Source organism: Rhizobium sp. EC-SD404 (genome assembly GCF_902498825.1).
Classification (GTDB): Bacteria; Pseudomonadota; Alphaproteobacteria; order Rhizobiales; family Rhizobiaceae; genus Georhizobium.
Genome location: NZ_LR701459.1, coordinates 2,571,201 through 2,626,908 on the forward strand (window position 1 = coordinate 2,571,201; position 55,708 = coordinate 2,626,908).

Consider the following 55,708-nt stretch of genomic DNA (forward strand, 5'->3'; position numbering starts at 1 on the left):
CGGCAAGACGACCCTGATTTCCATCATCTGCGGCATCGTGAATGCCAGCGACGGCTCAGTCACCGTCGGCGGCCACGACATCGTGCGCGACTATCGCGCCGCCCGCAGCATGATCGGTCTCGTACCCCAGGAACTGACGACTGATCAGTTCGAGTCCGTTTTCGACACGGTCTCGTTCACGCGCGGCCTCTTCGGCAAAACGCCGAACCCGACCTACATCGACAAGATCCTCAAGGACCTGTCGCTGTTCGACAAGCGCGACAACAAGCTGCGCGAACTCTCGGGCGGAATGAAGCGCCGCGTGCTGATCGCCAAGGCCCTGTCGCACGAGCCCGACATCCTGTTCCTCGATGAACCGACAGCAGGCGTCGACGTCTCGTTGCGCAAGGACATGTGGGAGGTGATCCGCAAACTGCGCGAATCCGGCGTCACGATCATCCTCACCACCCACTACATCGAGGAAGCCGAGGAGATGGCCGACCGCATCGGCATCATCTCGCAAGGGCGGCTTCTTCTCGTCGAGCGCAAGGCCGAACTGATGCGCAAGCTCGGCGTCAAGCAGCTGAAGCTCGAGGTGCGCGAGCCGCTTGCCTCGGTTCCGGAAAGTCTCGCCACCTATAATCTGGAGCTGAACGACGAGGGCCGCACCCTCGTCTACACCTTCGACCGCCAGGGCGAACGCACCCGCATCACCGCCCTGCTCGCCGATCTTCAGCAGGCCGGCATTCGCGTCCGCGATCTGGATACCCATCAGAGCTCGCTCGAAGACATCTTCGTCAGCCTTGTGAAGGAACAGCAGTGAATTTCCAGGCCGTCAAATCCATCTACATGTTCGAGATGAACCGCTGGAAGCGCACGGTGCTGCAGAGCATCATCTCGCCGGTCATCTCTACGTCGCTCTATTTCGTCGTCTTCGGTGCCGCGATCGGCTCGCGCATCGAAACCGTCGGCGGCGTTTCCTATGGCGCCTTCATCGTGCCGGGCCTCATCATGCTGACGCTCCTCCAACAGAGCGTCTCGGCGGCGGCCTTCGGCATCTATTTCCCCAAATTCACCGGCACGATCTACGAACTCTTGTCGGCACCGGTCTCGTTCTTCGAGATCGTGCTCGGCTATGTCGGTGCCGGCGCGACGAAGTCTATCATCCTCGGCGTCATCATCCTCGCCACCGCCGCGCTCTTCGTCGATCTGCGCATCGCGCACCCGTTCTGGATGATCGCGTTCCTGCTGCTCACCGCCTTCACCTTCTCGCTGATCGGCTTCATCATCGGCATCTGGGCAGACAATTTCGAGAAGTTGCAGCTCGTACCGCTGCTCGTGATCACGCCGCTCGTCTTCCTCGGCGGATCGTTCTACTCGATCGATATGCTGCCGCCCTTCTGGCAGAACGTGACGCTGTTCAACCCGGTTCTCTACCTGATCTCGGGCTTCCGCTGGTCCTTCTTCGAAGTATCCGACGTCAGCCTCGTCTGGTCGGTCGCTGCCATCTTCTTCTTCCTGGTGGCCGCCCTTGCCGTCGTCTGGTGGATCTTCAAGACCGGCTACCAACTCAAGAGCTGATACGTCAGTTTCCGGCGCGCTGAAGCGGACCTCTCCGATGAACGCACTTTGGCGATCCGTCTTCGGCCTCCTCGTCGTCACCGGGCTCCTGCTCGGTGCGACACCGCCGCTCGGCAAGGTCGCGACGCTTGCAGGTGCCCCGCCGCTTCTCTGGTCATTCGTCATTTCCTTCGGCGCCGGGGCACTGCTCCTCGCCGGTCTCCTCGCCCGTGGCGGGCGCGTCGGTCTGGGCGCCGCGAAACTGCGCTACTTCTTCCTCGCCGCCATCATCTCCTACGCAATCCCCAACCTCCTGATGTTCTCCGCAGTCCCCCATCTCGGCGCGGGCTACACGGGCATCATGTTCACGCTCTCGCCGGTGCTGACGCTCCTGCTCTCCATCCTGCTCCGCGTACGCAAGCCGAACGGCCTCGGCATGGCGGGCATCGCCGTCGGCTTCGTCGGCGCACTCCTCGTCGCCATCACGCGCGGCGAAGCGAATGAGCCCGCAAGCCTGTTCTGGGTCGCGATCGGCCTCCTGATCCCCGTCAGCCTCGCCGCCGGAAATATCTATCGCACCATCGACTGGCCGAAGGATGCCGGCCCGATCGAGCTCGCAGCCGGCAGCCACCTTGCCGCCGCGCTCGTGCTTCTTGTCGGGCTTCTCATCACCGGTGACATCGCCGCCCTGCCGGTTCTTGGCACGATCCCGCTTGTCGTCGCGGCGCAGGTTGCCAGCGCATCGGCGATGTTCATCTTCTTCTTCCGCCTGCAATCGGTCGGCGGCCCGGTCTATCTCAGCCAGATCGGCTATGTCGCCGCCGCTGTCGGCCTCTTCGCCGGCGTCGTTTTCCTGGGCGAGCGCTATTCGTTGCTCACCTGGATCGGCGCGCTGATCATCGCCGCCGGTGTCGCCATGACGACCCGAGCGCAGAAGGCCGAAGCCTGAAGCCTGAAGCGACCTATCGGTCGCGGAAGCGGTTGGTGATTGGGTAGCGCCGGTCGCGTCCGAAATTCTTGCGCGTGATCTTCACGCCGGGCGCCGACTGCCGGCGCTTGTATTCGGCGATGTAGAGCAGATGCTCGATACGGTGGACGAGTGCCTCGTCATGGCCGCGCGCCACGATCGTTTCCGTCGCCATCTCGCCTTCCACCAGGCACTCCAGAATGTCGTCGAGCATGGCGTAGTCCGGCAGCGAATCCTGGTCCGTCTGGTTTTCGCGCAATTCCGCCGATGGCGCCTTGTCGATGATCGAAACCGGGATCACCTCGCCCGAGGGTCCGCGCGCGCCCTTCGGCTTGTGCGAATTGCGCCAGCGCGAAAGCTGGTAGACCTCTGTCTTGTAGAGGTCCTTGATCGGGTTGAACCCGCCATTCATGTCGCCGTAAAGCGTGGCGTAGCCGACCGACATCTCCGACTTGTTGCCCGTCGTCACCACCATGGAGCCGAACTTGTTGGAAAGCGCCATCAGGATCACGCCGCGGGTCCGGCTCTGCAGATTCTCTTCGGTGATGCCCTCTTCGGTGCCTTCGAACACCGCTTCGAGCGCCGCGGTGAACCCTTCCACCGGCTCGGCGATCGGCACCACGTCGTAGCGCGTGTTCAGCGCCTTGGCGCAGGCCTCGGCATCGGTCAGCGAGCTTTCCGCCGTGTAGCGATAGGGCAGCATCACGGTGCGCACCCGCTCATGGCCGAGCGCATCGACGGCCAGTGCCGTGCAGATCGCCGAATCGATCCCGCCGGACAAGCCCAACACCACCTGCTTGAAACCGTTCTTCTCCACATAGTCGCGCAGGCCGACCATACATGCGGTATAGTCCGCCTCCAGCCTTTCCGGCAGCGGCGCGACCGGTCCCTCCGCGCACCGCCATTCGTCGCCGTCGCGAACCCATTCGGTCAGCGCAACCGTCTCCTCGAACTGGCCGAGCTGAAACGCCAGCCGCTTGTCGGCATTGATCGCGAATGAGCCGCCGTCGAAGACGAGTTCGTCCTGCCCGCCCACCTGGTTGGCATAGAGCACCGGCAGCCCGCTCTCGATGACCTGCCGGATCACGACCTGCTGGCGCACATCCATCTTGCCGCGATAATAGGGCGAGCCGTTCGGAACGAGGATCATCTCCGCGCCGCTCTCCGCCAGCGTCTCGCAGACGGAGAGGTCACCCCAGATGTCCTCGCAGATCGGAATGCCGATCCGCACGCCGCGAAAACCCACCGGTCCCGGCATCGGCCCCGCCTGGAACACCCGCTTCTCGTCGAACTCGCCGTAGTTCGGCAAATCCACCTTGTCGCGCGTCGCCGTTACACGGCCACCGTCCAGCACCGCGATGGAATTGTAGCGGCCATGGTCGTCGCCGCGCGGATAGCCGATGACCACCCCCGGCCCGCCATCCGCGGTATCTTCCGCAAGCGCCTCGACAGCCTGTGCGCACGCCGCGATGAACGCCGGTTTCAACACCAGATCTTCCGGCGGATAGCCGGCGATGAACAGCTCGGTAAAGAAAACGAGATCGGCGCCTTGGGCTCCCGCCTCACGCCGCGCACCCCGCGCCTTTTCCAGATTGCCGGCCACATCACCGACGATCGGATTGAGCTGGACGACGGCAATCTTCAGTCGGTCGGGACGGGACGTCATACGGAACCTGTGCGATTTGGCCTGAACCGGCAGTGTCTTGCGCTGCCCCTTCATAACGGACAGAATGACCTATGGCCAAACCGAAAGAACTGCCGAAACACAGCGATCTTGCCGCAGCCGGCGCGGAAAGCATCAGCGATCGCAAAAGCTTGGATGCTGCGCTCGAAGCAGGCATTGCAAGCGGCGTTTCGTCCAAATCGATCCTTGAGATCGTGGCAGAGCTTAAAGCGTTTCGCAGCACCTGATTGTAGCACCGCACTATCGTCTAACGCGGCGCGCAGAAACGGATTTCTACGCGATTTATATGTTCACTGCCCGGGAGTTCGGAGAGAGGCAGGCTGACCGCTACGCCGACAAGTTGCAACGGGTGATGACGAATCTGCTGCGACATCCTGAAATGGGGAGTGTCTATCGCACGGCCAACGGACAAGACTTTCATCGTCTGCGCTGTGAAAGCCACTGGGTTTTCTATCAAAAAGCTGAAGACGGCGTCTTGGTCGTGCGCATCTTGCATGTCGCGATGAATCTTGAAGATCATCTCACCTGATCACGAGACCCCGAGCGCGTCTTCCCCACGATCCAGCATCAGCGGAATGATCAGGTCTTCCTCGTCTTCCAGGTGCCTGAGCAGGCCTTTGAGCAATTGCTCCGCGTTCTTGGCGTAGTCCTCGCTGCCGTGCTTCAGCGCATCGCCGCCCGATTGAAGCCCACCCAGAAAGCCGCGGGCTGACTGCGCATTGGCGGCAAGCAGATCGTGTATGACGTGATGGTCTTCGTCGAGCAGGTCGAAGCCGTGCTTCAGCCGGGCCTCCGCCGCAGCGAAGACCGGGAAATAATGCTGATCCTCGATCTGGTGATGCCCTTCGAGCTGCGACAGGAAGAAATTGATGCGCGGCACGAACCAGCCGGCAAACGCACCGGCTTCCATGCGGCCTTCGCGCAGATCATGCGTCGCGGTCACGAGGCCGGAACCGAGCTCGCGAAACATGTCGTGGCGCTGCAGCCAGAACGATCCCATCTGGCCGATCGTATGATCCCTTCCCCAGCTTTCCCGCGGATATTTCGAGAGAAGCAGCTTCAGATCGTCGGGCAGGCCGGAACGTGAAAAAAGTGCCAGATCGGGTGTCATCGGGTCTTCAAGCCAAAAATCGGAGATACAGGGCGCTCAGCCAGACGGTGCCGGCAGCGAGTACGGAGAACAGCACCGCCGCGGATCCGCAATCCTTGGCGATCTTGATCTCCTCCATGTAGTCGCGCGACAGCCCGTTACAAACCGCCTCCACACCTGTGTTGAGCAGTTCGACGATCATCATGAACACGATCGCCCCCATCAGCGCCAGAAACATGCCGAGACTGTTGCTGACGAGAACCGCGACCGGCAGCGCCAGGAAGAACAGGATCAGCTCCTGCCTGAACGAGGCTTCATGCGCCGCCGCATAGCGAATGCCCGCCAGAGAGTGGCGAAAGGCATGGAACAGCCGCTTCATCGAAATCCTCGCACGCCAATCATCGATCCGGCCACTTCCGCACCGTGGATCGAGCGGCATCCGACCTTTGCCGGAGACTTTAGAGTGCGAGGATCAATCTTCAATGAAATGCGTAGGCATCCATCGAAAGCACGCCGAATTCCTGGCTGGAGTGCAGCGCTTCCGCCTCGAACCGGCTCGTTTCCTTGCCGATCGCCGCACCGATCGCGACGAAGAGCGGCATCAGATGCTCGTCCGTCGGGTGATTCTCGACGGCAAACGGAGCCTCTTGGCGCCAGCGCCGCAGCTTCTCGATGTCGCCGGCACGGATCCGGTCGTCCATCCAAGCCACGAAATCCTCGACCCAGTCCGGCACCGGCGCCTGCCGCTGACCGGTCCGCAGCATCTTGAACGCTTCACCGAGATTGTGAGTGAACGAGCCGGAGCCGATCACGAGAATGTCCTTCTCGCGCAAGCCCGCCAACGCCTGGCCGAGTGCCATGTGGTAGGCCGCGTCCTTGGTCGGATCGACCGAGACCTGCACGACCGGAATGTCGGCATCTGGATAGATCAGGCTGAGCGGCACCCATGTGCCGTGGTCGAAGCCGCGGCCGTGAATGGCCTGCGCGCGAAAGCCGGCGGCCGTCAGTTCGGCCGCAATGTCTTCGGCGAGCGCCGGCGCGCCCGGTGCATCGTAGTGGATTTCATAGAGAGCACGGTCGAAGCCGCCGAAATCGTGGATCGTCTCGGGCTTCGCGTCGGCCGAAACGGCAACGCCGCCGCCCACTTCGAAATGCGCGCTCGCTACCACGATCGCCTTCGGCTTCGGCATCGTCTCTGCGAACCGGCGCATGAAGGCGGCAGCCGCAGTATCTGCAATCGCCGTGTCGGGCGATCCATGCGAGATGAAGAGACTTGGAAAAACGGTCATATGACCCTCCTTTTGTAAGGAAGATAATCGACGCTCATTGTTCACATAAGATGCGGAAACAGCCACGCACTGTTCGCTATTTCAGGACGGCCCCGCATCCTCATAGACCGGCCGGCCATCGTCGATCGTGTAATAATCGCCTTTTTCAGCCGCAAAGATATGACGATCGATCATAAGCCCGGTGGCCCCGTCCAGACTACCCGCCATGATCGAGGTCGAGGAACGCGCGTCCGCTTTCCAGAACAGAAGCGACCCACAAATCCTGCAAAACCCGCGCTTGGCCTCCGGTGACGCCGCAAACCACGTCAGATTGTCGCCGCCCGTCACCGTCAAGGCGTCATCGCTCGCCGCAGTGGCCGCGACATAATGCCCGGACTGCCGGCGGCATTCGACGCAATGACAGGCAAAGATCCCCCGCATCGGACGCGCCTCGTCGCTCACGACACAGTACCGCACCGCCCCACAAAGGCATCCGCCTGCCCTGGTCGTCACCATCGCATCCCCCCACGCGTCATATAGCCTGAAACGAGACCTACGCTCCTGAAGCCACTAGCGAAGTTCCATCACCGACAACCGCTCCATCATAGGCGTCGATCCTACGATCGCGCTGCCCCGCGGCTCACTCCTTGCCGCTGACCCCCGCCTGGGAAAACGTCGCCATGCCCGAATGGCAGAGCGCGGCTGCCTTGACGATGCCGGCCGCGAGTGCCGCGCCGGTGCCTTCGCCGAGCCGCATGCCCATGGCGAGCAGCGGGGTCTTGTCGAGTTTCTCGATCGCGCGTGCATGGCCGGGCTCGGCCGATACGTGGCCGATCAGGCAGTGATCGAGTGCCGCGGGGTTTGCCTTGTGCAGCACCGCTGCGGCCGCCGTCGCCACGTAGCCATCGATGATGACGGGGATGCGTTCCACGCGCGCCGCCAGAATGGCGCCTGCCATCGCCGCGATTTCGCGACCGCCGAGCCGGCGCAGCAGCTCCAGCGGATCGGACAGATGCGGCTTGTGCAGCGCCACGGCGGCCTTCACCGCAGCCACCTTGCGGGCAAGCACGTCGCCTTCGGCGCCTGTCCCCGGCCCCACCCAATCCTCCGCCTCGCCGCCATAGAGCCCGTGGAACATGGCGGCCGCCACGGTGGTGTTGCCGATGCCCATTTCGCCGATGCAGAGCAGGTCCGTGCCCCCTGCGATCGCCTCCATGCCGAACGCCATGGTGGCCGCGCAAGTACGCTCGTCCATCGCGGCTTCCTTGGCGATGTTGCCGGTCGGCACTTCGAGTGCGAGATCGAACACCTTGAGGCCGAGATCATAGGCCACGCAAATCTGGTTGATGGCCGCCCCGCCGGCCGCGAAATTCGAGACCATCTGCGCCGTCACGTCTGCCGGAAAGGGCGACACGCCCTCCTCCGTCACGCCGTGATTGCCCGCAAAGACGGCGACGAGCGGCCGGTTCACGGCCGGCGCGCGCCCGGTCCAGGCCGCCAGCCATTCCGCCAGCGCTTCCATCCGTCCGAGCGATCCGCGCGGCTTCGTCAGGTCGCTGTCGCGCGCACGCACCGCCTCCACGGCGGCCCGGTCGGCACCGGGCAGATTGGCGAGAAGCGTGCGAAAATCGTCGAAGGGCAGTCCGGTGGCATTGGCGGGCATGGCGCGTCCTGTCTTGCCCCGGCTTTGAGCGACAGGGCCTTGAAAGAATGTTCGGCGCCACTGGTAAAAGCATCCGGCCTTCGCCACAACTGCGTAACGCGTTTCCAGGTGAAGTGGATACCGGTTCACCGTCCGGAAACGCGAAACGGCTCGGTAGGCCACAGCCGCTTTGCGCCTGTGCCATTGCTAGTAGTCAGCCACGGTCGGGACATTCATGCGCGCCTTCATCGACGATATCGCCCGGTCGATCGCCTTCCTGAGCCGTCTGCCGGTTCCGGCGCGCCATTTCCACGGCGATGACCACGGCCTCTCGCGCACCGTGCGGGCCTTCCCGATCGCCGGCGCCGTCATCGCGCTGCCGGCTGCCCTCCTCGCCGCGGTGCTCGCGGTCATCGTCGCGCCGCCCTTCGTCGCCGCATCGCTGATCGTCGCACTTCAACTCATGATCACCGGCGCGCTGCATGAGGATGGCCTTGCCGATACCGCCGACGGCCTCGGTGCCGGCCGCGACCGGGAACGCGCGCTCGCCATCATGAAGGACAGCCGCACCGGCGTCTTCGGCGTCGTCGCCCTCGTCATGACGCTCCTGATCCGCGTCGCGGCGCTCGCGACCCTCGTCGTCATCCTCCCACCCGAAGCTCTCCTCCTGGCGCTCATCGCCATTGCCGCCTTCAGCCGCGCCGCCATGGTCTGGCACTGGCACATGCTGCCGCCGGCCCGCGTCGATGGTCTTGCAGTGTCGATGGGCCGCCCGGCTCCCGCATCCGCGCGCCTGGCGCTCTTCCTCGGCTTTCTCGTCGCGCTGCCGCTGCTGCCTTTTGCCGCCGGGCCCGTCGCCGCCCTCATCGCGGTGGCTGCCGCCATCCTCGCGTTCTTCGTCTTCACGAGCCGGACTCGCAAGCGCCTTAACGGTGCCACGGGCGACACGATCGGCGCCACGCAACAACTCGTCGAAGTCGCGCTTCTCGCCGGCCTTGCCCTTTGCCTCTAGGCAAACGATATGAACATCAACGACATGAAGAGAGAGATCCGCCCGCCCCGTGAGCGTCGCCCCGTGACCATCGAAAGCCCCTGTATCCTCGTCTGTTCGATCGACCGGCGCACCGGCCACTGCTTCGGTTGTGGGCGCACCAGTGCCGAGATCACGAACTGGCTCGCCTATTCCGCCGCCGAGCGCCGCGCGATCATGGACGAGCTGCCGGCTCGCATGGGCGAGATCGAGCGCAAGCCGCGTCGCATCACCAAACGTCAGCGGCTCGCCCTCGAACGTGACGAGGGCTGAGCGCATGCGTCGCAACCCCGTCATTTTCTATGTGGCAATGGCAATCCTCGCGACCGGCCTCGGCCTCCTGCTGTGGAACCACAATTCCGGCCAGACCCTCGGTCTCGACAACGACCAGTTCGGCAATCTCGTCACCGGCGTCGCCCTGCTCACGGTCCTGTCGTCCGCATTCCTGATCCGCGGCCGCTTCGGCCAGATGCTCAAGGCTGCCCTCATCTGGGCGGTCATTATCCTGGCCTTCAGCGCGCTTTACGTCTTCCGCTACGACATCCAGTCGCTCGGCACGCGGCTTCAGGCCGGCCTCATGCCGGGCACCGCTGTCATGCGCCAGCTCGATGACGGCACCAGAGAAATCGTCATCCAGAAAGGCATCGGCGGCCAGTTTGCCACCGAGATCAGCATCAATGGCGAGCCCGTCAGCGTCATGGTCGACACCGGCGCCTCGTTGATCGCGCTCTCCTACCAGGATGCCGAACGATTGGGCCTTGACCCGCAAAACTTGAGCTTCAGCCAGCCGGTCTCGACCGCCAACGGCCAGGCGCTTGCCGCCATCGTCACCCTGGACGCCGTCGCCATCGGCTCGATCGAACGCAACCGCGTCCGCGCCCTTGTTTCGGAGGACGGCGCGTTGTCGCAAAGCCTGCTCGGCATGAACTTCATCGGCGAGCTCTCGTCCTTCGAGATGCGCCGCGACGAGCTTATTCTGCGAGACTGATCGCGAAGCGCACGGCAACGATCAGCAGGAATATCCCGAAGCCGATCTCCAACTGCCGCTTGCTCGCCCGGTGCGCCAGCGCCACGCCGACAGGCGCAACGAGCAGCGTGATCGGGATGATCAGCGCCACAGCCACCCAGTTGATGTAGCCGGTCGAAAACGGCGGCAGGCCGGACGCACCCCAGCCCGCGATCACGTAGCCGATGAGCCCCGGTATCGAGATCAGCACGCCGACGCCGGACGATGTCGCCACCGCCTGGTGCATCGGGCGCCCGTAAAGGCTCATGAAGGTGTTGTTGAGAACCCCGCCGCCAATGCCCATCAGGCCTGACAGCAGCCCGATCACGACGCCTGCGATATACTTGAACGGATTGCGCGGTAGGTCGTCGCCAAGCCGCCAGGAAGCCCGGTTGAACAGCATGCGGAAAGCGACGAGCACAGCGATCACCGCAAAGATCCCGCGAAGCGCCTCGCTCGAGGAATAGGCCGCGACGACGGCTGCAAGCAGTGCCCCGAGCGGCACGGCCGTTATCCAGGATTTCAGGAGGACATCGTCGACCGCGCCGCGTTTGCGGTGCGAGAAGTAGGATCGCAGCGATGTCGGCACGATGATCGCGAGAGACGTGCCGACCGAAAGGTGCATCCGCACCGCCTCGTCGACGCCCACCATCGCGAACACCTGGTAGAACACCGGCACCAGGATCGCCCCGCCTCCGATGCCGAACAAGCCTGCCAGGATACCGGCAACGACACCGGCGCCGGCGAGCGCCAGCGCAAATAGGATCAGATCTTCGATGGGGGGCATGGGACCGGCATTCGCGAGAGTTGAAAATTGTATGCAATCGCCATAGCGCGAAAGCGGCAAAATGCAAAACCCGTCTTTGGGACCCTGGGGACATCACTTCGCCCGTGCGTGGCCCGGACATCACCACCCGCATCACCAAAGGTTTCAGACGGAAAAATTTTGGGGTAGTTTGGAACACGAGGCGGACGCAGATGTTCCGCCGATGTCCGATGCGCGCGTCGAGCCGCCGGAATGATGAGGAAATCCGCGGCCAGCCAGCCGCTCGCCGGTAAGTCGTCCTGCCTTGCCCTATCGGATTTCGATCCGCTCTTTCGGTCGCCCACGGCGTTTGTCGGACGCCTTTGAACGAACCGAACGACAATGAGGAGATGGACGATGGCAGAGATCCACGACCTGTACCCGACCCGAAAAGGCACGGAACCTGACGTCCGAGACCGTCAGGACCCGGTGATCTATTCCAAGTGGAGCAAGGACTCGCCGCTCAGCCGGGACGAATATCGATCCTACGAGGACAAAGGCTTCCTCTTCCTGCCGGGCCTTTTCAAGGCGAACGAACTGCAGATCCTTCTTGATGAGTCCACGCGGCTTCGCACCTCCAAGGATGCGCTCGAAGACGAGACCCTGATCGCCGAACCGAATTCCGGAGATGTCCGCTCGATCTTCGCCTTGCACCGGCAGAGCGCCATCATGCACCGGCTTGCCAGCGACGAGCGTCTTGCCGGCATCGCGCGCTTCCTGCTCGGCGACGAGATCTACATCCACCAGTCGCGGCTGAACTTCAAACCCGGCTTCCGCGGCAAGGAATTCTACTGGCACTCCGATTTCGAGACCTGGCACGCCGAAGACGGCATGCCCCGCATGCGCGCGCTGTCCATGTCGTTGCTTCTCACCGACAACGAGCCGCACAATGGCCCGCTGATGCTGATGCCCGGCTCGCACAAGCGCTTCATCGGAACGGTCGGCAAAACGCCGAAGGACAATTACAAATCCTCTCTCAAGGCCCAGGAGACCGGTACGCCCGACGATCGGAACCTGACGCGGCTTTACGATGAGTTGGGGCTGGAAACGCCAACGGGCCCAGCCGGTTCGCTGCTCATCTTCGACTGCAACACGATGCATGGCTCGGCGTCGAACATCTCGCCTATGGCGCGATCGAACGCCTTCTTCGTGTTCAATGCCGTGTCGAACAAGCTCGTCGCCCCGTTCTCCGCAGGAACGCCGCGCCCGGAATTCGTGGGCGCACGCGACAATGTGGAGCCCGTAAAGGTGATCGAACGAAACGCAAAACTACTCGCCGCCTGACGGCGAGGCATTCGGACGCCCCGGCGAAGGGCGTCCGACAGAAGGATCGGGTCCACGGACCTGATGAAAGCCGTCTCGTCGAGACGGTGATTGGAAGAGGGAGGCATTGTCCCATGGACAAGAAAACCGGATCGTTCCGGGTGCGCGACGGCAAGGCCGCCGAGCGCCGCGTGGACGAATACCACGACCTCATGGCGAGCGGCGCGCTCGGCATGAAGCACTACATTCTCGACGACGGCCGTAAGGTTACCCATGTCGAGGAAGGACGCTACGTCATCGATATCACCCGCGAGGAACTCATCCTCATCGACGAGCCCGAACCGGCCTGACTTAGGCCTCTTAGCACCGATAAGGCCGGGGCCTTCGTCCCGGTCGAAGACGCGGCATCGAGCCCGCGCCGTCCATTCCTCCCGATCTCATCGACATTGTTTGCCGGCCCGCTGTCGGGTACCGCTTGTTCCGTTCGTCCTGTGAGCAAGCGAGGCCAAACCCATGCTGTATGCGATCCTGTGTTATCACCATGAAGACATCGTCGGTGCCTGGAGCAAGGAAGAAGACGATGCCGTCATGGCGCGTCTCCTGAAGATAACCGGTAAGCTGCAGGACGAAGGCCGGCTTGGCCCCGTCGCCCGCCTCATGCCGACCAGCGCCGCCACCACGCTGCGCAAAGGCGCAGACGACCCGCTCGTCATCGACGGTCCCTTCGCCGAGACCAAAGAGCAGTTTCTGGGCTTCTACCTCGTCGATTGCGCCACGCTCGACGATGCGCTGGCGATCGCGCGCGATCTTGCCGAAGCAAATCCCGGCGGCGGTTCCTACGAGATCCGGCCGGTCGGCTTTTATCAACCCGCAACACCGAAGGCCGAGACGAGATGAGCGACCCCGCCTGGATCGAGACAGCACTGACCGCCGCCCGTCCGCAGGCGGTCGCAGCGCTTCTTCGCTATTTTCGCGATCTCGACCGGGCCGAAGAGGCTTTCCAGGAAGCCTGCCTCAGGGCGCTGAAATCCTGGCCGAAGAACGGACCGCCGCGTGATCCCGCCGCCTGGCTGATCTTCGTCGGTCGCAATGCCGGCGTCGATGGCGTGCGGCGCGACAGTCGCCTGCGGCCGCTCCCGGAAGAGGACCAGATCTCCGACCTGTCCGACGCCGAAACCGATATCGCCGAACGGTTGGACGAAAGCGCCTACCGCGACGACGTGCTGCGGCTTCTTTTCGTCTGCTGCCATCCCGATCTGCCGACGACGCAGCAGATCGCTCTCGCCTTGCGGATCGTTTCGGGGCTCACCGTGCTTCAGATCGCACGCGCCTTTCTCGTCTCCGAAGCGGCGATGGAACAGCGCATCACCAGGGCCAAATCCAAGGTTGCTCGTGCCGGCGTTCCCTTCGAGGCACCGGACCGTGAGGCGCGCGCCGAGCGACTGCTGACCGTCGGCGCCATGCTCTATCTCGTCTTCAACGAAGGCTATTCCGCCCGCGCAAGCGATGTCGCGAAAACCCGCGAGGCCGAACGGTCGGCCTCGGTGTTTGCGCAGGAGGCGATCCGCCTCGCCCGCCTGATGGTCAAGCTCTTCCCCGCCGAGCCGGAGATCGCGGGCCTGCTCGCGCTTATGCTTCTGCAGCATGCCCGCAGCCCTGCCCGCTTCGATGCCGCTGGCCAGATCGTGCTGCTCGAAGATCAGGACCGCACGCTCTGGAACGGCGCGATGATCGGCGAAGGCCTCGCGATGCTCGACAAGGCGCTGCGTCACGCGCGCCCCGGCCCCTACCAGCTCCAGGCCGCGATTGCCGCCACCCATGCCCGCGCGAAGACCGCCGGCGAGACTGACTGGGCGGCGATCGACCTGCTCTACCGCACGCTGGAAGTCGTGCAGCCATCCCCCGTCGTGACGCTCAACCGAGCGGTCGCGATCAACAAGCTCGCCGGCCCTGAGGCAGCGCTGGCGCTGATCGATCCGCTGGCCGATCGGCTCTCCGGCTACTTCTATTTCCACGGCTTGCGCGGCGGCCTTCTGAACGAGCTTGGCCGGCGCCCAGAGGCGATTGAGTCCTTCAACCGTGCCATCGCGCTCGCCAACAGCCCCGCCGAAGCGGCGCATATCCGGCGTCACCTCGACGGCTTAGGCAAAGCCCCCGAAACGGCGCCTGAAACAGCAGACCTGTCGCAAACGACGAATGTCTGATATAAGGACTTCAGAGAACGCAGACTGCGTTCATTGTGTTCAGACATAGTCAGGAAAACGATTGGCCCAGCCCTTCAAAACGCCGTCCACGGAAAAGCGCTCCTCCTCCGAAGCCAAGTGGTCATCGACCAACAATGAAGCCCGCACCATCATGGAGAAGGAAGCTGTTGCCCGTGAGCGCAAGACAGAGCGGCTGAAGGCACAGCGCCTGGCGATGGAAGCCGAAACTCCCGAGGTCGAAGTCGCCAAGGCGACCGTCCGTAAACCGCGTGCGAAAGCCGCTAAAAAGGGCGTCGGCAGCAGATAAATCGGCCGCGCCCGGCCTTCAGCATTGACATTTCGTCGGCAAGGGCGCACCTATGTCAAATCGATCTGAGTAACCGAACTTGTTTAGGCGCCACGGCGCATGCGACGACTTTCCCTTACCTATCGATCCACCGCCCTTTGACTTCTGGTCGATTGGCAAATTCTCTATGCGATTGAAAGGTAATCGTCATGGCTACTGGTACTGTAAAATGGTTCAACGCCACCAAGGGTTACGGCTTTATTGAGCCGAACGATGGCAGCGCAGACGTATTCGTCCACGTTTCGGCCGTTGAGCGCGCCGGCATGTCGTCCATCGCCGAAGGCCAGAAAGTGCACTTCGACGTTGTTCGCGACAGCAAGAGCGGCAAGATGAGTGCAGGCAACCTCGCCGCCGCTTAATCAAGCTCTTCTAGAGCGTTTCCAGCGAAAGCTGGTTTGCTCTGAAAAGTTTGTCATCGCCTTCCCTGTGACCACGGATGTACTGGCTCAGGATGCGGCAATGGCAATGAAAGGCCGGTTCATACCGGCCTTTTTTGCGTTCTAGGGCCACCGAAACGCAGCTGCGCCAAGCAAAGACTCCAGATTTTTTGCGTCCCCCTGTCGGGACGTGGCATTCTCCATCGTCCTTTGATCGAAATGGACACGGATTGGAGATGCCAGATGGCACAGACACACGAACTTACCCTCACCCGCCTGATCGACGTCCCGCGCGAGAAGCTTTATCGCTGCTGGACAGAGGCCGACCTCCTGAAGCAGTGGTTCGTGCCGGCCCCCTGGACGATCGCATCGGCCGAAATCGACGTGCGCCCGGGCGGCATCAGCCACGTCGTCATGGCCGACCCCGACGGCAATCAGTATCCGAACCGCGGCGTCTATCTCGAAGTCGTCCCGAACGAGAAGATCGTCTTCACCGACGCTTATGTCGACGCGTGGACGCCCTCGGAAAAGCCCTTCTTCACGGGCATCATCACCTTCGCAGATGAAGCCGGCGGCACGCGTTACACCGCGGTCGGGCGCCATTGGACCGAGGCCGACATGAAGTCCCACGAAGAGATGGGCTTCCACGACGGCTGGGGGAAAGCCGCCGACCAGATGGCCGCGCTCGCCGCCACGCTCTGAAAATAATTCGGCCGGACTGTCGGGTGAAGGCCGCCCCGATCGTCCTTCGTTTATCGCAAGACACCAAAGAGGAGTATCGCAATGCCTTACGTCGATGGATTTCTGCTCGCAGTCCCCAAGGACAAGCTCGAGGACTACAAGGCGATCGCCGCAAACGCCGGCCGCATCTGGATGGAGCACGGCGCCCTGTCCTACGTCGAATGCAAGGCCGACGACGTGCCCTATGGCGAGCTCACGTCCTTCCCACGCGCGGTGCAGGCAAAGGACGACGAAACCGTCATCTTCGCCTGGATCACCTATCCCTCCCGCGAGAAGCGCGACGAGATCAACAAGAAGGTCTTCGAGGACGAGCGCCTGCAGATGGACATGGCAAAGATGCCCTTCGACACCAAACGCATGATCTTCGGCGGCTTTGAAAGCTTCGTCGAATTCTGACCGGCCCAGTTTAAGCATTGGTTGAACCCGGAGGAACATCCCCATGTCTGAACAGACCAATCCGCAGGAATGGACCGCGTCCATCCCCGGCGTCATTCCCTATCTCGCCTCCAAGGATGCGAGCGCGGCCATCGATTTCTACAAGAAGGCCTTCGCCGCAACCGAGGACAGCCGCATGCTGATGGATGACGGCAAGCGGATCATGCACTGCCAGCTCACCATCAACGACGGCAAGTTCATGCTGGGCGATGCCATGCCCGAATACGGCTATCCCTGGGTCGAGCCGCAGGGCACGACGCTGACGCTCGCCGTCATGAATGCACGCGAATGGTGGGACCGCGCCACGGCGGCCGGCTGCACCGTCGTCATGCCCTTCGAGGTCGCCTTCTGGGGCGATCTCTACGGCCAGTTGAAGGATCCCTTCGGCCACATGTGGGCCATCGTCGGCCCGCCGGACGGCCGTTGAGCCTGCCAAAACACAAGCCGGCGAGACGGCCAGCGACAAAATCAGCGACACGATCAGCGACGGAGGCGCTCACCATGCCCACCATCACACCCTGCCTCTGGTTCGATGACCAGCTGGAAGAAGCGATCGAGTTCTACAGCGGCATCTTCCCCGATGCCGCCATCCTCGAAGCGACCCGCCATGCCGACGGCAAGCTCTTCGTCGCAACCTTCCGCCTCGCCGGCCGCGACTTCATGGGTCTCAATGGCGGGCCCATGTTTCCCTTCACCGAGGCGATCTCGCTCTCCGTCGCCTGCCTCGACCAGGCGGAGATCGACCGGTACTGGAATGCGCTCGGTGAAGGCGGCACCATCCAGCAATGCGGCTGGCTGAAGGACCGATACGGCCTCTCCTGGCAGATCGTGCCCGCCATCCTGCCCAAACTGATGAACGATCCAGACCGCGCAAAAGCCGCCCGCGTCCAAGCCGCCCTCATGGGCATGGTCAAGCTCGACATCGCCGCCCTGGAAAACGCCTGAGCCGAATAAGAGACTTCTAACAGAATTGACGGATAGCGGCAGCGACGACCCGTTTGTTCATGGCGCGTAAACGCATTTGCGCAAGAAGATAACCCATGAAAATCCACGGGGAATTGCCGCGCCAAGGCGGCATCTCTCCTCTCATGAAGAGATCGAAATGCTGCAGTTTCTTGCGCGCGACGCGAATGCCGTTCTTGACGCACTGAACGCATCCCAGGCCATCATCGAGTTCAGCCTCGACGGCACGATCCTGAAAGCCAACGACAATTTCTGCCGCACGATGGGCTATCGCGCCGAGGAGATCGTCGGCCGCCATCACCGCATCTTCGTCGATCCGGCCGAAGCAGGAAGCCCGGACTACACCGCCTTCTGGACGAAGCTCGCCGCTGGCCAGCACGATCAGCAGCAATATCGCCGCCTGCGCAAGGATGGTTCGGAGGTCTGGATTGCGGCCTCCTACAATCCGGTCATGCGCGGCGCCAAACCCTACAAGATCGTGAAATTCGCGACCGACATCACGGCGCAGACGCTGCAGGCGGCGGAAGACCGCGGCAAGCTGGAGGCCCTGTCGCGCGCCCAGGCCGTCATCGAATTCACCCCGACCGGCAAGATCCTCACGGCGAACGCGAATTTCCTGAAGGCGATGGGCTACGAGCTCGACGATATCGTCGGCCGCCATCATGCGATCTTCTGCGAGCCCGCCTATGTCGCCTCCAACGCCTACCGGCGGTTCTGGCCGGAGCTCGCCGCAGGACGCTTCCTCTCCGACGAATTCACCCGGATCGGCAAGAACGGCCGCCCCGTCTTCATCCAGGCGTCCTACAACCCGATCCTCGATGCCGACTGCAAGGTCTTCAAGATCGTCAAGCTCGCGACCGACGTCACCGATCGCGTCGCCAATGTGGAGAGCCTCGCCGCTGCCTTGAAGAAGCTCTCGGCCGGCGATCTCACCACCACGCTGGAGCAGCCATTCCAGCCGGCGCTCGAACGCCTGCGCGTCGATTTCAACGAAACATCCTCGACGCTGAGAACGGCGCTGCACACGATCTTCGGCGCCGCCGAGGCGATCACGTCCGCCTCGCGCTCCATCGACGCCACGTCGCAGCACCTTGCACGCCAGACAGATGCGCAGGCCGCCTCGGTGGAGGAAACCGCTTCCGCGCTGGAAGAGATCACCGTCACGGTTACCGATACCGCCGAGCGCGCGCGCGATGCCGGCGGCAAGGCCCGCGAAACCCGGGAGCGCGCCGAGCAGTCCGTCACCGTGATGACGCAGGCGATCGACGCCATGGGCAAAATCCGGACATCCGCGAGCGAGATTTCCGGCATCAGCGGCGTCATCGACGAGATCGCGTTCCAGACGAACCTGCTTGCCCTCAATGCCGGCGTCGAGGCAGCGCGCGCTGGCGATGCGGGGCGCGGCTTCGCCGTCGTCGCCCAGGAAGTGCGCGCGCTCGCCCAGCGGTCCGCCACCGCCGCCAAGGAGATCAAGGTCCTCATCCACGGCTCCAACGATCTGATCGGGCGCGGCGTCACGCTCGTCGAGAACACCGGCGAGGAACTCGGCGCCATCGTCGATCGCGTCGTCGACGTCGACCGCGACCTGCAGGCCATCGCCGAAGCCTCAAGGCAGCAGGCGATCGGCCTCAAGCAGATCAACAGCGCCGTCAACATGATGGACCAGACGACGCAGCAGAACGCCCAGATGGTCGTCGAGACATCCAGCGCGACGGCCAGGCTCTCGGAAGAGGCCGGCACCCTCTTCGATCTCGTCGCCGATTTCGAGATCAGCGGCACGCCACGCTCCGCGTCCGGCTTCCGCCCCGCCGCCACCGCACATACCGGCAGCGGCTTGCAAAGGAACTCCGGCACCGCCTCCGGCGCCGACATCCACACCCACCAAGTCTCGCTGCGAAATTGCGCCTGAAGCGATCATCGTCTCCTGCGACCCAGGCGCCAGCACGCCCAGAGCCTGCAAAGGTTCCGCGGCCAATGTCACCATTGCGGCCATGCCGAACCGCCCGTCACTGACCCTGACGTGCGTTCTACAACTGTGGCTATCGGCAAGCCGCCGCCACAGACACTTAAAGACCACGCCGAAGCGCATCCTCACCGCGCTCCACAGATCGGAGACGTGCCGTCGCGCCCGTGTATCGAGCAAGCAGGCCGCGGCGCGCTACACGCGTTTCCCGCCGTCGGCAGCACTTTTCGATGTAGAACCTGACGCGGCGGGTCTCCGCTGATCGAGACCTTTTAACCGGGGACCATCCATTGCCGACGCTCGCCGCCTATGTCGCCGCCGCCATGGCCGAAATAGCCGGCTGCTTCGCCTTCTGGGCGTGGCTGCGCCTCGACAAATCGGTGCTCTGGCTCATCCCCGGCATGATCTCGCTCACATTGTTCGCGTGGTTCCTTACCTTCGTCGACAGCGACGCCGCCGGCCGAGCCTAAGCCGCCTATGGCGGCGTCTACATCGTAGCCTCGCTCGCCTGGCTCTGGCTCATCGAAGACATCCGCCCCGACCGCTTCGACCTCACCGGCGCCACCCTCTGCCTGATCGGCGCGGCCATCATGATTGCGGCACCGCGGTAAGCACCCGTCGCATCGATCATCTGAACTGCCGCCCCACCGCTACTTTGGCAGCACCCGTCACCTTTTTACGCGTTTTCCACCCAAACACGGTCTAACTTAGCGTGGGGGGACTGCGCTTCGAGATCGAGTCGCTGAAGCTCCCGCGTGAGAGGGAGGTTGATCGCTGTTTATGCATGCTCCGGTAAAATCGCCGCGCCTTCGCGATCCGCACGCTCAACCCGAGAAGGCGCGCTTTTCTGAGCTGTTCAAGCCGAAGCTTGTGACGGTGCTGGAGGAAGGCTACCGGCTATCCCATTTCAGGGCCGATGCCGTTGCGGGCCTGACCGTCGCCATCGTCGCCCTCCCGCTCTCCATGGCGATCGCCATCGCGTCGGGCGCGACGCCGGCGCAGGGGCTGATCACGGCCATCGTCGGCGGCTTTCTCGTCTCGCTGCTCGGCGGCAGCCGCCACCAGATCGGCGGTCCGGCCGGCGCCTTCATCGTGCTCGTCGCCGCCACCATCCAGGCCCATGGCATGGGCGGCCTCGTCCTCGCGACCTTCTTGTCCGGCCTCATGCTCGCCGCCATCGGCTTCCTGCGGCTCGGTACCTACATCAAGTTCATTCCCTACCCCGTCACGGTCGGGTTCACGGCCGGCATCGCCGTCATCATCTTCGCCAGCCAGTTGACCCCGCTTTTCGGGCTGACCCTCGGTTCGCCCGAGCCCGGGCCCCTGCTCGAGAAGCTGCCGGTGATCTTCGCGGCCCTGCCAACGATCAGCCCCGTCACGGCCGCTCTCGCCTTGGCCGCCATCGGCATCGTCGTCGCCGTCCGCAAGCTGAAACCGCACTGGCCGGGATTGCTGATCGCGGTCGTCGTCACCACGCTGGTCTCGGCGTTGGCCGGCCTGCCGGTGGCAACGATCGGCACGGCTTTCGGCGGCATTCCGTCGGGCCTGCCGGCGCCGTCCCTGCCGTCATTCGATCTCGATCTCGTCATCGCCGTCCTGCCGAGCGCGCTCGCCTTCACGCTGCTCGGCGCGATCGAGTCGCTGCTCTCGGCGGTCGTCGCCGATGGCATGACCGGCCGCCGCCACCGCTCCAACTGCGAACTGGTGGCGCAAGGGGTCGCCAATGTCGGCGCCTCGCTCTTCGGCGGGTTCTGCGTCACCGGCACCATCGCGCGCACCGCCACCAACGTACGCGCCGGCGCGGTCGGGCCCGTCTCGGGCATGCTGCACGCCGTGTTCCTGCTCGGCTTCATGATGCTTGCTGCGCCGCTCGCGAGCTACATCCCGCTCGGCTGTCTCGCCGGCGTGCTCGCCGTCGTCGCCTGGTCGATGGTGGAAAAGCACGCCTTCGCCACCCTGCTGCGCGCATCCTGGGGCGATGCGGCGGTGCTTCTCGTCACCTTCCTGCTGACCATCTTCCGCGATCTGACCGAGGCGATCGTCGTCGGCTTCGCGCTCGGCGCGCTCATCTTCATCCACCGCATGTCGACGGCAACGCTGGCCGAGCCGCTCGTCGCCGAGGATGAAGCCGATGGGTCTGCGAGCGCGGACGAAGAGCGCCTCACCCAGCAGGGCGACGTCATCGTCTACCGCGTCTCTGGCGCGCTTTTCTTCGGTGCGGCCGCATCGATCGGCAGCCTGCTCGATCGCGTCGCGACGTCGGCGCATGTCCTCGTGCTGGATCTGTCCGCCGTCCCGATGATCGATTCCACCGCCGGGGAGATGATCGCCTCCATCGCGCGCAGCAAGAAGCGCCGCGGCGGCCGTGTCATCATCACCGGCACGACCGGAACGCTGCGGCGCGATCTCTTCGCCCATGGCGTGGCGCCACCCGTCGTGCGTTTCGACCGCACCGTGGAAAGCGCACTCCGCCGCCTCAAATCCACCGACCCGACGGACGACGGCGCGACAGCCGCGCAGTGATCAGCGCGTCGGCATCGCCTGGACTTCCACCGTCACATGCGACAGCTGCCTGATTCCGGACAACAGTGCCTTATAGTGCCCCGGCGCCTGCGGTCGCGGACAGGCAAGCGCGATGATCGCCGCGTGGTGCCCCGGCCCCACCTGCCACACATGCAGGTCGGTGATCGTTCCACCTTCCGCAGAAAGCGCAGAGCGGATCGCACCCGCGAGTTGCCCATCCTCCGGCACGGTGTCGAGCAGCACGCCGCCCGACTGCCGCATGAGACCGACCGACCAGCGCGCGATGACAAGCGCGCCGACGAGGCCCATTAGCGGATCGGCCCAGATCCAGCCATTGAGACTGCCGACGACGAGTGCCGCGATCGCCAGAACCGAAGTCAGCGCATCGGCCAGCACATGCAGATAGGCCGCGCGCAGATTGTTGTCCTGCACGCCGGCACCCGACTGACCCTGCGGGGCATGATCGTGCGCCGCATGGTCATGCCCATGATGATCGTGGTCGTGGCCGGAAGCATGCCCATGGGCATGGGAATGACCGTGATGGTGCCCGTGATCTTCCCGCAGTAGCCAGGCGCTGATCAGATTGACCGCAAGCCCGATCACCGCGACGAAGATCGCCTGACTGAAACTGATCGGCACCGGATTTGCGAGCCGCAGCAGGCTTTCCCAGCCGATCAGCAGCGCGACGATGCCGAGCACGACGGCACTGGCAAATCCCGCCAGGTCGCCGAACTTTCCCGTCCCGAAGGTGAAGCGGTGGTCGCGTGCATGGCGACGCGCATAGAGATAGGCAAACGCCGAGATCATCAGCGCCGCCGCATGGGTCGCCATGTGCCAGCCATCGGCCAACAGCGCCATCGAGCCGTAGATCGCACCGCCGACGATCTCGATCACCATCATCGACGCCGTCAGCGCGATGACCAGCCACACGCGCTTTTCGTTGCGGTCGTGATTGTCGCCCAGGAACACGTGGTCGTGGTCCCCATCCAGTCGCAATTGCCCGGCCATCATGGCCTCCTTGATTGCGCGCCACCCCGTTCGAGGCGGCCGCTCTTATTTCAGATATGTCCTCAGAACGCCCATCAGCTCTTCGCCGCCCTGGCGCCGGTCCGCTTCGGTCTCGGCCTCCAGCACATGCTCGCGCAGATGGTGCTCCATCACCTCGGCCGTCAGGCCGGAAATCGCGCCGCGGATAGAGGCGAGCTGTCTCAGGATTTCGCCGCAGGGCGCCTCGCCGTTTAGCGCACGCTCCACGCCTTCGAGCTGGCCCTTCAGCCGCCTCACCCGTCCGATCAGCCTGTCCTTGTGCTTCTGCGTGTGCATCCGCATCCTTCCGAAATATAACCTAGGGGACTATACTATATGCAGCACTGTGACGGAAGAGGCCGGGTCGCGAATTCGGTTTTCTAGGCGACTGCGGCCCGTTTCGGGCGTTGCTCGCGGCCGTCATGCACCCGGTTGCGGCCGGCGCGCTTGGCGTCGTAGAGCCGCTCGTCCGCTTCGCTGATCAGCTGGGTGATGGTCTTGTCCTCGGCGGCACCCCGCAGCGCCACACCGACGCTGATCGTCACCACCCGACGAAGCGCGCTTCCGCCCTCGTCATGCAGTGCCTCGACGGTTTTGCGCATGGCTTCCGCCACCGCCCGCACATGGTGATGGTCGCGGGCATCGACGACGATCGCAAATTCCTCGCCGCCATAACGCGCGACGAGCGTCACGCCGGCGATCGTCGTGCGGCTGAGCGCATCGGCGATGCGCCGCAGGCACGTGTCGCCCTCCGCATGGCCGAAGGTGTCGTTGTAGCTCTTGAAGTGGTCGACATCGATCAAAAGCACGCCGAGCGCACCGGAGGATGCCCGCAGCACACGCATCAGCCGCCGCCGGTTGCCGAGCCCCGTTAGCGGGTCCGTCTCCGTCTGAATCTCGAGGTCACGATTGGCCGCTTCGAGCGCTGCCTTGCGCTCCTGAAGATCGGAGACCAGCCGTAAATTTTCGCGCGAAAGCTTGAGCGCCAGCGTCAATTGCGTGCCGAGCCCGCGCGCCATCATCGCGAGCGTCCCGCAGAGAAGCACGCCGGCGATCGCCAGCGCATTGCTATAGGCGATCCCGCTCGCGAGAAGGCCGCCGCAGGTCAGAAGAAGCGCCGGGAACTGGAAGAGATTGTAAGCCCGCTGGTAGACCGCGGCAGGAAAGCTCACCGTCACCGACCCGGTGATCAGGCTGCACACCACCAGCGCCTGCTCCACGCTGCCATGGACGATCATGAACGCCGCACCCGCGCCCCATGCCACGCCGGACGTCCCATAAATGCCGCAGACGAGCCGCGCCCAGTGCCGTGACGTGAAAGCGGCCGGCCGGCCGAAATGGCGCATGACCGCACTTCCGAGATGCACCACCGCCGTCGCGGTCACCACCACGAACCAGACCATTAGCTCGGCCGGAATGCCCTCGCTCCAGAAGATCGAAAGCGCGATTACTGCGCCCACGATCGACATCACCGAAGCCGGTGCGGCCTTGTAGAGCGCGTCGATCTGCAATTTGAGATCCGCGTCCATGCCTGACTTTTCCGCCAAATCCTGCCCCCACTTTCAGCGGCGCCAGCATGACATCAGAGCGCTAACAAGCACTTACCGAAACATGCACCTCGTGCGTCGGCCCACGCCGCGCTCAGTCGCAATGCCGATAGCCGTTGCGACGCGCCCGCAGATCGAAATGAAAATGGTCGGCGTGGTTGGCGTCCGATCCGGGACCCAGGATCGTGTTGAAGTATTTGCAGCCATCGTCGCGCACCGAGTTCAGCAGCCCGCGCTCGCGAAACGCGAACAACCCCTTGGCGCTGACATCGATCACCCGGCCCGAATTCAGCTTGATCGAGCCGACGTCGATCGCGTTGCCCTTGGAGTGTTCCGACATCGGCGCGCCCCGGCGCGAATTCATCGTCCGGCACGAATAGCCGCCCATGGAGCCGACCGTTTCGATTCCCGAGAGGTAACGCTTGCGCGTCGAAGGCGCGAGTTCGTTCTTCACCCAGGTCGCAAAGGCCTCCGCCATCTGGCAGTTGAGCAGCGTCGCGGGCCGCACGTTCACCCCGCCCGAAAGCCCCGAAACCTCGACCGGATGCGCGATCCCGCAGGAATTGCCGTTGCCGACGGCCGGCTTGTCGGTGAACTGCACGCCGAGCCGCTGCAGTCGCTGCCGGCAGGCCGCTTCCGCCGCAGGCAGGCTGCTCTGCGGTTCGCGCGCTCGGGCAAACGGGTTGAGCGCCCGCGGAAAGATCCCGGCGACCCGCTGCGGCTCTGGCGCCTGCTGCACGACCGGCGCTGCCGCAACCGGCGGCGCGGCAACGGGAGGCGCAACGGCCGCGACCGGCGCCGAAACGGGAGGAGCCGCGGCGATCGGCGCCGATGGCGGCGCATAGACCGGTGCCGCTGCAGGCGGAATCATAGAAGGCTGGGCGGTGACGGGCGCCACCGGGCTTTGCATCGGGCTCGGCTGGCCTGCAAGCCGGGCCTCGCCGTTCGGGCCCAGCGTGCCGAGGATCTGCGGCTGGTCGGATGGAACATAGCCGGGCTGCCACCCGTCCGGCACGGGCCGCCCCTGCATCTGGGCAAGTGCCGCATCGTCGACCGGCAGCGGTTGCCCGCGCTGCAGCACCGCAAGGCCGGAGCCATAGCCAAGGTCACCGGCAGGCGCGGTCACGCCAGCCCCGGACGAGACACCTACTCCCGCCCCTGTCCCTTGTGCCAGGCTCTCATAGGCCGGCAGCCCCTGCGCGGGCGGCGCGCCATAGGTCGCGGATTGCCAGCCAAGTCCGGCAGGCGGCTGAGGCGTGATCGAACTCGTGGAAATCGCTTCAGGCGGCGCCAGCACGCTCGAGGCCGAGCAGGACACCAACAGCATCGCCGCAAACCCGCCGGCCAGAAGCCGGCTCAGTCCGAGTGCCGTGCACCGCCTCGCGGCAAGGCCGCTTTTGCGGCCGACTGCGCCGTCCAATCCATCGATGGCCATGAACATGCGTCTCCAGACCGGTCCCTTGGAGAAACACCCTAGGCCAACATGGTAAATGAGGACTGAACGCTTGCGGGATCCCGCCCGCGCTCGCTAAACGGGAAGGCGCATCGAGCGCGACATCGCCTTGAAAGCCGCGAAGGATCCCCCGCATGGACGAAGCCCCGAGACCGACCGGCGAACTGACGCTCAGAACGCTCGCCATGCCCGCCGATCTCAATGCCGCCGGCGATATCTTCGGCGGCTGGGTCATGGCGCAGATGGACCTTGCCTCCGGTATCCGTGCCGCCGAGCGCGCCAGGGGCCGCGTCGTCACCGCCGCCGTCAACGAAATGGCCTTCGCCATGCCGGTCAAGATCGGCGACACGCTCTGCATCTACACCGAAGTCGCAAAAGTCGGCCGCACCTCCATCACCCTCACCGTCGAAGCCTGGGCCCAGCGCTACCTTTCCGACCGCATGGACAAGGTCACCGACGCCACCTTCGTCATGGTCGCACTCGACGAAACCGGCAAACCGACGCCCGTCCCGGCGTGATCGTGCGCCGCCATCGCCTGCCTCAGGCGCGTGCGGCCAACCTCACCTGCGCCAATGCCCCCGCCGGCCCGTCGAGCGAGGCGATGGCCGCCGGCCAGGCTTCGGCGTCAACGCCGAGAACGGTGCGCAGCCATGCAAGCGTCAGCCGCCGCGTCACCTCCAGGCTGTCGGGCGCCTCCACCTCCGTTTCCTTCGCATCCAGCCCCGCGATGCCACCGAGCCCGTGACCGACGCCCTGCACGGTGACGAGAGCCTCCGCCCCTGCTCCATCGTGAAAGGCGTCGGCGTGCCAGTCCGGCCCGCGCGGCGTGAAATGCGGATCGTCCTCTGCGCCGCAGACCACGAGACTGCGCGTCGTCATCGTCGCGAAATCCACGTCGAAGAACGGAAAGCGCGCCGCACTGTCGGCCGTCAGATCCTTGCCGCCGCGCCCCGGCGCAGCCAGGAGCACCCCGGCCGCGATGCGCGGATCGGCAAAGCTCTCGCCTTGCAATCGCGCGCCGAGCAGCAGGCCGACCGTGTGACCGCCGAAGGAATGGCCGGCGACTGCGATGCGCCGGTGGTCGAGGCGCCCCGCCACGGCCTTCGCCTGCCCTTCCACCTCGGCCAGCCGGTCGAGGATCGTCGTCATCTCCGCTATGCGCTCGCGCCAGAAGAACGGTGCGCCGGGCGCATCGCGCGGCAGGCCGGCCACCTTGGAGTTCCCATGCGTCGGCTGAATCACCGCCAACCCCCGCTCGGCCCAGAATTGCGCAAGCGGCGCATAGCCATCCTTGGAGGGAATGTAGTGCGAAGGCCCGCCCCCGTGCGACAGAAGCACGATCGGCAGATCCTCGCCTTCCGCCGGCGCCGTCACGCGCAGTTCGAGCGGTGTGCGCCCCGCCATGGGCAGGGTCACGGGCGTGTAAGCCACACTCATCCGTGGCTCAGGCGTCGGAATGGTCCGCGCGCGGCCGATCAAGGCGTTCATAAACCCGTCTCCCCGCTCAAGCCGCATCGGCCGTCGTTTCGCGGAAGAGCCGCTCCGCATCGGCGCCCGCCGGCAACCGCATCGGGGCATCCGGCTCCGTCACCGCCCGCCAAACCGCCTGCGCCACGTCGTCGGCATACGTCTTCTCGGGCGCACTGCGCAGCGCCGCGAAGTTTTCCTCGACGAATGCCTTGTAGGGCGCAGGCACCTCCATCCCCATCCGCGCCATGGCATTTTTGCCGAAAGCGGTCGTCGGCGCCGATCCGGGCAGTATGAGCCGCGTGCGGATACCGAACTGCGCCGTCTCCAGCGCAAGGCTTTCCGTGAACGCGTTGAGGGCGGCCTTGCTCGCGCTATAGACCGAGAGCGCCGGAAGCGGCCGCAGCGTCACGCTCGAACTGATGTTGACAATCACGCCCGATCCCCGTGCGCGCATTCCGGGCAGCACCGCCTGGGTCACCGCCATCGCGCCGATCACATTGGTCTCGAAAAGCTCGCGCGCCTTGGCCATGTCGACGCCCTCCAGCACGTTGAGCATGCCCACCCCGGCATTGTTGACCAGCGCATCGAGCACACCCGCCTCCTTGACCGCCCGCGCGATGCTCGCTTCATCCGTCACGTCGAGCGGCAGCACGTGCAGCCGACCGGGCAGCCCCTCCTGCTCGGCCATCGCGTCGGCCTCCCCACCCGGCGTCGGGTTACGCATGGTCGCGAACACCTCATAGCCTCGGGCGAGAAACAGCTCAGCCGTCGCGCGACCGAAGCCGGACGAAGCACCGGTGATGAGAATTCTGGGCATGGAAAATCTCCTGTTGTTGCTGAAACAGGAAATGGACAGAAAGAGCCGGACTTTCTATATTCGAAAGTCCGCTTCTATTCAGCGAAAGTCCGAAATCGTGACCATCCCGACGACAGACCCCCTCGCCAGCGTCGTCACGCTCCTGAGGCCCCAGCCCTCGATCTCCAAGCGCGTCACCGGCGGCGGCCGTTGGCACGTGGAGCGCACGAACATGGCAAGCCCGTTCTACTGCGCCATCGTCGAAGGCACCTGCCGGCTCACCATCGAAGACCGCGCACCGCTCCTTCTCGAGGCCGGCGATTTCGTCCTCGTGCCGGAAGTCTTCGATTTCACACTGTCGAGCATCGATCCACCGCCGAAGGATGCCCCGCGCACGCCGCTCGAAACCGGCCCCGGAACGTTCCGTCTCGGCGACCCTGAAGCTCCGACCGAGCTCAAATGTCTAGTCGGCCACTGCCGCTTCGCCTCGCCCGACAAGGCCCTCATCGTCTCGCTCCTGCCGGCCGTCATCCATGTGCGCGCGCAAGCCCGCCTGATCGCGCTCGTCCAGATGATCAACGAGGAAACGCGCAGCGACCGGCCCGCGCGCGACATGGTGCTCGAGCGCCTCCTGGAACTGCTGCTGGTCGAAGCCCTGCGCTCCGTCACCAGCACCATGGCAGATCCCGGCCTGCTCCGCGGCCTCGCCGATCCCCGCCTTGCACTCGCGCTGCGCCGGATTCACGCCGATCCCGCCGCCCGCCTCTCCGTCCAGGGCCTCGCAACCGCAGCAGGCATGTCCCGCACCACCTTCTTCGATCGCTTCCGAAACGAAGTCGGATCAGCCCCAATGGAATACGTCGCCGCCTGGCGCATGGCGCTCGCCAAGAACATGCTCCTCACCGGAAACATCGCCCTCACTGACCTCGCCCGCCACGTCGGCTACGGCTCCGTCAGCGCCTTCTCCACAGCCTTCTCCCGCCACGTCGGAACCCCACCCGGAGCGTTTGCCGCGCAGGGGTAGAGATGACGGGGTGATGGGCTGAGCGGTGTGTAGAGGTTTGGATGATGGTCGAAATGGGTGAATTGCGGACAGGCCGCTTTTGGCGGTCGTGGCACCGAGGCAGCCATAGCTCTGCTTGCGCGAGCACATTCAATGGTCGATGATCCAGCATGACCGAGTTACTTGACCATGATGCATACATAGCTGCGGCGCCTGAAGCCCTTCGGCCACAACTTGCCGTCGTTCGTTACCGCCTGAAGCAAGCTCTTCCTGACGCGGAAGAGGTCATGCAGTACGGTATGCCGGGTTTCAGTTCCGGAGGCATGATGATCGCGGGCTACGGAGCGTTCAGCAAACAGTGCGGTCTCTATGTTAGCAAAGGCGCGATCAACGCGCATGCCGACGATATCGCTGCAGCCGAGCTTAAAGCATCCAAGACTGGTGTCACTTTCTCACCAACAAAGCCGATACCTGACGAACTCATCACTGCGCTTGCCTTGGCGTCCCGCAAAGACGCGGCGGGCTGAGCGGCAAATGTCCGAGATGGGGTGGGTTCCGGTCCGTCCGCTTCGCGTATCATGACCCGCCGGAGCCGCCATAGGTCGGCTCGCTATGCGCTTCTCCGGCCCTCCCTATCGGCTCGCCGCCGGTCATGCCGTATAACTTTCTTGGCACTCACCTACTTGCGACTCCGACTGAAGCGTTCGATGGGCTTTCCAGTTAGCAAACCAACATCGTACTCGTCCCCTTTCCAGCGCTCCAAATAAGGCTCGCCGAATTGTTCCGCGTAATCAATCCAGGCGTTGCCGAAGGAATTGACAAAGTCAGCAAGCGACTCTTTGCCTTCCGAATAAAGCGGAACCCATACAGACCGGGCGATATCGTCTCCCGTGTGATGATAGACGTTGGGCGTCATATAAACGAAGCCATCGACATGGCAATTTGACAGCCCCAAAGCGGCATTTCCGAGGATGGAAAGCGCGTTTGCCGGCGTGAGGCCAAAATTATTGTCGTTTGCGAACACCGCCAGACCAAAAGCGTCTGGAATGTTCAGATGATGTTTCGTGGCCGCGATCTGCCTATTTGCCTTGCGAAGAGCCTGTCGCAGAGGATTAGCAATCTGCTGCCGGATACGGCCTGCTACTCGCTCGGGCATGGGCTCGCCGCGAAACAGAAAGCCCATTAATTCACTACCCGTGTGCCCGAAATGCGCAAACGCCCGCGCGACGCGCTCGGGGTAAGCATCGCGAGAGTCCGTTTCCATGCACTTCAGCTCTACGACGACGCGGTCTTCAGGAAAATAGAAGTCTGCGTTCAGGGTCATTGCAGGCTGATCAGGCATCAGGTCGCGCACGATCTGTCCGTTGCGAAACGTCGGTACGAAGTTCGCGAATTCGGGTTCGATGTTGATGAGTGTCGGTTGCCAGTCGAGATTGCCCTTCATTTGCTAATCCCTTCTTGTCCGTTCTCTTTTAGCAATTGGAGCACGAGCGCAGACATATACGTGAACAGATAATCGATGTGTTCGGTTTCGGTAAGAGCATCTTGATTGATCTCCGAATTCCACATGCGAATGCCTTTGCCGAGATGGTCGGCGTCTTCTTTCCTCACTCAACAAATCGCAGAAAGTCGATGAAATGGTACGATCCGACATCCAAAAGATGCTGGGGTGGAAGGAACGGCGCGGTGAGCTCCGCCTGACTTCCATGCTGTCAGACGACCTCCGCCAGCTCGGACAACTTTGGGACGAGAAAGCAGGCGAGGCTGAGGAGTTTGCTGATTTCATACCGATGAGGATTGTCACCATGATTGAAGTCGGCGTGCGGGAGGCAATCCGCGAACTGGTCGACTCCGGTCCACCGTATCTCGAGCGTGCCGAAACGTTGTCCAAGGGAGCAAAGCTGGATTTTGCACTGTTATCCGGTCTGCAAGACCGGAAGCTGTCGGTCGGGGATTTGGTCGCCCACACCGTCTCAATCAACGACCCGGGACGCGTAGTGGCTCATATGGATGCGCTAATTCATGGCTTCGTGAACAAACTTAAAGCGTCACACGAAAGATGGATCGAGGAAAAGGCCGATTGGCCTTTAGCGCCGATCATCAGCGACTACGATGAAATGTTCAGGCAGTTGTCGCGAGTGTTCACCGTGCGGCACATTCTGACCCACGAGCTACCGCGCGACCCCGCGTTCGACCCGGCAGAGATTCCTAGATTTGTGGCCGCCGGTGTCGAGTTTCTATCAGCGATCGACTGGGTGCTGGTGCAGGAACTGAAAGGCGCGTTGGCGCGAACCCAAACCACGATGAACATCCAGGCTGGCGACGCCATGCGCGAACTTGAAGCACAGATGGCGGACATGATCGCTGCGATCGAGAAGCGCGGCGATACTGACGGCGCACTGCTCCGGCGGAGCCAGTTCGCATGGCAAGCATACGCTAGGGCAGAGGCTGATTTTCGCGCTTCGCTCGTTGAGGGGGGGTCGATGTATCCGCTGGTGTGGGCTACTGCGCAATCGGAGAATATTCAGCACCGCATCGAAACCTTGCGCTGGTGGGTAGAGCGTGACGAAGGCGATCTTTAGAGTTGGGCACGTATTTCGTTCCCGGCCTTTCAGACATGGCCACCTCATGTGTCAGCTGACCTACGGCAGGTTCTGGGATTTCGCTCTTATGGTGCAAACGGCCGCATTGGGGCCCTGACCCACCCGTCTCGCTTCCCAGCCGTAGTTCAACCCCCAACCACCCCCCAACTATAACCTATCTTAAAGACACCCCCGCTCATTGGCCTACACAGCGGCACCCTTCACAATTTCAGGAGTCGTCCATGGACAACCAGACCGCTATGGACGACGCCGCACCCATCGACTCCGGCGTGCCGGGCCTCAATCATCTCATGCGCGGCGGCTTTGCCAGGGGTCGCGCCCATCTGGTCGAAGGGCGGCCGGGCAGCGGCAAGACCACGGTCGGGATGCAGTTCCTGCTCGATGGCGTGCGCCGCGGCGAGTCCTGCCTCTACATCACCCTGTCGGAGAGCAAGCGCGAGCTCATCTCCGTCGCCCACCGCCATGGCTGGTCGCTCGACGGTCTGGAGATCTACGAACTCGTCCCGCCCGAACTCAGCCTGGACAAGTCCAAATACCAGTCGATGATCCACTCCTCCGAGCTCGAGCTCGGCGAGACGCTGGAGATGGCGCTCGCTGCCATCGAGAAGCACCGCCCGACACGGCTCGTCTTCGACAGCCTGTCGGAAATCCGGCTCCTGTCGCAGGGCTCGCTGCGCTATCGCCGCCAGGTGCTCGCGCTGAAGAGCTTCGTGCTCCTCAAGGACATCACCACCCTCTTCCTCGACGATCTGACCGGCGAGCAGGACGATCTCAATCTCCATTCCGTCTGCCACGGCGTCCTGCGCCTGGAGCATTACGTGCCGGCCTATGGCGGCGAGCGGCGGCGCGCGCGGCTGATCAAGATGCGCGGCGTGCAGATCCGCGGCGGCTTCCACGACATGGTCATCCAGCCGGGCGGCGTCACCGTCTTCCCGCGCCTCGTCGCCTCCGATCACGTCGAGAAGGATTTCGGCGATGACGCCAAGAGCGGCACGGCGCTCGACGATCTGTTCAAGGGCGGCCTGACGCGCGGCACCAGCACGCTGCTCATGGGCCCGTCCGGCGCCGGCAAGTCCTCGATCTCCGCGTGCTATGCCTTTGCGGCGCTCTCGCGCGGCGAGCCCGTCTACCTCGTCACCTTCGAGGAGACCAAACGCATCGTGCTTGCCCGCGCCAAGGGCCTGGGCATGGACCTCGCGCCCTTCCTCGAAAGCGGGCTGTTGACGCTCGATCAGGTCGATCCGGCCGAGCTTTCGCCGGGCGAGATCACCGGCCGCCTGCAGCACGCCGTCGAGCATGCGGGCGTCAAGATGGTGATCATCGACAGCCTCACCGGCTACCTCAATTCCCTGCCCGAGGAGCAGCAGCTGCTCCTGCAGATGCACGAGATCCTCACCTATCTCAATCAGCAGGGCATCGTGACCCTTCTTCTGCTCGCCAATCACGGGCTGATCGGCCATATGAGTACGCCGGTCGATCTCACCTATCTGTCCGATTCGGTGATGTTGCTGCGCTACTTCGAAGCCGGAGGCCGGATCCGCCGCGCCGTCTCGGTGGTGAAGAAGCGCACCGGGCCCCATGAGGATGCGATCCGTGAATTCACGCTGTCGTCGGATGGAATATCGGTGGGCGAGCCGCTTGCGGGTTTCACCGGCGTGCTCTCCGGCACCCCGCGCTTTGCCGGCGATCGGGGCTCGCTGATGCGGCAGGCGGGGCATGGACCGGTCAGCGGAAACGAGCAGAGTGTCGGCTGAACCTGCCCGCATCATCGTCTGCACGCCCTTCGGCCGCGATGCGGAGATCGCCTGCGGCCTGATCCGCGACGCCGGCTTCGATCCCGTCGCCTGCACCGACCTGCCCGAGATCCTGCGGCTCCTGCCCCCCGTCCAGCACGATGCGCTCTGCCTCGTCATCACCGAGGAAGCCCTGCTCGACGGCGAGCGCAGCGCCCTAGCCGCCTGGATCGAGCAGCAGCCGCCCTGGTCCGATTTCCCCGTCATCATCCTCGGCTCGCGCGGCCAGGAGCTCGACGGGCGCCTCTCCTTCCTCAACCACGGCCACATCGTGCTGGAGCGCCCCTTCAGCGCCGCCTCGCTGACCAGCGCCGTCGCCTCCGCCGCGCGCGCCCGCACCCGCCAGCTCCAGGTCAAGGCCTATATCGAGGAGCGCGAAAAGTCCGACGAGCGCCAGAAGCTCCTGATCCGCGAGCTCCACCACCGGGTCAAGAACACGCTCGCCAACGTCCAGGCGATGCTCGGCGCCACCGCCCGCTCCCACACCGATATCGACAGCTTCACCCGCGCCTTCTCCAGCCGCATCGTGTCTCTGTCGCGCACCCATGAGAAGCTGACCGAGGATTACTGGCAGACCGCATCGCTGCGCCGCATCCTCACCCAGGAACTCGACATCTACGACACCGAATCCGGCCGCTTCGGCATCGAAGGTCCCGATATCCACCTCGTCTCCGATATCGCCGTGCCGCTCGGCATGGCCTTCCACGAACTCGCCACCAACGCCGTCAAATACGGCGCGCTCTCCGTCGACCGGGGCCGCATCGACGTCCACTGGTCGATCATGGAAACCGAGGGCGACCGCCGCTTGAGCCTCGACTGGCGCGAAGCGAACGGCCCCATCGTCACGCAACCCACCCGCAAGGGCTTCGGCTCCGTCCTGCTGGAGCGCGTCCTCACCGTCCAGTGCCAGGCCGATATCCGCACCGATTTCGCCGAAAACGGCTTCTCGCTGCACCTCGCCATGCCCCTGCCGAAGTCCCGCCTCGTCCCCCAATACTGAAGCTTCCGCGCCCGCCTTCGCCCACGCCTTTGCCCACACCTTCCCATGAGTTTTGTTGGCCAAAAGCGCCCAACTCTCATTGGACGCCCGCAAACAGGCCGACTTAAGGTTGCGTGCTGGGGCAAAGGAGAGCGGTATGAAATATGCAAGTCCCTTGGTATTCGGCATAGGCTTGGCGGTGGCCGGCTGTGTCGCCCCGTCCCAGACGAGCGTCCCCGGCCCCACCGGCGAACGCATCGTCCAGGCCAAATGCGGCGGCTCGCCCGATGCGTGCTTCGAAGAAGCCGCAGCCACCTGCGGCGGCCAGTATCGGGTCGTCGACAGCCACAGCAATGCCGGCGGCGCGCTCGGCGATTCCGTCCCGGGTCCCGTCACCTGGTACAATCTCAGCTACATTTGCGGTCCGTCCGATGGGCGCATGCCGGACTTCGCCTTCCGTGGCCAGTCCTACCGCCCCGCCACGGTCACCACCTGCAGCCCGTTTGGAAATTCGATCAGGTGCATCCAGAGCTGATAGCAGCATAAGGGACGAACACAATGAACCGCATATCGATGGTATCGCTGCTCCTCTTGGCAGGCCTGGCTTCCGGCTGTTCGGAAACCATGGACTCGTCGGAAACGACCAGCCTCAACCCCACCTTCATGTCGCCCACCCAGATGACCGACTATTGCCGCGGCGAAGCGGCGGGCCGCTACATGACACGGCCTGATAGCGTCAGCGTCGGCGTGCCGCAGCCCGGCGTCGGCGGCGGCTACATCGTCACCGGCAGCGTCGACCAGGGCACGATGGGCAGCGCCCCGTTCGAATGCCGCTTCGGCAATGGCGGCGATTACGTCTCTCTGACGGAACTCTGAGATCGACGGACCAGACCGCAACGACCTGTCGCCGCATCGACGGCGGCACGTCATCGGCGGAAAAAGTCACCGCAACCCGTCGCTGTCGCGGCAGCAACGCCGTTCGGCCACGCCGTCGCGGCCACACGCCCACACAGCCACGCCATGCGGCAACGCCGTCGCAGAAGCACTGACACCGCATGCGGTACCGCCGAAGATCACCGCCGATCACCGGAGACCGGGTCCGGCATGATCCACCCGTCGCGCCGCAGGTCCGATGCATCCAGTGAAGTCCGGCGCGCGGCGCAAACCCGCCGCTGACCGGCAAGGCGAAAAACGGAAACAGGCGTTCGCGAAAGGTTCGCATCATGACGCGTGGCGGTGACTATCCCTATTACGACGGCCACCCGGTGCCCATCGAAGGCCGGGGCTGGGCGCTCCTCCTCGCCTCCCTCGCCGTCGGCTTGCTGGCGCTCTCCTTCTTCCCGCCCGTCGGCTTTCCGGCCACCTTCATCCCCGCTCTGCTCTTCCTCAGCATCCCGCTGCTGACCCTGTTCCTCCTGGTCGGCCCCGCCACGCGCGCCCTCTTCCGCCCCGTCGGCTTGAAAGAGCTGGCGCTCATGGTCGCGTTCGGCGCCCTCACGCTCGCAGGCTCCGTGTTCCTGGCCTTCCTGCTGACCTATCTCGGAGCGCTCGCGCCCAATCCCGTCGTGGAAACCATGGCGACCATGACCAACCTCGATCTGGCGAAAAGGCTCGCGCCGACCGTCCCGCAACTGCTGGGCGAAGAACTCTTCGGCATCCTGCCGTTCCTCGCAACGCTCTGGCTCTGCACCGCAAAACTGCATCTCGGGCGCAAAACCGCGATCGCCATCGCCCTCCTCGTCTCCGCCCTGATCTTCGGAGCAGCCCACCTGCCCACCTATGACTGGCACTGGGCCCAGTCCCTCATCGGCATCGGCGGCGCACGGATCTTCCTCACCCTCGCCTACATCGCCACCCGCAACCTCTGGGTCTCCACCGGCGCCCACATCCTCAACGACTGGACCGGCTTCATCCTGACATTCGAAAGCAGTCATATGCCGATGGGGAGTGAGGGGTGACGTGTTTGGGGGGTGCGGAAAGGCAACGAGAGGTCGAAGCCAGCGCAACGCCACCTCTCCGACCGACGGAGGTTCGGTAGCTAAGATTTGACGTCGGCTTGGCTGCTTTGGGGTGGGAAGCGGAAGGGCAGCTTCGAAGCCCGATGGAGCGTTAAGCAGACAAAATTGCTGAAATCAAAACATTGTATTCTGCGCTGAAGAGCGAACGGCTTTGGTCAAGAGATCGAGAGACGCTACCGGAAGGCCAGACACGATCCAGTTCAACTCAACATCGATACGTATTGCCGGATCGAGTTCCACCAGCCGCCCGGCAGTAATGTGAGGTTCGGCCATTTTGATTGGTTGCATGCCCCAAGCCAATCCTGCGATGGCCAGATCGATAAAGGCATGTGTCGATGCGACGGAGTATGTTGGGGCGTCTAGCTCGATACCGAACGCGTCTCGTGCCCATCTCGCCTGAAGTTGGTCTCGCCGATCAAAGCGCAGGCAAGGCGCATGCGCCAGCTCGGCAGCGGTTATGTACTTTGGAAAGTAACGAGCGACGAAATCGGGGCTCGCGCAGGCGGCATAGCGTAGCGAGCCAAGCGGAATTGTACGGCATCCCTGCACAGAGGTGGCGTCCGCTGTGACGGCGGCCATGACTTCACCGGAGCGAAGGCGATCGGCGGTGTGTGCCTCATCGTCCAGAGTCAGGTCGAGCGGAACGCCGGACGTTTGCCCGAATATCCGTGCAGCCTCAGGAAACCATGTGGCGAGACTATCTGCATTAACGGCCACCTTCAGCGGGACCCGTGAGCGTTCTGGTCCTGCATGGTCCGCCAAATCGGGTGTGAGCTCGGTTTCTAGTAATCGCACACGGTCGAAGTGGGCACAAAGCTTTCGGCCAAGCTCCGTAAGCTGGCAGGGCTGCCCGCGGATGATGAGGATGGCTCCAAGCCGTTCTTCCAGACCACGGACGCGTTGCGAAACGGCGGAAGGCGTAATGCCTAGAGCCAGGGCGGCACGTTCAAATGTGCCTTCACGGATGACAGCCGAAACGGCGGCAAGGGCGGGATAATCCAGCATGGATGAAGCATTGCTTCATCGGCTAAAGAAAAACAAGTTTTACTTCAGAGCAGCGTGGCGGCATTAGTCGCCACATGATCAGCTCCGTGACACCGTTCATTTCAGGGTTCGCCCTGTCCGCCGCACTCATCATGGCGATCGGTGCACAGAACCTCTTTGTGTTGCGTCAAGGGCTCAAACGAGAGCATGTTGGGGCGATTGTCGTATTTTTCGGACTATCAGACGCTCTGCTGATCGTAGCCGGCGTCAGCGGCGTGGGCGCATTCCTGTCGGCTGTACCGGGTTTGGCGACGGTTCTCACGATCGGCGGTGCGATCTTCCTGGCGTGGTATGGCATCACTGCGCTTCGGCGGATGACCTCATTGAACGCACTGCCAGTGACGGCTAGCGGGCAACTCTCGCTTGGCCGTGTCATGATCACAGGTGCAGCGTTCACCTTTCTCAATCCCCATGTCTATCTTGATACGGTCCTCTTGATGGGGACAGCAGCCTCTGCGCAGCCGGAAGCTTCGCGGCCGTTGTTTGCGTTCGGGGCTGCAACAGCAAGTTTCGTATGGTTCGCTATTCTTGGCTTTGGTGCCCGACTGTTCCAATCGGTGTTCACTCGCCCACTGGCCTGGCGATTTCTGGATGCCGTTGTCGGCATCGTCATGTTAGGCATTTCTGCATCGCTTCTGATGGGTGCACTCAATCAACCGGGCTGAACCGACTATGACCGTTCAAGACTTGCTGCTGGTCTATGCTGCCTACGTCATCGCAGTGGCTAGCCCTGGCCCGAGCAACATGGCCATCATGAACGCAGCGATGCGTCACGGCCGTCGTTCCGGTCTCGCCATGGCCGCTGGCGTTATTACGATGTCGGCGATCTGGGGCACGATTGCCGCAACAGGTGTTTCGGCTCTTCTGACCACCTATGCCAATGCCGTGACGATCCTAAAGGTTGGAGGTGCGCTCTACCTGCTGTGGCTCGCCTGGAAGGCGGCACGATCGGCAGCCACCCCGGACAAGGAAATGGATCAGAGGGTATGGGCCGCGCCGAATGCTTGGAGCTCCTATCGGCGCGGTGTGCTCATGCATATCGGCAACCCAAAAGCTGTTCTCGCCTGGCTCGCGATCATGTCCCTTGGGGTTGACCAGGCGGCCAGGCCTGCCGCCGTCGCGGTTGCGCTAATCGGCTGCATCATCCTCGGCGTCATTGTCTTTTCCGGCTACGCGCTTTTGTTCTCAACGGCTCCGATGGTGAAGGCCTATGCAAGGGCGAGGCGCTGGTTTGAAGGTGTGCTTGCCGTTTTCTTTGCCGCAGCCGGCCTCCGGCTGCTCTTTTCAAGATGATCGCCAAGGCTCAGAAATGCTCAAGTCTTCACCGTTTCACGGACTATCCGCCTTTCCAATCACCCCGGCTGATAAGGATGGGCGCGTCGATACCGATGTCTTGTCGCGGCTGCTGGAACGGCTCTGCGAAGCAAGAGTGGATTCCATTGGTCTTCTCGGCTCGACCGGCATCTATGCGTATCTGACCCGCGAGGAGCGGCGGCGCGCGATCGAGGCGGCCGTCGAGTGTGTGCGAGGTCGAGTGCCGATTGTTGTCGGGGTGGGCGCGCTCCGCACAGATGAAGCGCAACGTCTCGCCCGGGATGCAGAGGCAGCAGGCGCCGACGCTCTGCTGATGGCGCCGATGTCTTACACTCCGCTCACGCAGAATGAGGCCTATGAGCACTACCGGGCTGTCACGGAGGCGTCCGGTTTGCCACTTTGCATCTACAACAATCCCGGCACGACCCATTTCAACTTCAGCCTGGACCTCCTGGCCAGCCTCTCCAGCCTGCCATCGATCAAGGCCGTAAAAATGCCGCTGCCGTCTGATGGCGACTTCGCCTCCGAAATCGCGACGCTACGCGAACGAATGGATCTTGCGATCGGCTACAGCGGAGACTGGGGAATGGCAGATGCAATGTTGGCAGGTGCAGACGCCTTCTACAGCGTCCTTGGCGGCACGCTGCCTCGTCCAGTCTTGTCGATGGTGAGAGCCGCGCAGGCTGGCAATGCCGATGAAGCGCGGAAGATTGACGCATTGCTCGCGCCTTTGTGGGACACCTTCAAGGCCTATGGCAGCCTTCGGGTCATGTACGTGCTGGCCGAACTGATGGGACGAGGGAGACTGGTTCCACCTCGGCCCGTTCTCCCACTTGAGGGAGAGTCCCGGAAAGAAGTTATAGCGGCTATCGATCCCTTGCTGGCGATTGGATGACGTCCGCACATTTATTTGGCGCGTTCAGCCTATGGCAACTTTCAGGGCGAGTAGCCGAGAGGTTCAACGGCCGAAACGGGGTCGAAAGCGGTCACAACAGCCTCGGCGCCAGTAAACAGGCGCCCACCCCATTCAGCCCCCATTCACGTCCATTCCGTTAACAATTCCTCAAGGTCTCAACGGTCACGCCCGCGTGATCGGAGGCGTTTTCGGGAACTATCTGTCGCTTGCGACCGTTTCAGTCTCGAAATCAACGATAACTGCACGTCAAGAATCGCAGTGAGGTACGTCATGAAAACCTTTTTGAAAGCCGCCGCCTTCGTCGTGGGCATGCTGGGCGCCGGTAGCGCGCTGGCCCAGTCGGCGCTGGTCATCACCGATCTTAATTTGCGCGCCGGTCCGGGCACCGGCTACCAGTCCGTCGGCGTCCTGCCGAACGGATCGGTCGTCAACATTGCCGGCTGCACCTCGGGCTATTCCTGGTGCCGCGTGAACTATCAGGGCTATGACGGCTGGGCCTCGTCCCGTTATCTCGCCCAGCAGGAAGGCCGTTATGCCGGCGGCGGCAATTTCTCGTCGTCCGCTGCGTCCATCGGCATCCCGCTGATCGCCGGCGTTGTCATCGGCAGCGCGCTCAGCAACAACGACCGCGACTACCGCCGTCCGGACCGCTACGACCGCCGCGACTGGCGTGCCGATCGTCGTGACTGGCGCCGCGAAGCCCGCCGTGACTGGCGTGACGATCGCCGCGATGACCGTCGCGACTGGCGCAACGACCGTCGTGGGAACGATACGATCCGCCGTCTGCGCAGCAACGAGCCGTTCCGCTTCCAGACCGACTGATCGAGCAGACCCTGATCGGGCCGACGCCTGATCTTTGAGTGCACGCAAGAGCGCGTCGTCCCCTTGGGGCGGCGCGTTTTCTCGTTTCAGGGTTCCGGCATCGCACCACCCGCAATGCCGGGAGCACGCACACCGATCGCGAGAAGCGAAGCTTCCGAAAAGCCGTCATTCGGCCGGCCAAACCGGTGCGCTCCCCTTCCAATCGCCACAGACTCCGCCCATATTCCCCCCATGGCTTCCCGACCCAACAAGACCTCGCCCCGCCCCGAAAAGACCGGCGCGGAGGATTTCGACCCGACGCGCACGCGCGGCTTCGCCGAGGCGCCCCAGCGCGACCTGGAAGGCGCCCCCTTCTCGTCCGGCTCGGTCTCCGACTGGGCCCGCGAGATGGAGCGCATGGCCGAGGCCGAAACCATCGAAACCCGCCACGACGTCGCCTCCAAGGCCGGCAAGCACCGCCGCAAGGTCGAACGCGCCGCCCAGGCGGAACGCGAAGCTGGCGATGATCAAGAAAGAGCGAAGCGCAGCGCCCGACCGGGCGCCGGCGCCGATGCGCCGCCCCGTCCGGAGGCCAGCGCGAAGCGCGAAACGGCCGCGAGGACAGGACAAACCAGCGCATCCAAATCCCGGGCCCCCGCCAGCGCCGAGCGCAGCGACAAGCTTAAGGGCGGGGCATCAAGAACGTCCCGCGGAACCTCCATGGGCGGCACCACCGATCCGCGCGCCCGCGCCGCCGCCGGTCTCAATCCGGTCGCCGGTATGGATACGAGCCTGGAGGAGGCCTCAGCGCTCGCCACCGGCGCGGTCACGGCCACCGTCGAGGCGCTGTCGGCGCTGATCGAAAGCGGCAATCCGCTGTTCAAGGACGGCAAGCTGTGGACGCCGCACCGTCCCGCCCGGCCAGAGAAATCCGAAGGCGGCATCGCCTTCACCATGCAGACCGAGTACCAGCCCGCCGGCGACCAGCCGACCGCGATTGCCGATCTCGTCGCCGGCGTGAAGGAGAACGAGCGCTCCCAGGTGCTGCTCGGCGTCACCGGTTCGGGCAAGACCTTCACCATGGCCAAGGTGATCGAGGAAACGCAGCGCCCCGCCGTCATCCTCGCGCCCAACAAGACGCTCGCCGCCCAGCTCTATTCGGAGTTCAAGAACTTCTTCCCGGACAACGCGGTGGAGTATTTCGTCTCCTATTACGACTACTACCAGCCGGAAGCCTACGTGCCGCGCTCCGACACCTATATCGAGAAGGAATCCTCCATCAACGAGCAGATCGACCGCATGCGCCACTCGGCGACGCGCGCCCTGCTCGAACGCGACGACGTCATCATCGTCGCCTCCGTCTCCTGCATCTACGGTATCGGCTCGGTCGAGACCTATACGGCGATGACGTTCCAGATGGCCGTTGGCGACCGGCTCGACCAGCGCCAGCTCCTGGCCGACCTCGTCGCCCAGCAATACAAGCGCCGCGACATGGATTTCCAGCGCGGCTCCTTCCGTGTCAGGGGCGATACGATCGAAATCTTCCCGGCCCACCTGGAGGATGCAGCCTGGCGCATCTCGCTCTTCGGCGACGAGATCGAAACCATCACCGAGTTCGATCCGTTGACCGGCCACAAGACCGCCGAGCTGAAATCCGTCAAGATCTACGCCAACTCGCACTATGTGACGCCCAAGCCCACGCTCAACCAGGCGATCAAGTCGATCAAGGAAGAGCTCAAGCATCGCCTCGCCGAGCTCGAAAAGGCCGGCCGCCTGCTCGAAGCCCAGCGGCTCGAGCAGCGCACCCGCTACGACATCGAGATGCTGGAAGCCACCGGCTCCTGCCAGGGCATCGAGAACTATTCGCGCTATCTCACCGGCCGCTCGCCCGGCGAGCCGCCGCCGACGCTGTTCGAATACATCCCCGACAACGCGCTGCTCTTCGTCGATGAGAGCCACGTCACCATCCCGCAGATCGGCGGCATGTATCGCGGCGACTTCCGCCGCAAGGCGACGCTGGCCGAATACGGCTTCCGCCTGCCGTCCTGCATGGACAACCGCCCGTTGCGCTTCGAGGAGTGGGATGCCATGCGCCCGCCCACCGTCGCCGTGTCCGCCACCCCGTCCGCCTGGGAGATGGAGGCCGCCGGCGGCGTGTTCGCCGAACAGGTCATCCGCCCCACGGGCCTCATCGATCCGCCGGTGGAAATCCGCCCGGCCAAATCCCAGGTCGACGACGTTCTCGGCGAAATCCGCGAGACGGCCGCCGCCGGCTACCGCACCCTCGTCACCGTGCTCACCAAGCGCATGGCCGAGGACCTCACCGAATATCTGCACGAGCAGGGCGTGCGTGTCCGCTACATGCACTCCGACATCGACACGCTGGAGCGCATCGAGATCATCCGCGACCTGCGCCTCGGCGCCTTCGACGTGCTGGTCGGCATCAACCTGCTCCGCGAAGGCCTCGACATCCCGGAATGTGGCTTCGTCGCCATCCTCGATGCCGACAAGGAAGGCTTCCTGCGCTCCGAAACCTCGCTGATCCAGACCATCGGCCGCGCCGCACGCAACGTCGACGGCAAGGTCATCCTCTATGCCGACCAGATCACCGGCTCCATGACCCGCGCCATGGAAGAAACCGGCCGCCGCCGCGAAAAGCAGCTCGAATACAACGAGAAGAACGGCATCACGCCCGAAAGCGTCAAGGCCCGCATCTCCGACATCCTTGATAGCGTCTACGAGCGCGACCACGTCCGCGCCGATATCGGCGTGCGCGGCAAGGGCAAGCGCGGGGAAGATCCCAACAACCTCATCGGCAACAACCTCGCCGCCCACCTCGAGGACCTCGAACGCCGCATGCGCGCCGCCGCCACCGACCTCGACTTCGAAACCGCCGCGCGCCTGCGCGACGAAATCAAGCGCCTCAAGGCCCGAGAACTGGAAACCATGGACGACCCGCTGGCCCGGGTCCAGGGCAATGCCGGCGAGTCAGGCGATGGATCGCGCAAGGGAAAAGGATCTCCGAGCAAAGCTCGGCAAGGCCGAACGGCCGTCGCGCCCGATGGCGCGCCCCCCCGCGACGCCGCAGGCGCGCAAAACGAAAATGGGCCGGAGGCCAGCCCGCAGGGCGGTACGGCCGTGAGGACAGAACAAACTCCCGGAGAGACATCCCGCTCCCTCTTCCACAAGCCCGACCTCGACGAAATGACCGTCGGCCGCACCGAAAAACCCGTACAAGGCAAGATCCCGCCAAAGCCGCCAACCGGCTCCGGGGCCCCCGCCAGCGCCGAGCCCAAAGGCGCTACAAGCGAGAAGCTTAAGGGCGGGGCAAACGGGGCCCCCGCCAGCGCCGAGCGTAGCGAGAAGCTTAAGGGCGGGGCAAACGGGGCCCCCGCCAGCGCCGAGCGTAGCGAGAAGCTTAAGGGCGGGGCAGAAGACCCACGTCCCCTCGCCCGCGGCAAGGTCGGCGCCGGCTCCTACGAAGACGAATCCGAAGCCCGCCGCCAAAAACGCCGCCCAGGCAAAACGGGCCGACCGGGACGGTAGAACCAGCCGCGTTGCGCTACTCTCCCCCTTGCGGGGGAGATGTCGGTCCTGAGCTTGTCGAAGGGCCAACAGAGGGGGGGGCCTGTCCACTTGTCGGTTTCCTTGTGTGCCCCAAGCAACCAACCGAGGTGCCTGTCAGACGCCACCAGCAAGGCCCACCGCCCCCTCTTTCACCTGCGGTGACTCTAAGCGGAGAGTTGACCTGCCGCTTGGCCTGGTTCGGAAAACGAGCATCGGCACCAATCTGCCGTCTCTTTAGATATGTAGGTTAACCGGATCCGATCTACGATAGCACCCGATCAAATCCGGAATTCGTCCAAATAGCGGACGGTGCAACGACAAAAACAGGCGCAATCTCGGCAATTGCATAACTCGCCCTTACGCGCCATAATTGCGACGCGCCGAGCTCCGACACCTTAGACTACAGTTTTGAGATCGATATGCATAATACTCGGAGATAAAATGCACATCAAACAAATATACGTTAGGGATCTTCACGGTATTTTTTCGAAAAGAATTCATTTTCACAAAGATTATACATTTATTCATGGCATTAATGGCAGCGGAAAAACCAGCATACTTCGAGCTATGCAAGCGTCGTTGGCTCCAGATCTCGAATGGATCGCGTTAAATAAATTTTCTGTGATAGAAATACACGTTGAGAACGGGCCTAGCAAATTTCAGTTTAGATATGAGAAAGCCGATGGCGCAATTGTTTTAAAGATGCGCGTTGGAAACGACAGGTCGCGGGAAGACTACAGCACGGAAAAACTAGATTTCATAATAAATAATACGTCTCGAAGAGACGTCGATATGAAAAATGAACGCGATCTCGTTAAGCGTTATGTTTTTGGGCTCTTCGAAAACAGTAAGATATTAAAAATAATCCAAAGCATCCCTACCCCGACATTTCTCGGCCTGAACAGAACGTCAGAATCCTACACCGAAAATGACCAGAGCTTTTACGAGCGTCGAGTACGTGCGCATCCGAACCCTATTCTTGCTCCAACCTCCGAGGCCATGACCCAAGGACTTGGTCAAGCTCTCGATCTGATCTTCAGGAGATCCCGGATCATAATTCATCAACGGCGACAACTTGAGGACCAGCTTCGAAACAATATTTCGCTACTGCTTTTCTCGAGCAGTTCTACACAACGAGAAAAAAATTCAGATTGGCCGGAACAGAAAGACATTCTGAAGTATAGGAGGATGAAGAGAGAGATATCTTCCACCCTGACAAAGATTGGATTCGATAGCGAAAAGTCCAGATTTCAAATTGGAACTTTCTTTGATCGCATTATCGATCTCACGCGCAAACTCAATAGATACGATAACTTTCAAACAGCCGCCCAAGAACTCTCTAAAACACCCAAGGGCATAGACTTTTTATATGAATGGTTTGAGCATCAGCCGTTGATTGGCCTGATAGAAAATTACTTTAATCTTATTGACAATTTCAACAAGAAAGAAAGATCTCTACGTAGAGATTTGACAAAATTTGAGGTCATCGTAAATGAGTTTTTCAGCGATTCTCGAAAGAATGTGAAAATCGGCGAGTCGGGGGGAAGCAAAGATTTCAATTGGATCAAAGTATATAGATGTTCATAATCTCAGCTCTGGCGAAAAGCAAATATTTGTCCTGATAAGTCACTTAATATTCAACCCCCTGATAAAAAAAGCCAATGTTTTGATAATAGATGAGCCGGAGATTTCATTGCACGTTCGGTGGCAGGAAATATTTGTTGAAAGCGTTTTGAATGCGAACGATCAAACTCAACTTATACTCGCTACCCACAGCCCTTCGATCGTATTGGACCGCACTGATAATATGGTCGATCTAAATGTCGCTTAAGTACTCAGAAAGAGCTTCAGTGGGTTACGCCGCCCTTTACGCTTCACTGAACGAAAAAACAATATTTGTAGAAGACGCGAAGGGCCGCATAATCCATGAGAGAATAGTCGAATCGATCATCGGACCAGGTCGCGTGAGACGAATAATCCCGTTGAACGGGCGATTGCCGCTTCTCAAAGAGTGGGAGAAAAATAAGCTTAACGACAATAATCTATACATACTGGATGGAGACCTAAATCTTCTTTGGGGTGAAGAGGTGGATGGCACCAATATTGTCCAGATAGACGCTTATTGCGTTGAGAATATAATCATTAACGAGTTAAATTTTCGAAAGTTACTCGAAGACTATGACTTAACTGAAACACAAACTGAGGAAATTATTACCAGCATCAAGGTCTCAATTAGTGAGATTTCAGATAAATGCTTGGGACTGTTTATACTGTACGCAATTGCCTTTCGTATAAGAAAAATAAAGACAGTGAGCGACGGCATCCTACGATTTTGTAGTCAAATAAAAATTGAAAAAAATAGAGTCGATAAGCGAAAGAGAGAGCTTATAAGCGCGATAATAAAAGAAATTGGGTTTGAAAATTTCAAAAATCAAAAAGAGTTGATAAAAAATAACATCCTATCAAGCAGCATATCACGTGAGCGATTTATATCCGGTAAGGATTTTATTCTTCCGATGGTTCACAAGATTGTTGAGAGTAAAGCTGCTTACAAAGGGCCGTCAACGATATTGGCGCGGCAATTATCCCGACATGTCAGACCAAATGATGCGGGTAATTATCGGGATTTCATCCGCCGTCACTTTCCTTAATCCCCCCAAAATTTTCCCCGTCCCTCGCGCCCATGCCATACTCCTCGCATCCTTCACCACGACGGGATGGGACAGGTCGACGGTCCGGTTTCAGCGGTGAGGGACGGCGCTTCCGCCGGTGGCCAACGTAGCGGCCGGCTGGAGAGGTCCCAAAACGGCTCCCCCTGCCACTACGAGCAGGTTCGGCTGCGTGCCCGTGCAAGCGGGCCGACCGCATGCCCCCAGACAGGCGATGCGCCCGGGGGCGGTCGGATCCCGCGCAGAGAGCTGGAACCGGGATCTGACGGAGGATGCTCCCGAGAACGCCGCCGGGGCGCGATGACCGTGCCACTCGAACTACATCTACCCAGGCGGCTCGATCCTTGCGCCCCGGACCCGTCATCTCTGCCCTCTCCCCGCCGCGGCAAACCGCCCCGTCGGACGCCTTTCTGCGTCCGACAACGCCCATAAATCCCGGACGCATTTCTGCGTCCGACAATGCCCAGAAGCCGGGTGCTGTTGCGCGTCCTGAAACATCAACGGAGATCCGCCATGCCGCGCAGCCACCATCCCGACAGGGACCGGTTCAAGTTCCGCCTCGCCTGCGCCACGGTCGACGAGCAATTGAACGCCATCGGCGCCACCATCGAGGCGATGGCGCGACGCCGGTGGCGTCCGCCCCCGGCCGAGGAGGCAAGGCGCTGCGACCTCGCCGCCTGCCGGCGTCACCGCGCCTGCCAGAGCGACGCCGTCCGCCGCGCCTGCGAGCGGATTCCGTTCGAACGGGCCGAAGCGGCGCGGGTCGCAGCAATCCCCGGCGAATTCCCCTGGAACGTGATCTACCCGACCGAACCTAACGACGACGACGACGCCTGAGGGCGACACCTAAGAACGAAGACCGGGGACGCGGGGGCGAGACCGCCGCCCCCTCTCCGGTCATACACCGGTCGCATTTGACGCCGCTCTTTATCGCACCACCGATCTCGCTTAAGCAGGGGCCATGACCCTGATCAAGCGATCCCCCGCCCCTTCCCGACCCAAAGCCCTTCTCGTCGTCCTCCTCGCCGCCCTCGCCGGGCTGGCGCTCCTGCCGGCGCCCGCGCTTTCGCGGGACTGGCAGCCCTCCGAGCGCATCGAGACCTATGCGGTCACGGGCACGACGGGCATCGATCTCTACCGCTCCATCGGCGAGCGCGCGCCGTCGGCCGGCGTCGGCCAGGCCATCGCCTTCACCGATTTCGAGCTTCTGTGGTCGCGCGATTACCGGCCGCAGCCGGATGGCTCCTGTATCCTCGCTTCCGCCCGGCCGAGCCTCACCATCATCTACCGCTGGCCGACAGCGCCTTCGGGCCTTGCGCCGGAAGTGGCGGCCAGTTGGGCCCGCTTCATCGAAGGCGTCGAAAAACACGAGCGCGTCCATGGCGACCACGTGATCGAGATGACCGAGAAGATCCAGGCCTTCTCCACCGGCCTGTCGGCGCCGGCCGATGCCGATTGCAACAAGGTCCGCGCCAAGCTCCAGGAATTCCTGGCCGGCATGGCGGCCGAGCGGCTGAACCGCGCCCGCACCTTCGACCGCGCCGAGATGGGCAATGGCGGCAACGTCCACCAGCTCATCCTCGCCCTCGTCAACGGTCCATGAGAGGCGCCCGATGCCCTACCGCCTGACGCCCAAGGACAAGAGCTTCCAGGCGACCGTGCGCCGCATCGCCGGCGAACAGCTCGCCCGCGCCATCGAAGAAGCCCGTGCCGTCCCGCCGAACCCAGACGCCGGCCCGCACCCGGACCAGCAAGCCGGCGGCGCGGCCGCCACCGCCACGGAAGGCCTCACCGAACGCCAGCGCGTCCACCAGCTGCGCAAGCGCATCAAGAAGGTGCGCGGCCTCATCCGCATGGTCCGCCCCGCCTTTTCAGATTATGCCAAGGAGAATGCGGCGCTGCGCGATGTCGGCCGGTCGCTCGCGCCCCACCGCGAAGCCCAGTCGCTGATCGCCGCCTTCGATGCGCTCGTCGCCGCCTACCGGTCCGATCGCGCGCTTCCGCCGCTGCGCAGCCAGTCCGTCACCGCCCTTCGCCGCCGCCTCGTCGTTCCGCTTGTCGAAGAAACCGGCGCCGCCGCCCCGGTCATCGAAGCCGCCGCCACCGAACTCGCCGCCATCGCCGAACGCGCCCGCTCGTGGAAGATCCGGCCGAAGGGCTCAAAAGCCTTCGCCCGCGGCCTCGCCGACACCCACAACGCCGCCCGCAAAGCCCGCGTCGATGCCCTGAAGGCGCTCGCCGCGATCGAGGCCGGCCCGCCGTCGCCCGAAACCCAGGCGATCGAGAACCGGCAGCAATCCCGGTGGGACGGCGCCGAGACGCTGCACGAATGGCGCAAGCGCGTGAAGGCCCACGCCCAGCATCTGCGCATCCTCGCTCCCGTCTGGCCGGAAGCCGTCGGCCCCCAGGTCGATGCCGCCCGTGCGCTCGCCGAGGATCTCGGCCGCCACCACGATCTCGCTGAACTCGTCCGCGCGCTCGGCGACGACGCTCTCGGCCATCACCCGACCCGCGTCGCCCTCATCGATCTCGCTTATGCCCGCCAGGCCGCCATCGAGGCGACAGCCCTTGCCGCCGGCGCGCGGATCCTCGCCGAGAAATCGAAGCCCATGGCCGCCCGCCACCGCGCGCTCTACAAGCTCTGGAAGGCGGAAGACCGCAAAGCGGCACCCGGCAAGGCCGGCGAAACGCTTCCGGCCAGCCCCCCGCCCGTCAAGGGATGGTTCGCCGCCAAACCCAATGGCGGCAATAGCGGGAACGGCGACGCCGAGAGCTGACCGGTCAGCGCAAACGCCCGATCCATCACCAGAATTGATTTGTCGACAAAAGGGTGCAGGTCTAGCCAGAGCGCAACCCTCACTCGCTCCCGGTCCCGGTCCCGCAGATGCCCTTTTCAGCCAATGTCCGCGGCGCGATCTTCATGTCGCTGGCCATGGCCGGTTTCCTGTTCAACGACACCGTCGTCAAGGTTCTCGCCGCCGACATGAATGTCGGCCAGGTCATGGCGCTGCGCGGCATCTTCGCCACCATCGCCATCACCGCGCTCGCCTGGTGGCGCCATGCGCTGCGGCCGATCCGAGTCGCCTTCCAGCCGATGATCCTGCTGCGCATCATCGGCGAGGTCGGCGGCACCGTCACCTTCCTCATCGCGCTCACGCACATCCCCATCGCCAACGCCTCTGCCATACTTCAGGCTCTGCCGCTCGCCGTCACCATGGGCGCGGCCCTGTTCCTGTCCGAGCCCGTCGGCTGGCGCCGCTGGAGCGCCATCGCCATCGGCTTTTGCGGCGTCATGCTGATCGTGCGGCCGGGCGTCGAAGGCTTCAGCTTCTATTCCATGCTGGTGCTCGGCACCGTCTTCTTCGCCGCCATGCGCGATCTGGCCACCCGCATGGTGCAGGCCGAGGTGCCGTCGCTCTTCCTGTCGGTGGTCACCTCCCCCATCGTCGGCCTAACCGGCGTTATCATGGCCCCGATGATGGGCGGCTGGACCCCGGTCGATGCCGGCCATATCGGCCTCCTGGTTCTCTGCGCCGTCCTGCTCCTCATCGGCTACCAGTTCATCATCATGGCCATGCGCAGCGGCGACATCTCCTTCGTCGCTCCCTTTCGCTACACAAACCTGCTCTGGGCGATCCCCACCGGCTACCTCGTCTTCGGCGACGTTCCCGATGCCTATATGATCATCGGCGCAACGATCATCGTCGTCTCGGGCATCTACACCCTCTACCGGGAACGCAAGCGCCCCGAAGTCGACCCAGTGGCCGCGGAAACGGCAAAACAACCCTCGCCGTGAGGCCAGGGAGACGACAAACAAAAAGCTAAGGCCACCTTTCCTTTTTGGTATCGATGCGCCAATTGGTCGGCGAAGGATATGTCCGCATGCCACCTGCTCGCTTTCTCGATCCCCGCACCCCGCCGCACATCTTGACGCTGGTCCTCATGGCGGCGCTCGGTGCGTTGAACATGAACGTCTTCCTGCCCTCGCTTCCGGGCATGGCGCGCTATTTCAACGCCGACTACGCGCTCGTTCAGCTGACCGTGTCCGCCTACCTCGCCGGCACCGCGTTTCTGCAGATCTTCATCGGCCCCTTGTCGGACAGGTTCGGCCGCCGCCCGGTCATGCTGGTCAGCATCTGGCTCTTTCTCGGCGCCACACTGATCTGCGTCTTCGCGCCGACGATCGAAATCCTGCTGATCGGCCGCGTGCTGCAGGCGGTCGTCGTCGCCGGCCTGGTGCTCTCGCGCGCGATCGTGCGCGACATCGTCGGCCCTTCGCAGGCTGCCTCCATGATCGGCTATGTGACGATGGGCATGACGCTGGTGCCGATGGTCGGCCCGGCACTTGGCGGCTTTCTCGACCAGATGTTCGGCTGGCAGGCCAATTTCATCCTCACTTTCGTCTTCGGCGTCATGGTGCTGATCGTGTGCTGGCGCGACCTCGGCGAAACCAACCAGGCGATGTCCGCCAATTTCGCCCAGCAGTTCCGCGCCTATCCGGAGCTTTTGAAGGCTCGCCGGTTCTGGGGATACACGCTCACGGCAACGTTCGCTTCCGGCGCATTCTTCTCGTTCCTGGGTGGCGGTCCCTACGTGGCGAACGTCATTCTCGGCATGACCCCGGCCGAACTCGGCTACCACTTCTTCTTCATCGCCTTCGGCTACATGATCGGCAACTTTCTGACAGCGCGGTTCTCCGTCAATGTCGGGCTGAATGCCATGATGGTGATCGGCAATTTGATCTCCGCCCTCGGCATGGCGCTGTCGATCGCACTTTTCTGGTCGGGCTTCTTCCATCCGATGGCATTCTTCGGGCCGATCTTCTTCGTCGGCTTCGGCAACGGCATGGCGCTGCCCAATGCCAATGCCGGCATCGTCTCGGTCAAGCCACGCCTTGCCGGGTCGGCCTCCGGGCTCGGCGGCGCACTGATGATCGGCGGCGGCGCTTTGTTGTCTGTGCTGGCCGGTTCGCTTCTGTCCGAAGAGTCCGGCCCATATCCGCTGCTTTACGTCATGTTCTCTTCGTCTCTGGCAGGGGTCGCGGCGGCGCTTTACGTCCTCTATGTTGTGCGTCAGGACCGGTTGGCCGGCATCGTGATGGACGACGAGTAAGGTCCGACGGAGAGTATTTTGACGGAACGTGAATTCATCGTGCGGCCCGATCCGACCGATCAGCGGCTCTCGACGATCGTCGAGGGCATCGATCAGAACGGCGATGCCGTCGATACGCGGGTGGTGACCGAAAAGGCGCTGACGCTCTATCTCAACGCAAGGGAGATCGTCACCATGATGACGATCGGCGATCATCCGGACCTTTTGGCGCTCGGATATTTGCTCAATCAGAACATGTTGAAGCCGACCGACCACGTCACCGGCATCGACTACGATGAAGAACTCGAAGTCGTCGTCGTGCGCACCGAGGAAGAGACCAACTACGAGGACAAGCTGAAGAAGAAGGTCCGCACCTCGGGCTGCGCCCAAGGCACGGTCTTTGGCGACATCATGGACAATCTGGACAGCATTTCATTGTCCAAGGATGCCCGGCTTCGCACATCGTGGCTCTATGCGCTGACGCACAAGATCAACACCGCTCCATCGCTCTACCTCGAGGCAGGCGCGATTCATGGCTGCGTGCTGTGTGCGGAAGACCGGCCGCTCGTTTACATGGAGGACGTCGGTCGTCACAACGCCGTCGACAAGATCGCCGGCTGGATGTTCCAGACGAACGAGGACCCGTCCGACAAGATCTTTTACACGACCGGTCGCCTTACGTCCGAGATGGTCATCAAGACCGCCATGATGGGCATCCCCATCCTGGTATCGCGTTCGGGCTTTACCGCCTGGGGTGTCGAACTCGCCCGCAAGATCGGCCTGACGCTCATCGGCCGTGCGCGCGGAAAGCGCTTCGTCGCACTGGCCGGTACCGAGCGCATCATCTTCGATCTCGATCCCGACAAGGTGCCGGATGAAGAGGGCCGATCCGGGCGCAAGGGCAGCCGACGCGAGATCGAGGCCGAAGCATGACCGGACCTTCCAGGAAGGACATCCTCGGCTGCGTTCTGGCAGGCGGTCTCTCACGGCGCATGGGTGGCGGCGACAAGGCGCTTTTGGAAATCCGTGGCGTCCCGATGCTGACCCGCGTAATCGACCGGCTCAAACCCCAAGTGTCTTCGCTCGTTCTCAACGCCAATGGCGATGCAGGCCGCTTTGCGGAGTACGACCTTCCCGTCATCGCCGACACTGTCGGCGATTTCGCCGGCCCGCTCGCCGGGGTTCTTGCCGGCATGCGCCACGCGCAAACTGCGGACCAGTCGATCAGCCATGTCGCAACCGCGGCCAGCGACACGCCGTTCTTTCCCGTCGATCTGGTGGAGCGCTTCGCCGAAGTAACGACGACCGCCGACACGATCGCACTGGCAACGTCGGACGGCAATCGTCATCCCGTCTTCGGCCTGTGGCCCGTCGCACTCGCCGACGATCTCGAGACCTGGTTAAAAGAAAGCGACACCTTCAAGGTGCTCGCTTGGGTCCACCGCCACAGGCTGGCAACAGTGGACTTCGATTTGGTAAGACACGGCGAACACAGCTTCGATCCGTTCTTCAACGCCAACACGCCGGAAGATATGATTGCGGCGGAGACTTTCCTTCGGGAGCAGCAGATTTCATGACGAGACAGTCCCAACGCGTCTTTGGCGTCACCGGATGGAAGAATTCCGGCAAGACGGGCCTGACCGTGCGCATCGTCGAGGAACTGACCCGCAGAGGCTGGCGCATTTCCACCGTGAAACATGCCCATCACGAGTTCGATATCGACAAGGAAAACACGGACAGTTGGCGTCATCGCCAAGCCGGAGCCGGCGAAGTGGCCATCGTTTCCGGCAAGCGCTGGGCCCTTATGCATGAGTTGCGTCACGAATCCGAACCTGCGCTTGAAGACATTCTCGAGCGCCTGGCTCCTTGCGATCTCGTTGTGATCGAAGGCTACAAGCGCGAGAACCATCCGAAAATCGAAGCCCGGCGGCTGGATGCCGCCAACCGCGCGCCACTGGCTGCTGCAGATCCCAACATCATCGCGATCGCTGCCGATCATCCGGTGTCCGAAGAACATCTGCCGGTCTTCGACCTGGACGACACCATCGGTATTTCCGATTTCATCGAGCGCGTCACGGGCCTGGCCGAGCGTCGGAGCGCTGCGTCATGACCACGGGACGTCGGCTCCTCGACGATTGTTTTCTGCACGACCGAGACCGCATGCGGCATTCGGAGGTGCTCGCTTTGATCTCCGAGCGGCTCGCGCCCATCGTGCCGATGGAAATGGTGCCTCTGCGGGAGGCAGCCGGACGCATTCTGGCCGAGCCGATCGCTGCCCCGCGCGATGTCCCCTTCTCCGACAATTCCGCAGTCGATGGCTATGCCTTCGCCTATGCCGACTACTTCAAGCGCAATACGCTCGGTATCCGCACGCGCATCGCTGCCGGGGACCTTGCACCCGCCGAGATCGGCAGATCCGAAGCGGCACGCATCTTCACCGGGGCAGCGATGCCAGCCGGCGCGGACACCGTCGCCATGCAGGAAGATTGCGAGCTCTCGGAGGACGGTTCGACGGTCACCGTGCCGAAAGGTCTGAAGCCTGGTGCCAACCGACGACGTGCCGGCGAGGACGTCGCGCAAGGATCAATCGCGATCGAGCCCGGCGTTCGGCTTCGCGCGCAGGATCTTGCCGCAATCGCGTCGTTCGGATTTGACGAAGTGCCGGTCTGCCGTCGCCTGCGCATCGCCGTTTTGTCCACAGGCAACGAACTCGTGGAACCGGGCAGCGCCGATCCGTTTCAGCCTGGTCAGGTTTTCGACAGTAACCGGACGATGCTGGCCGCATTGGCGCAGACGATGCCGGTCGAGATCACCGATCTGGGCATCCTCAAGGACGACGCAGCTCTCATTGCCAGCACGATCGAAGATGCAGCCGGCACCCATGACGTGATCCTGAGCACAGGCGGCGCATCGCGTGGCGAGGAAGATCATGTGGTGACGACGCTCGATGCGCTCGGCAAGAGGCACCTGTGGCAGATCGCCGTCAAGCCCGGACGCCCCATGGTGGTGGGTCAAATCCAGACGGACCAGAGGGATTGCGTGTTCTTCGGCCTGCCTGGAAACCCTGTCGCGGTTCTCGTCTGCTTCCTGCTCTATGTCCGCCCCGCGCTGACGATTCTCGGTGGCGGCCAAGCGCTAGAGCCCGCCCGGTATCATCTGCCCGCAGGTTTCCACATCGCGCGCAAAAAAACGGATCGCCGGGAATTCCTCCGCGGCTGGCTTGCCACCGGTGCCGACGGCATCTCCCGCGTCGAAAAATTTCCGCGCGACGGTTCGGGTCTCATCACGGGACTGCGGCAGGCGACCGGGCTGATCGAGTTGGATGAAGAGGTGAACGAGGTGCGCGTAGGCGATCGCGTCGCATTTATTCCGTTCAACGAGTTCGGGCTTTGAAAACTTACGCGAAGGCCGCTAACGTCAATTTGGATTTTTATTGCAATTGCGAATGGCGTCCGCATTAATCCATTCAAAGCGCTTCAATCAGACCCCGACGCCATAATGGACAAAGGGGCACCAGACTAACCACAGAGAGGAATATAATGCGCATTCAAAAGCTCATGCTCGCAGCATCGGCAGCAACCCTCGCCTTGACGATGGGGGCAGCCAGCGCCCAGGAAGTCGTTCGCATCGGCACCGAAGGCGCCTACCCGCCATTCAACGTGCTCGAAGCAGACGGCACCCTGACCGGCTTCGACATCGATATCGCAAACGCGCTTTGCGAAGAGATGGAAGTCCAGTGCGAGTTCGTGACCTCCGACTGGGATGGCATCAT

Annotated in this window: 62 protein-coding genes and 1 pseudogene (2 of these 63 only partly in view); 48 read left to right on the forward strand and 15 right to left on the reverse strand. The window is 62.9% G+C overall.

What is annotated here, in order from left to right; genetic code table 11:
• The 3 genes in view from GC125_RS13120 to GC125_RS13130 are tightly spaced (at most 37 nt apart) and all read left to right on the forward strand, a layout consistent with a single transcriptional unit that may run on beyond the window.
• On the forward strand, positions 1-802 hold the 3' portion of the coding sequence (locus GC125_RS13120) for an ABC transporter ATP-binding protein (protein WP_151986050.1). It extends 125 nt beyond the left edge of the window; only the last 802 of its 927 coding nucleotides appear in the window; its start codon lies off the left edge, out of view; it ends in the stop codon at positions 800-802.
• Entirely contained in the window at positions 799-1,560 is a 762-nt protein-coding gene (locus GC125_RS13125; protein ID WP_151986051.1) for an ABC transporter permease, read from the forward strand. Before GC125_RS13120 ends, GC125_RS13125 begins: the two co-directional genes overlap by 4 nt.
• Before the next feature lie 37 nt (positions 1,561-1,597).
• A complete protein-coding gene (locus tag GC125_RS13130) occupies positions 1,598-2,488 on the forward strand; it encodes a DMT family transporter (RefSeq protein WP_151986052.1) in 891 nt (296 codons plus the stop codon).
• Between the two features lie 13 nt (positions 2,489-2,501).
• Here the strand turns inward: GC125_RS13130 and GC125_RS13135 are convergent, their stop codons facing one another.
• Positions 2,502-4,172 (reverse strand): NAD+ synthase, encoded by a 1,671-nt coding sequence (locus GC125_RS13135; RefSeq protein ID WP_151986053.1) that lies wholly within the window; start codon positions 4,170-4,172, stop codon positions 2,502-2,504.
• Between the two features lie 71 nt (positions 4,173-4,243).
• Here GC125_RS13135 and GC125_RS20035 point away from each other — a divergent pair, with 71 nt between their 5' ends.
• Together GC125_RS20035 and GC125_RS13140 are read left to right on the forward strand one after the other, a co-directional pair.
• Positions 4,244-4,417, forward strand: a complete 174-nt coding sequence (locus GC125_RS20035; RefSeq protein ID WP_199864568.1) for a hypothetical protein — start codon at positions 4,244-4,246, stop codon at positions 4,415-4,417.
• The gene (locus GC125_RS13140; RefSeq protein ID WP_286165649.1) at positions 4,417-4,719 is read left to right on the forward strand and encodes a type II toxin-antitoxin system RelE/ParE family toxin; all 303 of its coding nucleotides are present in this window, start codon (positions 4,417-4,419) and stop codon (positions 4,717-4,719) included. The genes GC125_RS20035 and GC125_RS13140 overlap by 1 nt, the downstream gene beginning before the upstream one ends.
• Here the strand turns inward: GC125_RS13140 and GC125_RS13145 are convergent, their stop codons facing one another.
• The 5 genes from GC125_RS13145 to cobT all read right to left on the reverse strand — a co-directional run bounded on the left by GC125_RS13145 (position 4,720) and on the right by cobT (position 8,211).
• The gene (locus tag GC125_RS13145) at positions 4,720-5,301 is read right to left on the reverse strand and encodes a hemerythrin domain-containing protein (RefSeq protein WP_151986055.1); all 582 of its coding nucleotides are present in this window, start codon (positions 5,299-5,301) and stop codon (positions 4,720-4,722) included.
• Positions 5,302-5,308: 7 nt separating this feature from the next.
• On the reverse strand, positions 5,309-5,659 hold the full coding sequence (locus tag GC125_RS13150; protein WP_151986056.1) for a diacylglycerol kinase: 351 nt from the start codon (positions 5,657-5,659) through the stop codon (positions 5,309-5,311).
• 100 nt (positions 5,660-5,759) lie between these two features.
• Positions 5,760-6,569 carry a DODA-type extradiol aromatic ring-opening family dioxygenase gene (locus GC125_RS13155; protein ID WP_151986057.1) on the reverse strand — a complete coding sequence of 270 codons (810 nt, stop codon included), beginning with the start codon at positions 6,567-6,569 and terminating at the stop codon, positions 5,760-5,762.
• Positions 6,570-6,650: 81 nt separating this feature from the next.
• Positions 6,651-7,064 carry a GFA family protein gene (locus GC125_RS13160; RefSeq protein WP_151986058.1) on the reverse strand — a complete coding sequence of 138 codons (414 nt, stop codon included), beginning with the start codon at positions 7,062-7,064 and terminating at the stop codon, positions 6,651-6,653.
• Between the two features lie 124 nt (positions 7,065-7,188).
• Entirely contained in the window at positions 7,189-8,211 is a 1,023-nt protein-coding gene (gene cobT / locus GC125_RS13165) for a nicotinate-nucleotide--dimethylbenzimidazole phosphoribosyltransferase (RefSeq protein ID WP_151986059.1), read from the reverse strand.
• A 214-nt stretch (positions 8,212-8,425) separates the two neighbouring features.
• Between cobT and cobS the strand changes: the two genes are divergently transcribed.
• From cobS to GC125_RS13180, 3 genes are read left to right on the forward strand one after another with little or no spacing between them, the layout of a single operon-like run.
• On the forward strand, positions 8,426-9,202 hold the full coding sequence (gene cobS, locus GC125_RS13170; protein ID WP_151986060.1) for an adenosylcobinamide-GDP ribazoletransferase: 777 nt from the start codon (positions 8,426-8,428) through the stop codon (positions 9,200-9,202).
• Between the two features lie 9 nt (positions 9,203-9,211).
• Positions 9,212-9,493, forward strand: coding sequence for a DUF1289 domain-containing protein (locus GC125_RS13175; RefSeq protein ID WP_353617079.1), 282 nt, complete (start codon positions 9,212-9,214; stop codon positions 9,491-9,493).
• 4 nt (positions 9,494-9,497) lie between these two features.
• Positions 9,498-10,208, forward strand: coding sequence for a TIGR02281 family clan AA aspartic protease (locus tag GC125_RS13180; RefSeq protein WP_286165507.1), 711 nt, complete (start codon positions 9,498-9,500; stop codon positions 10,206-10,208).
• On the opposite strand, the gene GC125_RS13185 is transcribed toward GC125_RS13180, so the two are convergent.
• The gene (locus GC125_RS13185; protein WP_151986061.1) at positions 10,192-11,013 is read right to left on the reverse strand and encodes a sulfite exporter TauE/SafE family protein; all 822 of its coding nucleotides are present in this window, start codon (positions 11,011-11,013) and stop codon (positions 10,192-10,194) included. The two genes, GC125_RS13180 and GC125_RS13185, sit on opposite strands and share 17 nt — an antisense overlap.
• A gap of 375 nt (positions 11,014-11,388) precedes the next feature.
• On the opposite strand from GC125_RS13185, the gene thpD reads away from it, so the two are divergent.
• From thpD to GC125_RS13250, 13 genes and pseudogenes are all read left to right on the forward strand, one after another.
• Positions 11,389-12,315, forward strand: coding sequence for an ectoine hydroxylase (gene thpD, locus GC125_RS13190; protein WP_151986062.1), 927 nt, complete (start codon positions 11,389-11,391; stop codon positions 12,313-12,315).
• A gap of 113 nt (positions 12,316-12,428) precedes the next feature.
• On the forward strand, positions 12,429-12,644 hold the full coding sequence (locus tag GC125_RS13195) for a hypothetical protein (protein ID WP_151986063.1): 216 nt from the start codon (positions 12,429-12,431) through the stop codon (positions 12,642-12,644).
• 163 nt (positions 12,645-12,807) lie between these two features.
• Complete coding sequence (locus GC125_RS13200) at positions 12,808-13,191, forward strand: YciI family protein (protein ID WP_151986064.1); 384 nt, start codon at positions 12,808-12,810, stop codon at positions 13,189-13,191.
• Entirely contained in the window at positions 13,188-14,498 is a 1,311-nt protein-coding gene (locus GC125_RS13205) for an RNA polymerase sigma factor (RefSeq protein ID WP_151986065.1), read from the forward strand. The genes GC125_RS13200 and GC125_RS13205 overlap by 4 nt, the downstream gene beginning before the upstream one ends.
• Before the next feature lie 61 nt (positions 14,499-14,559).
• Positions 14,560-14,805 carry a hypothetical protein gene (locus GC125_RS13210; protein WP_151986066.1) on the forward strand — a complete coding sequence of 82 codons (246 nt, stop codon included), beginning with the start codon at positions 14,560-14,562 and terminating at the stop codon, positions 14,803-14,805.
• Between the two features lie 188 nt (positions 14,806-14,993).
• Positions 14,994-15,203 carry a cold-shock protein gene (locus tag GC125_RS13215; RefSeq protein WP_151986067.1) on the forward strand — a complete coding sequence of 70 codons (210 nt, stop codon included), beginning with the start codon at positions 14,994-14,996 and terminating at the stop codon, positions 15,201-15,203.
• A 261-nt stretch (positions 15,204-15,464) separates the two neighbouring features.
• Entirely contained in the window at positions 15,465-15,923 is a 459-nt protein-coding gene (locus GC125_RS13220; protein WP_286165508.1) for an SRPBCC family protein, read from the forward strand.
• Positions 15,924-16,004: 81 nt separating this feature from the next.
• Positions 16,005-16,358 (forward strand): DUF1428 domain-containing protein, encoded by a 354-nt coding sequence (locus GC125_RS13225; protein WP_151986069.1) that lies wholly within the window; start codon positions 16,005-16,007, stop codon positions 16,356-16,358.
• A gap of 43 nt (positions 16,359-16,401) precedes the next feature.
• Positions 16,402-16,824 carry a VOC family protein gene (locus GC125_RS13230; RefSeq protein WP_151986070.1) on the forward strand — a complete coding sequence of 141 codons (423 nt, stop codon included), beginning with the start codon at positions 16,402-16,404 and terminating at the stop codon, positions 16,822-16,824.
• A 74-nt stretch (positions 16,825-16,898) separates the two neighbouring features.
• Entirely contained in the window at positions 16,899-17,342 is a 444-nt protein-coding gene (locus GC125_RS13235; protein ID WP_151986071.1) for a VOC family protein, read from the forward strand.
• 157 nt (positions 17,343-17,499) lie between these two features.
• Positions 17,500-19,269: a methyl-accepting chemotaxis protein gene (locus GC125_RS13240; protein ID WP_151986072.1), complete on the forward strand. Its 1,770-nt coding sequence runs from the start codon at positions 17,500-17,502 to the stop codon at positions 19,267-19,269.
• A gap of 344 nt (positions 19,270-19,613) precedes the next feature.
• Positions 19,614-19,934: pseudogene (locus GC125_RS13245) on the forward strand (YnfA family protein).
• Positions 19,935-20,103: 169 nt separating this feature from the next.
• Entirely contained in the window at positions 20,104-21,846 is a 1,743-nt protein-coding gene (locus GC125_RS13250) for a SulP family inorganic anion transporter (RefSeq protein WP_151986073.1), read from the forward strand.
• Here the strand turns inward: GC125_RS13250 and dmeF are convergent, their stop codons facing one another.
• From dmeF to GC125_RS13270, 4 genes are all read right to left on the reverse strand, one after another.
• Positions 21,847-22,854 (reverse strand): CDF family Co(II)/Ni(II) efflux transporter DmeF, encoded by a 1,008-nt coding sequence (gene dmeF, locus GC125_RS13255; protein ID WP_199864569.1) that lies wholly within the window; start codon positions 22,852-22,854, stop codon positions 21,847-21,849.
• 45 nt (positions 22,855-22,899) lie between these two features.
• The gene (locus GC125_RS13260) at positions 22,900-23,169 is read right to left on the reverse strand and encodes a metal/formaldehyde-sensitive transcriptional repressor (protein ID WP_151986075.1); all 270 of its coding nucleotides are present in this window, start codon (positions 23,167-23,169) and stop codon (positions 22,900-22,902) included.
• Positions 23,170-23,252: 83 nt separating this feature from the next.
• Entirely contained in the window at positions 23,253-24,401 is a 1,149-nt protein-coding gene (locus GC125_RS13265; RefSeq protein ID WP_151986076.1) for a GGDEF domain-containing protein, read from the reverse strand.
• A 112-nt stretch (positions 24,402-24,513) separates the two neighbouring features.
• Positions 24,514-25,854 carry an extensin-like domain-containing protein gene (locus GC125_RS13270; RefSeq protein WP_502706060.1) on the reverse strand — a complete coding sequence of 447 codons (1,341 nt, stop codon included), beginning with the start codon at positions 25,852-25,854 and terminating at the stop codon, positions 24,514-24,516.
• 152 nt (positions 25,855-26,006) lie between these two features.
• Here GC125_RS13270 and GC125_RS13275 point away from each other — a divergent pair, with 152 nt between their 5' ends.
• The gene (locus GC125_RS13275) at positions 26,007-26,390 is read left to right on the forward strand and encodes an acyl-CoA thioesterase (protein WP_151986077.1); all 384 of its coding nucleotides are present in this window, start codon (positions 26,007-26,009) and stop codon (positions 26,388-26,390) included.
• 22 nt (positions 26,391-26,412) lie between these two features.
• Here the strand turns inward: GC125_RS13275 and GC125_RS13280 are convergent, their stop codons facing one another.
• Together GC125_RS13280 and GC125_RS13285 are read right to left on the reverse strand one after the other, a co-directional pair.
• The gene (locus GC125_RS13280) at positions 26,413-27,360 is read right to left on the reverse strand and encodes an alpha/beta hydrolase family protein (protein ID WP_151986078.1); all 948 of its coding nucleotides are present in this window, start codon (positions 27,358-27,360) and stop codon (positions 26,413-26,415) included.
• A 16-nt stretch (positions 27,361-27,376) separates the two neighbouring features.
• Complete coding sequence (locus GC125_RS13285; protein WP_151986079.1) at positions 27,377-28,159, reverse strand: SDR family oxidoreductase; 783 nt, start codon at positions 28,157-28,159, stop codon at positions 27,377-27,379.
• Between GC125_RS13285 and GC125_RS13290 the strand changes: the two genes are divergently transcribed.
• Together GC125_RS13290 and GC125_RS13295 are read left to right on the forward strand one after the other, a co-directional pair.
• On the forward strand, positions 28,158-29,162 hold the full coding sequence (locus GC125_RS13290) for an AraC family transcriptional regulator (RefSeq protein ID WP_286165509.1): 1,005 nt from the start codon (positions 28,158-28,160) through the stop codon (positions 29,160-29,162). The genes GC125_RS13285 and GC125_RS13290 overlap by 2 nt on opposite strands.
• A 149-nt stretch (positions 29,163-29,311) precedes the next feature.
• Positions 29,312-29,668, forward strand: coding sequence for an iron chaperone (locus tag GC125_RS13295; RefSeq protein ID WP_151986080.1), 357 nt, complete (start codon positions 29,312-29,314; stop codon positions 29,666-29,668).
• A 152-nt stretch (positions 29,669-29,820) separates the two neighbouring features.
• On the opposite strand, the gene GC125_RS13300 is transcribed toward GC125_RS13295, so the two are convergent.
• Positions 29,821-30,585 carry a hypothetical protein gene (locus tag GC125_RS13300; protein WP_151986081.1) on the reverse strand — a complete coding sequence of 255 codons (765 nt, stop codon included), beginning with the start codon at positions 30,583-30,585 and terminating at the stop codon, positions 29,821-29,823.
• 193 nt (positions 30,586-30,778) lie between these two features.
• On the opposite strand from GC125_RS13300, the gene GC125_RS13305 reads away from it, so the two are divergent.
• The 6 genes from GC125_RS13305 (at position 30,779) to GC125_RS13330 (ending at position 36,474) form a co-directional block, all read left to right on the forward strand.
• Positions 30,779-31,723: a lysozyme inhibitor LprI family protein gene (locus GC125_RS13305; protein WP_151986082.1), complete on the forward strand. Its 945-nt coding sequence runs from the start codon at positions 30,779-30,781 to the stop codon at positions 31,721-31,723.
• A 242-nt stretch (positions 31,724-31,965) separates the two neighbouring features.
• The gene (locus GC125_RS13310; RefSeq protein ID WP_151986083.1) at positions 31,966-33,498 is read left to right on the forward strand and encodes an ATPase domain-containing protein; all 1,533 of its coding nucleotides are present in this window, start codon (positions 31,966-31,968) and stop codon (positions 33,496-33,498) included.
• Entirely contained in the window at positions 33,488-34,537 is a 1,050-nt protein-coding gene (locus GC125_RS13315; RefSeq protein ID WP_286165510.1) for a sensor histidine kinase, read from the forward strand. The genes GC125_RS13310 and GC125_RS13315 overlap by 11 nt, the downstream gene beginning before the upstream one ends.
• 136 nt (positions 34,538-34,673) lie before the next feature.
• Entirely contained in the window at positions 34,674-35,051 is a 378-nt protein-coding gene (locus GC125_RS13320; RefSeq protein ID WP_151986085.1) for a hypothetical protein, read from the forward strand.
• A 23-nt stretch (positions 35,052-35,074) separates the two neighbouring features.
• Entirely contained in the window at positions 35,075-35,392 is a 318-nt protein-coding gene (locus GC125_RS13325; protein WP_151986086.1) for a hypothetical protein, read from the forward strand.
• 347 nt (positions 35,393-35,739) lie between these two features.
• Positions 35,740-36,474: a CPBP family intramembrane glutamic endopeptidase gene (locus GC125_RS13330; protein ID WP_151986087.1), complete on the forward strand. Its 735-nt coding sequence runs from the start codon at positions 35,740-35,742 to the stop codon at positions 36,472-36,474.
• Positions 36,475-36,648: 174 nt separating this feature from the next.
• Here the strand turns inward: GC125_RS13330 and GC125_RS13335 are convergent, their stop codons facing one another.
• Positions 36,649-37,539, reverse strand: a complete 891-nt coding sequence (locus GC125_RS13335; protein WP_151986088.1) for a LysR family transcriptional regulator ArgP — start codon at positions 37,537-37,539, stop codon at positions 36,649-36,651.
• Positions 37,540-37,625: 86 nt separating this feature from the next.
• Between GC125_RS13335 and GC125_RS13340 the strand changes: the two genes are divergently transcribed.
• From GC125_RS13340 to GC125_RS13425, 18 genes are all read left to right on the forward strand, one after another.
• Entirely contained in the window at positions 37,626-38,243 is a 618-nt protein-coding gene (locus tag GC125_RS13340; RefSeq protein ID WP_353617080.1) for a LysE/ArgO family amino acid transporter, read from the forward strand.
• A gap of 7 nt (positions 38,244-38,250) precedes the next feature.
• Complete coding sequence (locus tag GC125_RS13345; RefSeq protein WP_151986090.1) at positions 38,251-38,871, forward strand: LysE family translocator; 621 nt, start codon at positions 38,251-38,253, stop codon at positions 38,869-38,871.
• A gap of 16 nt (positions 38,872-38,887) precedes the next feature.
• Positions 38,888-39,787, forward strand: a complete 900-nt coding sequence (locus tag GC125_RS13350; RefSeq protein WP_151987898.1) for a dihydrodipicolinate synthase family protein — start codon at positions 38,888-38,890, stop codon at positions 39,785-39,787.
• Positions 39,788-40,078: 291 nt separating this feature from the next.
• Positions 40,079-40,630, forward strand: a complete 552-nt coding sequence (locus GC125_RS13355; RefSeq protein ID WP_151986091.1) for an SH3 domain-containing protein — start codon at positions 40,079-40,081, stop codon at positions 40,628-40,630.
• Between the two features lie 231 nt (positions 40,631-40,861).
• On the forward strand, positions 40,862-44,155 hold the full coding sequence (gene uvrB / locus GC125_RS13360; RefSeq protein ID WP_286165511.1) for an excinuclease ABC subunit UvrB: 3,294 nt from the start codon (positions 40,862-40,864) through the stop codon (positions 44,153-44,155).
• A 462-nt stretch (positions 44,156-44,617) separates the two neighbouring features.
• Positions 44,618-45,763, forward strand: a complete 1,146-nt coding sequence (locus GC125_RS13365; protein WP_151986092.1) for an AAA family ATPase — start codon at positions 44,618-44,620, stop codon at positions 45,761-45,763.
• Positions 45,764-45,785: 22 nt separating this feature from the next.
• Positions 45,786-46,007 (forward strand): AAA family ATPase, encoded by a 222-nt coding sequence (locus GC125_RS20380; RefSeq protein WP_502706099.1) that lies wholly within the window; start codon positions 45,786-45,788, stop codon positions 46,005-46,007.
• A gap of 19 nt (positions 46,008-46,026) precedes the next feature.
• On the forward strand, positions 46,027-46,827 hold the full coding sequence (locus tag GC125_RS13375) for a DUF4435 domain-containing protein (protein WP_199864570.1): 801 nt from the start codon (positions 46,027-46,029) through the stop codon (positions 46,825-46,827).
• A 531-nt stretch (positions 46,828-47,358) separates the two neighbouring features.
• A complete protein-coding gene (locus GC125_RS13380; protein WP_151986094.1) occupies positions 47,359-47,682 on the forward strand; it encodes a hypothetical protein in 324 nt (107 codons plus the stop codon).
• 124 nt (positions 47,683-47,806) lie between these two features.
• Complete coding sequence (locus GC125_RS13385) at positions 47,807-48,448, forward strand: DUF922 domain-containing Zn-dependent protease (RefSeq protein WP_151986095.1); 642 nt, start codon at positions 47,807-47,809, stop codon at positions 48,446-48,448.
• 10 nt (positions 48,449-48,458) lie between these two features.
• Entirely contained in the window at positions 48,459-49,622 is a 1,164-nt protein-coding gene (locus GC125_RS13390) for a CHAD domain-containing protein (RefSeq protein ID WP_199864571.1), read from the forward strand.
• A gap of 107 nt (positions 49,623-49,729) precedes the next feature.
• Positions 49,730-50,641, forward strand: coding sequence for a DMT family transporter (locus tag GC125_RS13395; RefSeq protein ID WP_151986097.1), 912 nt, complete (start codon positions 49,730-49,732; stop codon positions 50,639-50,641).
• 86 nt (positions 50,642-50,727) lie between these two features.
• On the forward strand, positions 50,728-51,957 hold the full coding sequence (locus GC125_RS13400; protein WP_151986098.1) for a multidrug effflux MFS transporter: 1,230 nt from the start codon (positions 50,728-50,730) through the stop codon (positions 51,955-51,957).
• 18 nt (positions 51,958-51,975) lie between these two features.
• The gene (fdhD, locus tag GC125_RS13405; RefSeq protein ID WP_151986099.1) at positions 51,976-52,869 is read left to right on the forward strand and encodes a formate dehydrogenase accessory sulfurtransferase FdhD; all 894 of its coding nucleotides are present in this window, start codon (positions 51,976-51,978) and stop codon (positions 52,867-52,869) included.
• Positions 52,866-53,513, forward strand: a complete 648-nt coding sequence (gene mobA / locus GC125_RS13410) for a molybdenum cofactor guanylyltransferase MobA (protein WP_151986100.1) — start codon at positions 52,866-52,868, stop codon at positions 53,511-53,513. Before fdhD ends, mobA begins: the two co-directional genes overlap by 4 nt.
• Positions 53,510-54,046, forward strand: coding sequence for a molybdopterin-guanine dinucleotide biosynthesis protein B (gene mobB, locus GC125_RS13415; protein ID WP_151986101.1), 537 nt, complete (start codon positions 53,510-53,512; stop codon positions 54,044-54,046). The genes mobA and mobB overlap by 4 nt, the downstream gene beginning before the upstream one ends.
• On the forward strand, positions 54,043-55,329 hold the full coding sequence (locus GC125_RS13420) for a molybdopterin molybdotransferase MoeA (RefSeq protein ID WP_151986102.1): 1,287 nt from the start codon (positions 54,043-54,045) through the stop codon (positions 55,327-55,329). The genes mobB and GC125_RS13420 overlap by 4 nt, the downstream gene beginning before the upstream one ends.
• Positions 55,330-55,475: 146 nt before the next feature.
• Positions 55,476-55,708: the start of an ABC transporter substrate-binding protein gene (locus tag GC125_RS13425; RefSeq protein WP_151986103.1), read on the forward strand. It continues 544 nt past the right edge of the window; 233 of the gene's 777 nt are visible here — the first part of the coding sequence; the start codon lies at positions 55,476-55,478; its stop codon lies off the right edge, out of view.

Coding starts and splice junctions, on each gene's coding strand:
- GC125_RS13130 (WP_151986052.1), top strand. CDS start 1,598: ATGAACGCACTTTGGCGATCCGTCTTCGGCCTCCTCGTCGTCACCGGG.
- GC125_RS13135 (WP_151986053.1), bottom strand. CDS start 4,172: ATGACGTCCCGTCCCGACCGACTGAAGATTGCCGTCGTCCAGCTCAAT.
- GC125_RS20035 (WP_199864568.1), top strand. CDS start 4,244: ATGGCCAAACCGAAAGAACTGCCGAAACACAGCGATCTTGCCGCAGCC.
- GC125_RS13145 (WP_151986055.1), bottom strand. CDS start 5,301: ATGACACCCGATCTGGCACTTTTTTCACGTTCCGGCCTGCCCGACGAT.
- GC125_RS13150 (WP_151986056.1), bottom strand. CDS start 5,659: ATGAAGCGGCTGTTCCATGCCTTTCGCCACTCTCTGGCGGGCATTCGC.
- GC125_RS13155 (WP_151986057.1), bottom strand. CDS start 6,569: ATGACCGTTTTTCCAAGTCTCTTCATCTCGCATGGATCGCCCGACACG.
- GC125_RS13160 (WP_151986058.1), bottom strand. CDS start 7,064: ATGGTGACGACCAGGGCAGGCGGATGCCTTTGTGGGGCGGTGCGGTAC.
- cobT (WP_151986059.1), bottom strand. CDS start 8,211: ATGCCCGCCAATGCCACCGGACTGCCCTTCGACGATTTTCGCACGCTT.
- cobS (WP_151986060.1), top strand. CDS start 8,426: ATGCGCGCCTTCATCGACGATATCGCCCGGTCGATCGCCTTCCTGAGC.
- GC125_RS13175 (WP_353617079.1), top strand. CDS start 9,212: ATGAACATCAACGACATGAAGAGAGAGATCCGCCCGCCCCGTGAGCGT.
- GC125_RS13180 (WP_286165507.1), top strand. CDS start 9,498: ATGCGTCGCAACCCCGTCATTTTCTATGTGGCAATGGCAATCCTCGCG.
- GC125_RS13185 (WP_151986061.1), bottom strand. CDS start 11,013: ATGCCCCCCATCGAAGATCTGATCCTATTTGCGCTGGCGCTCGCCGGC.
- thpD (WP_151986062.1), top strand. CDS start 11,389: ATGGCAGAGATCCACGACCTGTACCCGACCCGAAAAGGCACGGAACCT.
- GC125_RS13195 (WP_151986063.1), top strand. CDS start 12,429: ATGGACAAGAAAACCGGATCGTTCCGGGTGCGCGACGGCAAGGCCGCC.
- GC125_RS13200 (WP_151986064.1), top strand. CDS start 12,808: ATGCTGTATGCGATCCTGTGTTATCACCATGAAGACATCGTCGGTGCC.
- GC125_RS13205 (WP_151986065.1), top strand. CDS start 13,188: ATGAGCGACCCCGCCTGGATCGAGACAGCACTGACCGCCGCCCGTCCG.
- GC125_RS13215 (WP_151986067.1), top strand. CDS start 14,994: ATGGCTACTGGTACTGTAAAATGGTTCAACGCCACCAAGGGTTACGGC.
- GC125_RS13220 (WP_286165508.1), top strand. CDS start 15,465: ATGGCACAGACACACGAACTTACCCTCACCCGCCTGATCGACGTCCCG.
- GC125_RS13225 (WP_151986069.1), top strand. CDS start 16,005: ATGCCTTACGTCGATGGATTTCTGCTCGCAGTCCCCAAGGACAAGCTC.
- GC125_RS13230 (WP_151986070.1), top strand. CDS start 16,402: ATGTCTGAACAGACCAATCCGCAGGAATGGACCGCGTCCATCCCCGGC.
- GC125_RS13235 (WP_151986071.1), top strand. CDS start 16,899: ATGCCCACCATCACACCCTGCCTCTGGTTCGATGACCAGCTGGAAGAA.
- GC125_RS13240 (WP_151986072.1), top strand. CDS start 17,500: ATGCTGCAGTTTCTTGCGCGCGACGCGAATGCCGTTCTTGACGCACTG.
- GC125_RS13250 (WP_151986073.1), top strand. CDS start 20,104: ATGCATGCTCCGGTAAAATCGCCGCGCCTTCGCGATCCGCACGCTCAA.
- dmeF (WP_199864569.1), bottom strand. CDS start 22,854: ATGGCCGGGCAATTGCGACTGGATGGGGACCACGACCACGTGTTCCTG.
- GC125_RS13260 (WP_151986075.1), bottom strand. CDS start 23,169: ATGCACACGCAGAAGCACAAGGACAGGCTGATCGGACGGGTGAGGCGG.
- GC125_RS13265 (WP_151986076.1), bottom strand. CDS start 24,401: ATGGACGCGGATCTCAAATTGCAGATCGACGCGCTCTACAAGGCCGCA.
- GC125_RS13270 (WP_502706060.1), bottom strand. CDS start 25,854: ATGGCCATCGATGGATTGGACGGCGCAGTCGGCCGCAAAAGCGGCCTT.
- GC125_RS13275 (WP_151986077.1), top strand. CDS start 26,007: ATGGACGAAGCCCCGAGACCGACCGGCGAACTGACGCTCAGAACGCTC.
- GC125_RS13280 (WP_151986078.1), bottom strand. CDS start 27,360: ATGAACGCCTTGATCGGCCGCGCGCGGACCATTCCGACGCCTGAGCCA.
- GC125_RS13290 (WP_286165509.1), top strand. CDS start 28,158: ATGGAAAATCTCCTGTTGTTGCTGAAACAGGAAATGGACAGAAAGAGC.
- GC125_RS13285 (WP_151986079.1), bottom strand. CDS start 28,159: ATGCCCAGAATTCTCATCACCGGTGCTTCGTCCGGCTTCGGTCGCGCG.
- GC125_RS13295 (WP_151986080.1), top strand. CDS start 29,312: ATGACCGAGTTACTTGACCATGATGCATACATAGCTGCGGCGCCTGAA.
- GC125_RS13300 (WP_151986081.1), bottom strand. CDS start 30,585: ATGAAGGGCAATCTCGACTGGCAACCGACACTCATCAACATCGAACCC.
- GC125_RS13305 (WP_151986082.1), top strand. CDS start 30,779: ATGGTACGATCCGACATCCAAAAGATGCTGGGGTGGAAGGAACGGCGC.
- GC125_RS13310 (WP_151986083.1), top strand. CDS start 31,966: ATGGACAACCAGACCGCTATGGACGACGCCGCACCCATCGACTCCGGC.
- GC125_RS13320 (WP_151986085.1), top strand. CDS start 34,674: ATGAAATATGCAAGTCCCTTGGTATTCGGCATAGGCTTGGCGGTGGCC.
- GC125_RS13325 (WP_151986086.1), top strand. CDS start 35,075: ATGAACCGCATATCGATGGTATCGCTGCTCCTCTTGGCAGGCCTGGCT.
- GC125_RS13330 (WP_151986087.1), top strand. CDS start 35,740: ATGACGCGTGGCGGTGACTATCCCTATTACGACGGCCACCCGGTGCCC.
- GC125_RS13335 (WP_151986088.1), bottom strand. CDS start 37,539: ATGCTGGATTATCCCGCCCTTGCCGCCGTTTCGGCTGTCATCCGTGAA.
- GC125_RS13345 (WP_151986090.1), top strand. CDS start 38,251: ATGACCGTTCAAGACTTGCTGCTGGTCTATGCTGCCTACGTCATCGCA.
- GC125_RS13350 (WP_151987898.1), top strand. CDS start 38,888: ATGCTCAAGTCTTCACCGTTTCACGGACTATCCGCCTTTCCAATCACC.
- GC125_RS13355 (WP_151986091.1), top strand. CDS start 40,079: ATGAAAACCTTTTTGAAAGCCGCCGCCTTCGTCGTGGGCATGCTGGGC.
- uvrB (WP_286165511.1), top strand. CDS start 40,862: ATGGCTTCCCGACCCAACAAGACCTCGCCCCGCCCCGAAAAGACCGGC.
- GC125_RS13365 (WP_151986092.1), top strand. CDS start 44,618: ATGCACATCAAACAAATATACGTTAGGGATCTTCACGGTATTTTTTCG.
- GC125_RS13380 (WP_151986094.1), top strand. CDS start 47,359: ATGCCGCGCAGCCACCATCCCGACAGGGACCGGTTCAAGTTCCGCCTC.
- GC125_RS13385 (WP_151986095.1), top strand. CDS start 47,807: ATGACCCTGATCAAGCGATCCCCCGCCCCTTCCCGACCCAAAGCCCTT.
- GC125_RS13390 (WP_199864571.1), top strand. CDS start 48,459: ATGCCCTACCGCCTGACGCCCAAGGACAAGAGCTTCCAGGCGACCGTG.
- GC125_RS13395 (WP_151986097.1), top strand. CDS start 49,730: ATGCCCTTTTCAGCCAATGTCCGCGGCGCGATCTTCATGTCGCTGGCC.
- GC125_RS13400 (WP_151986098.1), top strand. CDS start 50,728: ATGCCACCTGCTCGCTTTCTCGATCCCCGCACCCCGCCGCACATCTTG.
- mobA (WP_151986100.1), top strand. CDS start 52,866: ATGACCGGACCTTCCAGGAAGGACATCCTCGGCTGCGTTCTGGCAGGC.
- mobB (WP_151986101.1), top strand. CDS start 53,510: ATGACGAGACAGTCCCAACGCGTCTTTGGCGTCACCGGATGGAAGAAT.
- GC125_RS13420 (WP_151986102.1), top strand. CDS start 54,043: ATGACCACGGGACGTCGGCTCCTCGACGATTGTTTTCTGCACGACCGA.